Consider the following 57671-nt stretch of genomic DNA (forward strand, 5'->3'; position numbering starts at 1 on the left):
ACCGGCTGGGAAGGCTGGCAACAGGTAAGCGTTACCGGCGACCAGATTTGGACACGCGATACCACTCATGGCATCAACGGAACACCGTGTGCGCGCATCAGCGGTTTTAGCGGCGCTGCCTTTGAAAATGAAGACTGGCTCATTTCACCGAGAGTATTTTTTTTGTCTGACATTGGTCATAACATCATCTTTAATTCGGCTGTAGCTTACACCGGCGCACCGCTGTCAATTAAAATCTCTACAGATTATGAAAACGGCTATCCCAGCGGCGCCACCTGGACTGATGTTACCGACAGAGCCATTTGGCCCGATGGAGATATTTTCTGGAAATGGACTTATTCTGGAGTTTTGGATGTAGAAGATATTCTCATTAATCAGGGTTCAGCTGTAATTGCATTCGTTTACACCTCCACCACGGCAGATGCAGCCACCTGGGAAGTTGACAACATAAAGTTAAGATCCATTATTCTTGATGGCATAGACGATGTAGCCGGACAGCGGCAGGTCAACATTTTCCCCAACCCTACGCGCGGTACTTTTACTATTGATACAGAAATGGACGTGCGCTTTGTGGAAGTTTATTCGGCTACCGGCAGTCTGATGCTGCACCAACAAATGGCGGATGCTTCGCAGGCTATCGACATCAGCAACCTGAAACCCGGCTTTTACTTTGTAAAAGGCTTTGGCAATGCTGCCGAAAATATCTTCAACAGTCGCATTATTTTACAATAACTTTTTTGTTACTGAAGGCGTCCCGGTAATATCCGGGACACCTTCCTTTTTTTTAAAAGCATTAATTATTAACATTTAAAACCTAATATCTTATGAGAAATCTACGACACATTTTAATGATGGCGCTATTTACAATAGTAGCACAACTTTCTTTTGGTCAAGGGCTTGAAACCTTTGATAATTTTGATGCAATCGGAACTTCATACCAAACTGGTACTTTTCTGGGACAGGATGGTTCAGAATGGAATTATATTCAAAGTCGGGGTGACATTGAAATTACCGGAAAAGCACTTATGCTCGGCAGAAACCGAACACCACAAGCAAATGTTTATTCCGGCACTATTTCTAATGGTATCGGGACGCTGAATTTCGATTATATGCAAGCCTTTTCATCAAATGTTAATCTTAACATTTTGGTAAATGATGAAGTTGTTGGAAATGTGACTTCAAGCGGAGAACAAAATGTAATTAAAAATTCCGGGGAAATTGAAGTAAATATTTCAGGTGACTTTGTTTTAAAATTCATGAGTGTGAATAATAGTGATGGGCAAGTAGTTATTGACAATGTGACCTGGACATCTGGTTCTGGCAATTCCGTTGCTTCCCCTCAATTCAACCCTATTGGTGGAACTTACACTTCTCCTCAAAATGTGAGCATCACCTGCGCAACTCCGGGAGCTATCATTTACTACACCACTGATGACAGCAATCCTACCCAACAATCACAACAATATACCCTACCTGTGACGATTGCACAGACAACCACTCTCAAAGCAAGAGCGTATGCTTTTGGCCTTAACCCCAGCAATATTATTTCGGCGCTCTATAGTTTCCCGGAAACGGTAACTACCCTGGCTGCGCTTCGTGCAGGAGTTCCCGGACAGCTCTATTATTATACCGGCACAGCCGTCCTTACCTTCCAACAGGGGTTCCGCAATCAGAAATATGTGCAGGATGCCACGGCCGGAATTTTGATCGATGACCTTGCAGGCATCATCACTTCCGATTTTGAAATTGGCGACGGCATCACCAACCTTTGGGGACACGTAGCTGAATTTGGTGGGATGATGCAATTTTCGCCAACACAAGATCCGGGCGACCCGGTTTCTTCGGGGAATAATCCGACGCCTTTGGTGATTACACTTACCGAGTTAAATGCTAATTACTCTACTTACGATGCGCGGCTGGTACGTATTAATGACGTTACCTTTGACGATGCCGGAGCAACGTTTGTCGACGGAGCGGTTTATCATCTTACCGGCCCGGCTGCCAGTGAAGGCGATTTCAGAGCCACTTTTTATGGAGTGGATTACATCGGCACTCCCATTCCCTCTGGATCTATCGACATTATTGGCTTACCAAATTCACGTGTTGAAGGCAAATACCTGACAGCGCGTAACAACAACGACTTCGTTCAGGAGCAGGTACCTCCGACTATTCAGGTGCTTTCGCCAAATGGTGGCGAAGTGTGGCAAAAAGGCAATACCTACACCATTAGCTGGCTCAACACCAACTTTTCGGGTAATGTAAAAATTACCATTCCAAAAGGTTTTACCAGTATTATGGTGGCTAATAATGTGACAAATACCGGTAGCTACGAATGGACCATCCCCATGTCGTTCGTTGCAGGCAGCTATAAAGTAAAAGTAGAGAATGTAAATCCTGGTGATCCTGTAGACATAAGCGACGACAATTTCTCGATAATCGAGCCACTGCCCGATCCCGACATTGTCATCAACGAGATCATGTACAATCCAGCAATAGCATTAGGTTCGGATGCTGATTATGAGTATCTGGAATTATACAACAACAGTGGTTTTGCTGTGGATTTGGGTGGCTGGAAACTGGCCACTGCCATAGATTATACTTTTGAAGCTGGTACTACCATTGCCGACGGCGGATATCTGGTAGTTGCACTCAAACCTGACACTATCATCGCACATTACGGAATCACCAATGTGGTGGGTCCTTTTACTGGCGGTCTCAACAATACCGGCGAAATCATCCTGCTTCTCAATGTTGAGGGCAATGTTGCTGATAGTGTAAAGTATGCCAAAGGTGGATTGTGGCCCCCTGAAGCCAATGGCGACGGCCCTTCACTGGAACTTCTCGATCCCAACCTCGACAACTCCCTGCCCGAAAATTGGGCAGCCAGTATCGTAAACGATGGTACACCCGGCATGCCCAATTCAGTTTTTGGATTCGAAATGCTCACGCTCACGGCTCCTAACGGCGGCGAAAGCTTCTTGCAAGGCAGCTCACAGCAAGTTACCTGGACGTATGTCGGATTTACCGGAACCATCAAAATAGAGCTTACCGATACCCAGCTTGCCACCACAGTGACGCTTGCCGAAAATGTTCCTGTAAATTCTATCGTCTGGGATTGGGAAATTCCCGCCAATTTTACAACGGGCAACAATTATAAAATTATCATCTCCGAAACCACCGACGGAATTCCTACAGACGAAAGCGATGGCGTCTTTAGCATCGTAGGAACCATTGTTCCCTCCATCACCGTAACTTCGCCCAATGGCGGCGAATCGTGGGCACAGGGAACGCTGCACAACATTACCTGGACAAGCGAGGCTGTAACAGGAAATGTGAAGATCGAACTTTCCGACGGCACTTCAACTATTGTGCTTGAAGCTTCCATAGCCATCACAGAAGAAACCTATGGATGGAACATTCCTGCCGGTCAGGCCCTGGGTAGTAATTATACCGTCATCATTTCAGGTTTGGGTACCGGCGCACCAACTGATGCAAGCGATGCTCCATTCTCGATTGTTGCACCACCGCCGCTTGCCGATATTGTTATCAATGAAATAATGTACAATCCTCCCGAAAGCGGCGCCGACAGCCTCGAATTTATCGAGATCTATAACCGCGGAGCGATGGCCGTCAATCTCGAAGACTATTACTTCAGCAAGGGCGTAGTATTTGTATTTCCTAATTACGAACTTGTGCCTGGTGGATATGTAGTAGTTGCCATCAAAGCCAATGTGATGCTGAATGAATTTGGCGTTGAAGCGCTGCAATGGACCAGTGGCGGATTGAGCAATAGCGGCGAAGCTATTGTGTTGATGAACAATGCCGGACAACAAGTGGATAGTGTTTATTACAAAACTGGTGGCGTATGGCCTGCAGCGGCCAACGGCTATGGCCCTTCACTGGCGCTTACTGATCCTTTTGCCGATAATAGCGATGCCGCCAATTGGAAGCCCGAAACTACTTTTGCTTTTAATCATCCCATAGGAATGGGAGTTTATGCCACTCCCGGAGCTGTTAACTTTTCAACACCCGGACAGGGCATTCTGCTAAATTCCGGCTTGTCGGGTATCTCTACTTATCTCGATCTTAACAACCAGGCCGTGGAAACCAACATGAATCCCATTGTGGACAATCTTATTGAAATGCAGAATTTTAGTAACGTTTATCTGCCGGGCTACAACGTGAATTCCATTGGCAACTGGAACACCAACAAAGGCTATCAGATTAACGTGACGAGTAAATGTTATCTGGTACTCTATGGCACCGAAAGTGCCGACCATACTGCTGAGTTGATAACAGGATGGAATGCGCTACCGGTTCTGAGCACCTGCGCTGTGGAAGCTGCCACTCTATTTGGCGGACATACCGAAATTATCCTTGTAAAAGAAATGGGCAGCAACCGCATCTATTATCCTGCCGGAAACATTTTCACGCTGCAAACGCTGCAGCCGGGCAGTGCCTATTTTATCAAAGTAAGTGCACCTATCAATATCACTTATCCTGATTGTGGGAACAAATAAGAGGATTATTTAAATGATCACAGAAAGGCTGCTACGAAATTATCTGCAAAAGCAGAGTGATGACGTGGCAGCCTTTTTTATTGTACTTTCAAAAATATCTCAAACTCTTTTATTCATCTAAATTTTTAATGTTATGAAGAATTTTTTACTTGGTTTTTTAATTTTGATTTTCGGCGGGTTTATCACTTGTGCAACGGCACAAGTGGACGTAACCTTTCAGGTTGATATGGCCGAACAAATAGTAAATCCTGCCGGCGTGAGCGTAGCTGGCGATTTTCAAGGCTGGTCACCGGGCACCACCCTGATGGCGCAGGTGGGAAGCAGCACAGTTTACGCCGTAACGTTGCAGCTTTCGGAAGGCGATCATTATTTTAAGTATATCAATGGCAATGCCTGGGCTGATAACGAAAATGTCCCTACTGGCTGCAACTTTGATGGCAACCGTCAGGTAATTGTTGGCGATGTACCGGTAGTACTCGACCCGGTTTGCTTTGGCAGTTGCACCGTTTGTAACCCACCAGAGGTAGAAGTTACCTTCCGGGTAAATATGGCCGAACAGGATGTGAGTGTGGAGGGTGTATTTATCGCCGGTAACTTCCAGGGCTGGAATGCAGGCGGCACCCCGATGACCCTTGATCAGGATGCCATTTATACCTACACCACCAGTTTGCCAGAAGGTTATTTTGTAGAGTACAAATTCTTAAATGGCACAGGTGGCTGGGAAAATGTACCTGGTGGTTGTAATTCTAATGGTAATCGCTTCCTTGAGGTTCCCGATGTGGATATTACCCTCGATGTAGTATGCTGGGGCAGTTGCGTTGACTGTGCAGTACCTATGGTAGAAATTACCTTTCAGGTTGACATGAGCAACGAAACTGTATCAACTGACGGAATACATATTGCCGGAAGCTTTCAGGATCCAGCGTGGCAACCCGGCGACACCCCGATGATCGACGAAAGCAATGACATCTACAGCTACACAGCCAATTTGCCTGCAGGCGAATTTATCGAATACAAATTTGTAAACGGCAATAGCTGGGACGACCCCCAACCGGAGCAAGTTCCCTGGGAATGTGCCAGCAACGGCAACCGTTTTTTTACTGTTCCCAATGTAGCTACCACGCTCGACCTGGTTTGCTTTGGTAGTTGTGAGGCTTGTGTTGCCCCTCCCTCCGGTGGTGGTATGGAAACCTTTGATAATTTAACTGCCACTGGATCTTCGTACCAAACTGGTACTTTTCTGGGACAGGATGGTTCAGAATGGAATTATATTCAAAGCCGGGGTGACACAGAAATTACTGGAAAAGCACTTATGCTTGGCAGAAACAGAAATCCACAGGCCAATTTCTATTCAGGAACAATACCCAATGGTTGCGGAACTATCGAATTTGATTACATGCAGGCATTTGGAACAAACGTTAACCTCAATGTACTCATTAATGATGTAATTGTTGGGAATGTTACTTCAAGCGGAGAGCAAAATGTGGTGAAAAATTCGGGTGTTTTTAACGTAAATGTAACCGGCGATTTTGTGATAAAATTCATCAGTGAAACAAATAGCGGTGGACAGGTTGTGGTTGATAATATTTCCTGGACAGCTTCTGGTAGTGCTACAAATGTGCTCACACCTGTTTTCTCCGAAATTACAAAAGAGTATTTCAGTCCTGTAGATTTAGAAGTTTCTTGTGAAACAGAGGGTTCGACCATTTATTATACTTTAGATGGCAATGATCCTGACGACAATTCCACCGAATACACCGGGCCAATAAGCATTGCTGCAACCACCACGGTTAAAGCCATTGCTTATGCCCCGAATCTTGATCCGAGTGCTATTGCTGAAGTAACCCTTACTTTCCCAACGGTGATCGAAGTTGAAAACCTTGCCACTTTGCGGGCTGCCTATTACACAAAGGCATCGGATTATTATAAAGTAACAGGCGAAGTGGTGCTTACCTTCCAGCAAACTTTCCGTAATCAGAAATATATCCAGGATGCAACTGCCGGCGTTCTCATCGAAGACAATTCAGGTAAAATTTCCTCAACTTATGAGCTCTATGATGGCATCACCGGCATCATTGGAAAAGTGGACGAATTTGGCGGCATGATTCAGTTTACACCAGCTCAGGATCCGGGCGCTGCTTCTTCTACCAATAATGTCATTGTTCCACAGGTTATTACTTTGGAAGACCTTGTCAACAACTTTGAGGAGTATGAGTCGGAACTGGTAGAAATTAAAGGTGTGACTTTTGCCAATGGCGGAGCTACCTTTGCCAGCGGGCAGCTATACGATATTAGCGATGCTACTGAAAGTGGCGTCTTTAGAACTACATTTTATGATGTGGATTATATTGGGACAACCATCCCCGCTGATGCTGCCGATGTAACAGGTATTCCTAATTCACGCGCAGAAGGCGAGTATTTGACAAGCCGTAGCCTGGCCGACATTATTGCGCCCAGCTTTGTGCTGCTGACCGCGCCCAATGGCGGAGAGCAAATTGAGCAGGGTTCTGAGTTTACGATCACCTGGGAAACCAACCTCACCGAAACTACTGTGGATATCTTCCTGAACCTGACCACACATCTGATAGAGCTGGCAACAGATGTTCCGATAGAGGAAGGTTCGTTCTTGTGGGAGGTTACGCAGCCGTTAGGTAATTATACGATCATTCTGCACACGACCGAAAATCTCCCCGACGACGAAAGCGACGATTTGTTCGCCATCGTACCACCATTCGATGTGAAGATTACCGAGATAATGTACAACCCGCCGGAAAGCGGCCAGGACTCGCTGGAGTACATCGAAATCTACAACAATGGGATTAGCAATGTAAATCTCGAAGACTGGTCATTTACAAAAGGAGTTGTTTTTGTATTTCCTGAAATCACACTTGCCCCCGGCGAATACGCTGTGAGCTGTGTAAATAGCACTGCCTTCCTCAACTTTTTTGGCTTTGAAGCTCCCCAATGGACAAGCGGCAGCCTGAGCAATAGCGGTGAAAAAATCGAACTGAGCGACAACCTGGGCAACATTCGTGCTGAGGTAACCTACGGTAGAAGTGGTTTGTGGCCTGTCGAAGCCAATGGCCATGGCCCCTCACTTACCTTCTGCGATGCCTCGATGGACAACAGCGATCCGGTCTACTGGTCGGCATCTACCGAGTTTGTTGGTCTTAATGCCGATGGCAAAGCCGTTTACGGCACCCCCGGCGCAGGATGCGGTCAGGCTGAAGTTTTACCAATGTTCTACTCCGGCGGCTGGTTTGGTATTTCGGCCAACGTGGAACCTGAAGATAAAGCAATGGAAGAACTCTTTGCTCCGGTGCTGAATAACCTGGTGATCATGCTGGGAAATACCGGCATCTTCTGGCCCGAATTCAACATCAACATCCTGGGCGAATGGAATACCCACGAAGGTTACAAAATCAAGCTCGCCGGATCGACTTACTTTGTATTTGAAGGCACTGAGCTCGCCGACAGAACTTATGATTTTGAGCCAGGTCTGAAGTTTGTTCCAGTACTAAGCTCCGAAGCAGTAAATGTAGCTGACGTGATTGTGCCGCTGGGCAACGCCGTCGAATTTATGTTTGACATAAAAAATGGCACCGTTTACTGGCCTGACGGCGGAATTATTCCTGGTGTCGAAGGCGCACTCGAAGTGCTTACACCCGGTTATGCTTACCTCACCCAATTTACGCAGTCGGGAACCATCGATTTTGATATTAATTTTACAAAATCATCGGTGGCTACATTCAGCAAACCAGCGAACACCACTTCATGGAATGACGTGACCGCTACCGGCGATCAACACATCATTGCCATCAGCCAACAGGCGCTTGCAATGTTACAGGCCGGCGATGTAGTCGGAATGTTCGATGGAACAGGTTTATGCACCGGCATGGCCATCTATAACGGCACCGAAACCGTGCTCCCGCTGGTAGTTTATGGTGATGATAACACCACCAAAACCATCGACGGAATGACCCGGCAGGAACCGATGCAATGCCGCATCTTCCGTAATGGCGTTGCCGAAAATGTAACTGTGGTTTACAATCCAGCTTTCGCTAATACTGATGGATTATTTGAAACCAACGGATTGTCGGTGATTGACGGCTTCAAATTCGGAGTTACCGGAATCAGTAACAGCGAATCGTTGGGCGTAATTTATCCCAACCCTTCCGACGGACTCATCAACATCGTCACTGACCAGCCATGCGAGGTAACCATTACCAACGCACAGGGTCAACTGATGTATCAGAACCAGATAACGCAGCACGCAGTTGTCAATCTGCAGCAGCAGTCCAAAGGCGTTTACTTTGTAACGTTTACTAATGCCGATCAAACCATGACACGCAAAGTGGTGGTTAAATAATTGAAGTTTCACTCCAAAGGGAGTTGAACCAAAATTGCCATAATATCCCGGGAAGAAGCCACGCGGCACTTTCCGGGATTTTTTTTATCTTTGATCTTTATTCATCATCAAATGAAAATCAACCTGCGCCTTGTGTTGCTGTTTCTTGTAATTTCAGGACTTTCAGCTACGGCTTTTGGCCAAAAATTAGATGCCTACACCTGCACTGCAAACGGGAAGCAACTGTATGGCAAGGTAAAAATTGTAAAGCATTTTGCTGATTTTAAAGTAAAGGCGGTGAGTCGCAATGCCGATCTTAATGTTGACACAACCCGCAGCCGTCCGTCGCAGTGCGGCGAGTGGAAATTTGTAGACCGTTTCGAAGACTTCAGCATTGAGCTGGTAAACTTCTCACCTGATTTTACGATTAGCTTCACCCGTCCTGCCGGGATAACCGATTATACTTTACGTCATCAAAAGCCGCGTACAAACGAAGCAACCTGCACCTATGGCAGCATCCCGCTGCATGGCAAAGTGAAAGTGGTTACCGCTTTTGCGGATTTGAAAGTAAAAATTGTAAATTCATTTCCTGATCTCGAGGTGAAAACCGTAACCGCCTTTCCGAACAGATGTGGCGAGTGGCAATTTGTAGAAAACTTCCCCGATTTCACCATCCAGTTTGTGGAAAATTTCGAAGATATCTCCATAAAATTTGTCGGCAACTTTCCAGGGTTTTAAAATATTGGGCTCATGGGAGATCCGTTAATTGTTAATCGTGATCCGTTAATCGTTATCTGTTAATGGTTCATTGCGATCCGCCGGCTGGCGGAGAAGCAATCTGTTTACTTCTTCGCGTTGCTTCTTTTCCCATTGTTATCCGTTAATTGTTATCTGTTAATCGTTAAGCGTAAAGCGTAATTTGTTTGTAAGATTTTGTTGTGGCTTTTTAGTTCCAATGTTTAACAATGCATAAAGCCGCGTATCGTCAGACAGGTTTTATTATAAATTTGCAAAAGGATCAGGAGTAACATTTTTATTCTGAATCCATTATCTTGAAATTCAATATATAAAAATCCAATTTTTATGGATGAACAAACAGAAAAAACAAAACAGGAACTGCTTTTCAGCGATTTCTCACCGATAAGTACCGATCAATGGGAAGCTGTGATAGAAAAGGATCTGAAGGGAGCTGAATACGAGCGCAGGTTGGTATGGAATACGCGCGAGGGCTTCAAGGTACAGCCTTACTATCGCCGCGAGGATCTGGAAAATCTGAGTTACCTCAATATTTTCCCGGGCAATTTTCCTTTCGTGCGCGGTGAGCGCATCAATGAGAACAACTGGTTTGTGCGTCAGAACCTGCCTGTTGACGACATTGGTAAAACCAATAAAAAGGCCTTGGCTATCCTGATGACCGGCGTCGACTCACTGGGTTTTATACTCGATGAGCGCAAAAAGCCCACCATTGATGAAATAGAGCAACTGATGGAAAACATCTACGCCCAGTCCGTGGAGGTAAATTTTATATGCGGCCCGCAAGCGCCTGAAGTGGTTCGTCATTATCTGGAGTTAGTTAAGAAATACAACCGCGACCTAAAATCCATTCATGGCTCGGCAGGTTACGACCCCATCGGCCGCTTGATCGTTGGAGGCAACTGGTATGAAAACGAGGAAAAAGATTTCGATACCTGCGCCGAACTTGTCAAAGCTACCCAGCATACGCCGCATTTTCGCACGCTGGCTGTTCATGCAACACATTTCAAAAATGCCGGCTCCAACATCGTTCAAGAACTGGCTTTTGCTCTGGCTTATGGTGCCGAATATCTGACGCGCCTCACCGGCAAAGGCATCTCCATCGATACCGTAGCTCCAAACATCAAATTCAACTTTGCCATCGGATCCAACTATTTTATGGAAATAGCCAAGATTCGCGCCTTCCGTTTGCTGTGGGCAAAAGTTGTAAATGCTTATGGCCCCTCCAACGCCGAGTTTACGCGCACACACATTCACTCCGTCACCACACGATGGAACAAAACAGTCTACGACGCCCATGTGAATTTGCTGCGTACCACCACCGAAGCTATGGCAGCAATCATTGGCGGCACCAACTCACTCACAGTGTTGCCTTACGACGTCGTCTTTCAAGATACAAGCGAATTCTCCGAACGTATTGCCCGCAATCAGCAGCTTTTGCTCAAGGAAGAATCGTATCTGGATAAAATTGTGGATCCCGCAGCCGGCTCATATTACGTCGAAAATCTCACCGATTCGCTCATTGAAGCTTCCTGGAAACTTTTCCTGGAGATAGATGAAGCCGGTGGTTTTATTGAAGCTTTCCGCAAAGGAATCATCCAACAGCAGATAAAAACAACTGCCGAAAAGCGTGATCAGGATGTGGCCACCCGCCGCGAAATACTGGTAGGCACCAATCAATATCCCAACTTCGGCGAGATGATCAATCCTGACATCGACAAACAATGTTTCGAACCAATGGATTGCAGCAATGCCCATGCTATTGTGGAAACACTCAAACCTTACCGCGGAGCCATGGCTTTTGAGCAGTTACGTTCAGAAACCGATGCCTACGCAAGCAAGCATCATCGTCCTAAAGTATTCATGTTTACTTATGGAAGCCTTTCGATGCGCCGTGCCCGCTCACAATTTTCCGGTAACTTTTTTGCCTGTGCCGGTTTCGAAATCATCGACAACAATGGATTTAAAACCATCGACAGTGGCATTGAAGCTTTACGAAAAGTAAAACCTGAAGTTGTGGTGATTTGTGCTGCAGACGATGATTATCCGGTGATTGCTCCCGAGATAAATGAAAAAATCGGCAAAGAGACCATCGTAGTGGTAGCCGGATATCCGAAGGACACCATTGAAGAGCTTAAAGCCAAAGGCCTGAAGCACTTTATACATGTCAAATCAAATGTTCTGGAAACACTCAAAGAATTTCAAAAACAGTTGGGAATAAAATAAACAGATCATGAAGCCAAATTTCAAAAATATCAATATAAAGTCGTCACCTGTTTCTACCCGCAATGCTGCGGAATGGGAAGCAGATCATAAAATCAGTGCCGACTGGAAAACACCGGAGCAGATTTCTGTAAAGCCGGTTTTTACACAAGCCGACCTCGAAAATCTCGAACATCTTGATTATGCTGCCGGCATACCGCCTTATTTGCACGGCCCCTACTCGACCATGTACGTGATGCGCCCCTGGACCATCCGTCAATATGCCGGTTTTTCGACAGCCGAAGAATCCAATGCTTTTTATCGACGCAACCTGGCCGCCGGGCAAAAAGGACTCTCCATTGCTTTCGACCTTGCCACACACCGAGGCTACGACTCCGACCACCCCCGCGTGGAAGGTGACGTAGGTAAAGCCGGCGTGTCCGTGGATTCGATCCTCGACATGAAAATCCTTTTCGATCAGATACCACTTGATAAGATGTCGGTGTCGATGACCATGAACGGAGCCGTACTTCCAATACTTGCTTTTTATATCGTGGCCGGGCTGGAACAAGGCGTAACTCTTGAGCAAATGACCGGAACCATCCAAAACGATATTCTCAAAGAGTTCATGGTGCGCAATACTTACATTTACCCCCCTTTGCAATCCATGCGCATCATCGCCGACATTTTTGAGTTCACCTCGCAAAAAATGCCACGATTCAACTCCATCAGTATCAGCGGCTACCACATGCAGGAAGCCGGTGCTACTGCCGATATCGAGCTGGCCTATACCCTGGCCGACGGTCTTGAATATCTGCGCACAGGCATAAACGCCGGTATGGATGTCGATACTTTTGCTCCACGGCTTTCTTTTTTCTGGGGTATCGGGATGAATCATTTTATGGAGATCGCCAAGCTGCGCGCAGCACGACTGTTGTGGGCCAAGATTGTAAAACAGTTCAATCCTAAAAATCCAAAGTCGATGGCTTTGCGTACACACTCGCAAACATCGGGCTGGAGCCTTACTGAGCAAGATCCTTTCAACAACGTAGCACGCACCTGCGTGGAAGCGCTTGCTGCAACCCTGGGACACACCCAGTCGCTGCACACCAACGCATTGGACGAAGCCATTGCACTTCCAACCGATTTTTCGGCACGTATCGCGCGTAACACACAGATATTCCTTCAGGAAGAAACCAACATCACCCGTTCAGTCGATCCATGGGCCGGTTCTTATTATGTCGAAAAACTTACCCACGACATCGCACACCGCGCCTGGGAGCTTATAGAAGAAGTGGAAGAGCTGGGCGGAATGGCCAAAGCCATCGAAACGGGAGTGCCAAAGATGCGCATCGAGGAAGCCTCGGCACGCAAACAAGCCCGCATCGATGCTAACCGCGACACCATAGTAGGTGTTAATAAATATCGGCTCGAGAAAGAAGACCCCATGGAGATTCTCGACATCGACAACACTGCTGTGCGCGATGCACAGATAAAGCGACTGGAAAAGCTGCGCGCCGAACGCGATGACGCTGCAGTGCAACAATCGCTCGATGCCATCACACAAGCATGCGAAACAGGAAAAGGAAACCTGCTGGAACTTGCCATCGATGCCGCCCAAAAGCGTGCTTCGCTGGGCGAGATCTCGACAGCATGCGAAAAAGTTTTCGGAAGATATAAAGCAGTAATCAGAAGTATTTCAGGAGTGTATTCATCAGAAACCAAAGGCGACGAAAAGTTTGCCAAAGCCTGCGGGCTTGCAGATAAATTTGCTGAGCTCGATGGGCGACGTCCGCGCATCATGATTGCCAAAATGGGTCAGGACGGCCACGACCGTGGCGCCAAAGTAGTAGCCACCGGCTATGCCGATATGGGATTCGATGTGGACATCGGACCGCTGTTTCAAACGCCAGCCGAAGCAGCCCGTCAGGCTGTAGAAAACGACGTGCATGTGTTTGGAGTTTCCAGCCTGGCAGCAGGACACAAAACATTGGTTCCACAGGTTATTAAGGAGCTGGCTGCGCTGGGACGCGAAGATATTATGGTAATCGTGGGTGGCGTTATCCCGCATCAGGATTATCAATATCTCTACGATGCCGGTGCTGTAGCCATTTTTGGCCCTGGCACAGTAATTTCAGAAGCAGGTATCAAAATCCTGGAAATACTCATCGAGAGCCGAAAAGAATAAATGAAGTTGTCAGGTTGTCAAGTTGAATTTTATCAACTTAATAATCAGATACTAATTGCAACCCGGGAAATTAAGCGTCACTTCGTAGCTCGCGCTATTGAATATTTCGTAAGCTTTTCCGGGTTGTAAATTTTGTAGGGTATTGATTGCTTTTTCGGGCCAGTATACTTTTGTTCCTGCCACCTCTTTTATAGCTTTTATCTCCTGACGAAATCCTACAAAAGCATCTATCGATAACTGTTGCAGGCTATTGACCGGCATCAGCGACCATCCGGGTTTCGCTTTGAATACAGGTGCGGGATATTGCTGATATCCCTGCAAGGTCAGCGTACAACTTTCGGTGGTTTTGATATAATAACCTGAATGGCTGGTCCAATGATCGATATCACTTTTGGTGGTGTGCGGAAACATTATGCCGCTGTCATTATAAATGACGATAATTTTCCCGATAATAGTTTCTAATACAGCGAAAATATCAGCGTTGGGCAGAATGATGCACGAAGAGATGGCTGACCAACCGGCAGGAATCGTCAGCGTTTGCGTTGCCGCCTCCAACACGTTGATATGCGCAGTATCGCTTGACAAGGTAAAGTAGGGATTGGTGAAAATGCAATAATACGAACCAGCATCCACCGCCGACACCTGAGAAACGTAATATTCGCTTCCGCTGATAGTTTGCTGCAATATGCCATTGCGATACCATTGAAATTGTCCGGGGACAAGGCTTTCAATTTCAAATTCCAGATGCAAAATATCGCCGGCAATAAGCGTCTGATCTAGCATATTTTCATGAATCACCACGGGATATTCAAAATGCACAGGAAGAGTATCGGTAACAGCGAGCTGGCAAGGTGATAATGGCATGGCTGTCAACGAAAGCTGCACATGACGCATTGCATGGTCGTTATGGCCGGCATAATAATTTGTTTCAGGCGCACCTGCATCAGCAAAGCTGCCATCTCCGGAAGTTTGCCACAGGCACGACTGATAGTTCTTAGCCAGACCAGGCAAATGCACTGTATCGGTAATGCTGATGATTTCCCGAGGCAACTGCACCGTGGGGTTTTTATAAATCCTCAGCTCCATCAAAGCCGATTCCGAAAGGGTACAGGGGTGATTGGGAAAGGCAAATAGTACCAGATAGCACAAACCAGTACCTGTCTCATAAGGGCCTGGGGTATAGGTGGTAGTAAGTGCATTTGGATCTTCATAGGTTCCGTTTCCTCCATAGATGACCCATTGTATCTGTTGATAGTTTTGGGCTTGTCCTGAACAGGCAACAACATCACCCGCACAAATTGTCTGATCGGCGCCAACGCTGGCAGACGGTCTGGCCATAACTTGCAGCGTGAGGGAATCAGCGGCGATAAACGAACACGGCTCATGAGGAAAAGCCTGCAACACAAGGAAAATTTCATTGCCTGTCATATCATTGTTTCCTGGCTCATAAACAGGATTGAGCGCTGTGGGATCGTCGAAAGTGCCGTCGCCCGAAGATTTCCAAAGCAACGATTGGTAATTGATGGCGGTAGCTTCTGTCAGCGAGTACACTCCTTCACAAAGCAAGGTATCAGAACCTGCCGAAACTTCGGGTGAATCATAAATCATCAGTTTCATGCCGTTGATGCAGGGAGTCGCACAGGGCGCTATCACATTGGCGATCAACAAAAGACTTACCTCACCATTCAAACAATCGACAGTTCCCGGAGTATAAAGAGGTGTAAGTTGGCTATTATCATCGAAAGTTCCGTCGCCAATACTCAGCCACACAAGGCTGCTGTAATACGATGCTGTTCCCTGCAATTGATAAGTCTCTCCCTTACACACAGCATCTTCAAATCCGGCAAAACATTGCGGTGCCGGCACAATGGTAATTTTTACCGAATCGACCATGCGGGTGTATGTGGGCGTGCTATTTATCGCCACCAGATAAAGAACTGCCCCTCCCGAAGCAATATCGCCCACACCAGGGGTGTAGGTGGTTTGAAGCTGGGTATGATCATCAAAAAAACCATCGCCGGTATGCGACCACGAAATGAAATAATAGTCGGTAGCGTAGCCATGCACAGGAATCGAACCCCCAGAGAGGCAAACGGTGGTATCGTTTCCTGCGAATACGGTCATTCGCGATCCGGGATCACCAAATTTATTCCCATTTGCAATGCGATGCACCCTTTGATAAGGCGCAAAGTTTATTTTTTTAGAAAAAATTTCTGATAAATTTATTGGTGACTGGCTTAAGGAATTCAGGGCACTTACCTTAGGAGCCGGCAAAACCAATAGCAATAGCGCTATTTGTAAGAAATAAGTTTTCATTGCTTTAAGGTGTTTATTAGGAATTGATTACGTGGTAAAAATACTAAAAGAAAAAACATTAAAAGAAAGATTAATCGATTTTTTAATGAAAAAATATCTCATAAATGTCCTTTTTACGCACCACAATGGGCATGTGCGGGGAGGAAATGATAGAGTGTGCTGTGAAAAGATTATTTTTGCACTATATTAATATTAACAAAAAATAACTAAAAAAGATCGGCCTTGGCTATAATTGGTTCCATTATAAAGCGAGCGATAGAGCTGCGCAGCTTAAGCAATAAAGAAAATCTAAAAAATTTTGATGGTTGCCGGGCGCAAAAGATTGTACTAAAGAAGCTTTTGCGTAAAGCGCAATTCACACATTTTGGCGAAGCCTATAATTTTCCAGATCTATTGCGCGCCTCCGATCCGGTAGCTGCTTTTCAGAAAACTGTTCCTGTTCACGATTACAATTCCATATTCAAAAAGTGGTGGTACCGATCACTCAATGGTGAAGCCTTTGTAGCATGGCCGGGCCGTGTAAAATATTTCGCTCTCAGCTCTGGAACTTCCGAAGCATCGAGTAAATACATCCCGGTAACTAACGACGTGCTGCGATCGATCAAAAAAACCAGTGTAAGGCAATTGCTTTCGCTGGCGCTGTATAATTTCCCGCCCGAATTTTTTGACAAAGGCAAAGCAATTCTCATGCTTGGTGGCAGCACACATCTGCAATACAATGGTACCTACTATGCCGGCGACCTGTCGGGCATTACCACCGGCAACATACCTTTTTGGTTTCAATTTTTTTACAAACCCGGAAAACGCATTTCTAAAGAAAGAGACTGGAACACCAAACTTGAGGAGATTGTAAAAAAAGCTCCCGACTGGGACATCGGGGTAATTGTGGGAGTGCCAGCCTGGCTGCAAATACTCCTCGAAAGAATCATCAAAGAGTACAATCTCAAGACCATCCACGATATCTGGCCCAATCTTTCGATTTATGTGCATGGCGGCGTGTCGCTGGCACCCTATCTCAAAGGTTTTGAACGCATGCTGGCGCGGCCACTCACCTACATGGAAACCTACCTGGCCAGCGAGGGTTTTATCGCTTACCAGAAACGACCAAATGTAGATTCGATGATGCTCTCGCTGGATACAGGCCTTTTTTTCGAGTTTGTACCATTTAACGATACCAACTTTGATGAAGAGGGAAATCTGAAAGAAAATCCGCAGGCGCTTACTCTGGGGCAGGTAGAAGAAGACAAAGAATACGCACTACTCGTCAGCAGCAATGCCGGCGCCTGGCGATACCTGATTGGCGACACCATCAAGTTCACCTCCAAACGCCTCAACGAGATTCGCATTACAGGACGCACCAAACATTATTTGAGCCTCTGCGGAGAGCATCTTTCGCAGGAAAATATGAATCGTGCCGTAGAATTGATGTGCCAGGATATGAACGCAGATGTACGTGAGTTTACAGTTGCCGGAATAAAACACGACTCGATGTTTGCCCACAAATGGTTTTTGGGAACCGACGATGAACTCGACCCGGAAGCAGCATGCAACCAAATCGACGAGCATCTGAAGCTGCTCAACGACGATTATCGCGTAGAGCGCATTGCCGCCATCAAAGATGTGATTGTAGAAGTGTTGCCTTCCAAAGTGTTTTATCAATGGATGAAAGAGCACGGAAAAGAGGGTGCACAAAATAAATTCCCACGGGTAATAAGAGCCCGCCAACTCGACGAGTGGGAGGAATTTATCAAAGACTTCAAAAACAACAGCAAATAATTCCTGTTTCGAAAAAAATCTAATAAATTGAAAATATTTTCAATAAATTAATTACTTAAGAGAGAAGCAAAAGCGGATTTTTGGAACACGATAGTGCATCTTCTCATGTTGCCGATAGCCGAAATGGTTTTGTTTCAATTCAAGATTGTTTCTATTTTTGCCAGATCGTAACGGATCATCCCGAAACATCGGGCTGCTAACATTCTATTTTTGCTACTAAAATTATCTGATGAATCCTTTTTTCGAAGGTGTTATTCTTGGAATTACTTTGGCCGTATTGTTAGGTCCTGCACTTTTTGCGCTTTTACAAACTAGCATACAGGGTGGATTCAGAGCCGGCATGCGGTTGGCTTTTGGCATCTTCCTGAGCGATCTTACTCTTGTGTTTCTTAGTTTTATCGGTGCCTTGCAGATTGTTTCCACAGGCAACAACCGGATTACCTTTGGCATTATTGCAGGTTTTATTCTGATTATTTACGGTGTTTTTACTTTTTATAAAACAACAAAGCTCAACGGCAACGGTGGCACCGAAAGCCACAATAAGTCGCGCTGGTTCACGCTTATTGCCAAAGGCTATTTTCTGAATATTGCCAATCCCTTTGTGTGGCTTTTCTGGATGAGTGTAACGGTTGGCGTTACCTCGAGTTATGGCGATAACACGCAGCAGGCTGTCTCCTTTTTTACCGGAGCTTTGCTTACCGTTTTTACTACCGATCTTGTGAAAGCCTATATCGCCAAACGCATCAAGACATTGCTCAATACCACCAATATCAAACGCATCAATCAGTTTGTCGGAATATTGCTGTTTGTATTTGGTATTGTGCTGATGGTGCGGGCGCTGATGATAAAATATCCCCTCTTTGGCTACTCGTGGTAAGGCTGGATGTCTTTGATGTTGAGCTGCAACGAAACATGGCCGTTCCACTCGTTTTCTTCCACATGGTAACAAATGGAAAAGGGTCGTCCGCTTTGCACCACAGGAAGTTTATCCCCTTGCTGAAAAGCGATTCCCGACACCGGAAATCCTGAGATATCGGGATGCACCACACTAAGTTTTAGATGGTTTTTGCCCACAATACTTGCAAAACCAGTATCAACGAGGTTTTCGGTGAGAAATGTTGGAGCCATATTGTCGGGTCCAAAGGGTGCAAATTGCTTGAGAACTTTAAAAAACTTTGTGGAGATATTGTTGAGCTTTATCCTGGCGTCGATGGTTATTTCGGGAATCAGCATGTAATCCTCAATGGTGTCGCAAACTATTTTCTCAAAACGTTCGCAAAAAGCCGGAAACTTCTCCGGACGAATCGATAAGCCGGCAGCATATTTATGTCCGCCAAAGTGTTCGAGTAAATCAAAACACTGATCGATGGCATTGTAAATATCAAAATCTTTTACCGAGCGTGCCGATCCAGTGATCAGGCCATTGCTTAGGGTGAGGATAATGGTAGGACGATACCATATTTCGGTAATGCGCGAAGCCACTATTCCCAGCACACCTTTGTGCCATTCGGGATGGAAAACGATGTTTGATTTTCGTGAAGGATGAATGGGATCGTTTGCCAATATCTCGGTAGCATGCTGTGTAACCTGCACATCAAGGTTGCGCCGCTCGGTGTTGAATTGATTGATCTGTTCGGCCTTTTCTACGGCTGTTTCGATGTCTTTTGCGATAAGCAACTCCACCGAATTATTTCCGCTTTCCATACGTCCTGCGGCATTTATGCGTGGCCCGATAAGAAATACCAGATCGCTGATGGAAAGCTTGCGGTTGAAAGCAAACTCCTCGTCGACATAATGGAAATCGGTTTTCTTACGAATATTGCTGTAATGTAAAATAGCTGTAAAGCCTGGCCGTGGATTAGAATTTAACAGCTTCAGGCCATAATATGCCAGGATTCTGTTTTCGCCGGTGATAGGCACAATATCCGAAGCAATGCTCACCACTACAAGATCCAGGAGTTTCTCGAGGCGCTTGAAAGGCATGTGATTTTTGCGTGAAAAAGCCTGTACCAGTTTAAAACCCAATCCGCATCCTGATAATTCCTTGTAAGGATAATTGCAATCGTTGCGTTTGGGGTCGAGGATAGCATAAGCCGGCGGTAAAGTGTCACCGGGTCGGTGGTGATCCACCACGATAAAGTCGATACCCTGATCGACTGCATATTGCACATTGGCCACTCCTTTTATGCCACAATCGAGTGCGATGATTAGGCTATAATTATTCTCGTGGGCAAAATCCACACCTGCTTTTGATATTCCATATCCTTCGGCATAGCGGTCGGGGATGTAAAAACCAACATCTTTGGCGAGCGATTTCAAAAACGTATAAACCAGCGCCACGGCGGTGGTGCCATCCACATCGTAATCGCCATACACCAGTATTTTTTCGCGGTTGCGTATGGCCTTCTCGATTCGGTAAATGGCCTTATCCATATCCTTCATCAGAAAAGGATCGTGAAGCTGCGTAAGTTTTGGGCGGAAGTAGTTTTTGGCCTCGTCGAAGCTGGTCACCCCACGTTGCGCCAGCAGATTAGCAAGAATAGTACTAATGTTCAGCGCCCGGGATAATTCCATCACAAGATCATTATCAGCTTTATTTTTGATTACCCAGCGCTTCTGCATGTTTTAACTATTTGTGCGTAAAGATAAAAAGAATGATTTACATCAGACTTAAATTGTTAACACTTTCTTCACGCTGATGACGCTGAATCCTGCAAGTGGCATCATTTTGAGAGAATTAAAAAAAAGATTTTAATTATAAATGTCTGTCTCCAAAGTGGAGGATTTTCTGTGTTTGGGCGAGGCTGTGCCTGTTTCAATTCCAAAATAAATTGATTGGAAAAAACAGGAAGAGCCCGAGAATTCAAGTACCATCACGCCATTAAATCCCGAAACGAATTGCCTCCACGGGATCGAGACGTGAAGCCGTTAATGCCGGCATAAATCCCGATACCAAGCCGATGATTGTAGAAATTAATAAACCGACAACGATATTATCAAAAGTAAGGACAATCGGAAAAGGCATCGCACCCTGCACGAGCAATGTTCCGATGTAGATAAGCAGCAAGCCCAGCAAACCGCCCATAAGCGAAAGAAATACTGCTTCAAATAAAAATTCGAGAAGGATAAAAAGCCGTTTTGCTCCGATGGCTTTTTGTATTCCAATGATGTTGGTGCGTTCACGTACCGAAACAAACATGATGTTGGCAATACCAAAACCACCCACCAACAAAGAGAAACCCCCGATGATCCAGCCTATCATGGCCAAAGCACTAAATAAAGCCTGAAGCCCTTGATTGATAATGCTTACCTCGTTGATGGAAAAGTTGTCTTCTTCGCCGGGTTTAAGCTTGCGCAATGAGCGCATCAAACCGGTGAGTTCGTCGCGTAACTGCTGGTTGCTCCCCACATTTCTGGTTTTTACCATAATGGTGGTACCAACACGCCGCATGTTGACAAAATTGCGTGCGAAATTTAGTGGCACATACACCTGTTCATCACTGGAGCTGCCAAAAGTACCACCACCCTGCGCCTTCAGGATCCCAATGATGGTGGCTTTGCCACCAAATATTTTGATGGTCTTGCCCAATGGATCGGTTTGCGGAAAAAGTGTTTCAGCAATTTTAGCTCCGATAATGGCCACATTGCGCCCGGCCTGTGATTCGAGCGGGTTAAAATAGCGTCCCTGAACGATGTCCAGCGGCATCACCTGCTCGTAGTCGTGCGACACTGCCTGGACGGTTACATTTTCGTAGCTGTTGTTGAGATATTTCACCGTGCGCCGCATCCCAAAATTAAATGCAGCGGCCTGCGCGGCATCTACCCTTTCCTGTATCGCCTGCAGCTCGTCAATTGTAGTGTTGGGGCGGTTCATGTATTTCCACCACGGATAGTCCTCGCCCATGGCCCATGGCCACTTTTGTATAAACATCACATCATTGCCCAGCTCGCTAAGGCTGTCGCGGATGCTGCGCTCCAACGAGTCGAAAACCGAGAACACTGCTATCACCGAAAAGATACCAATGGTGATGCCCGAAAGCGAAAGAAATGTCCGCAACCGGTTGACAACAATAGATTGAAAAGCGTATTTGAAACTTTCTGCAATGAGTTTTATTACCAGCATAATATTATGGTTGGACGATTTTTGGACGGTAAAAGTAATGGATTCTTCAAATATCAATTTTATTAAAAAACATCCCGGCTGCAGTTTTTTGGATAATTTTGCGCGCCTGTAGCTATATTATTAATATTAAAAGAGATAACACCAAAATGGAAGTACCGAAGAAGATAAATACTGCGCTGATATCCGTTTACAACAAAACAGGTATTGAGGGGCTGCTTCGGGATTTACAATCGTACGAGGTGACGATTTATTCTACCGGCGGCACCTGGCAATACCTGCGAAGCCTCGGACTCGACGCCATAGCAGTGGAAGATATTACCACTTTCCCATCCATTTTGGGAGGCCGTGTAAAAACGCTTCATCCGTTGGTTTTTGGTGGCATCCTAGCACGTCGCGATCAGGCCGCCGACCGGGAAGAAATTCGTCAATACAACATTCCGGAAATCGACATGGTGGTGGTGGATCTTTATCCATTTGAACAAACGCTGGCCGCCACCGACGAAGAGCAGGCCATCATCGAAAAGATCGACATCGGCGGCATAAGCCTCATCCGCGCAGCAGCCAAAAATTTCGCTGATGTGCTGGTGGTTCCTTCTGCCGGTTTATACGAAGAGGCGCGTGAAGTGCTCGCCGCGAACAATGGAGCTACCACACGTGCCGACAGGCAACATTTTGCCGCGCATGCTTTTAGCGTTTCCTCGCATTACGACACGGCCATTTTTGGTTACTTCAACCGCGGAGGCGCCATCAACGTTTTCAAGCAAAGCATCAACGAACAGAAGGCGTTGCGCTACGGCGAAAATCCACACCAAAAAGGATTTTTCTTTGGTGATCTTTCTGCCAACTTTGAGCAACTGCACGGAAAAGAAATCTCCTACAACAACCTTAACGATCTGGATGCAGCCGTCGAACTGATTCGTGATTTTGAAGAACCCACCGTGGCGATTCTCAAGCACAACAATGCTTGCGGACTGGCTTCACGACCACAATTGATCGATGCGTGGAAAGCTGCTTTGGCTGGTGATCCGGTGTCGGCATTTGGTGGCGTCATTATCACCAACATGCCTGTTGACGTCGAAACTGCACAGGAAATTAACAGGCTTTTTTTTGAGATTATTTTGGCCCCAGCCTACTCCGACGAAGCGCTGACGATATTGAAAGGAAAAAAGAACAGGATCATTTTATTAAATAAAAAATTTTCAACACCGGGCTTGCGATTCAAATCATTATTGAACGGCGTGCTGGCGCAGCAACCCGACACCAAAACTGAAACTGCCGATGACCTGAACTTCGTTACCAACCGCTCGGCCAATGAACGGGAAGTTGCAGATTTGCTTTTTGCTAATAAAATTGTAAAACATACCAAGAGCAACGCCATCGTGCTGGCCAAAAACGGGCAGTTGCTGGCAAGCGGCACCGGCCAGACTTCGCGCGTGGATGCCCTGCGGCAGGCCATCGCAAAAGCAAAGGCTTTTGGTTTCGACCTGCACGGCGCTGTGATGGCTTCCGATGCTTTCTTCCCTTTTGCCGACTCGGTAGAAATTGCCCATGAAGCCGGCATTGCGGCGGTGGTGCAGCCCGGAGGTTCCATCCGCGACAGCGAAACCATCGAATTTTGCGACAAGCACCACATGGCCATGGCGCTTACCGGGTTTCGACATTTTAAGCACTAAGTCGGAAATCACAAATGACAAAACATAAATTGCAATTTTCAGATAAGAATCTTTATTTTAGAAATGCCCATACTACGATGGATTTTCCTAAAACTATAGAATCTAATATTTAATGAAAATCTTTAAAAACTAATTTTTAAATAATAGCATCAAAAGAGACTAAATTCATACAAAAACATCGGTTACTCTTATTTTACCTAATTTTGAAACTTTAAAAAACAATCTTCTTTATTATAAAAAAACATGGGACTGTTTTCATTTTTTACACGCGAAATAGCTATTGATCTTGGTACCGCCAACACCATCATCATTTACAACGACAAAGTTGTAGTGGACGAACCCTCCATCGTGGCCATCGAGCGAAGCACGGGAAAAATTATTGCCGTGGGCAAGCGCGCACAAATGATGCATGGCAAGACACACGAAAATATAAAAACCATCAAGCCATTGCGCGACGGCGTGATAGCCGACTTTCAGGCAGCCGAATACATGATTCGCGAGATGATAAAAATGATCGGTATCCGGCAAAGCCTTTTCCCACCGGCACTCAAGATGGTAATTTGTATTCCGTCGGGCATTACCGAAGTGGAAGAGCGCGCCGTAAAAGACTCGGCCGAGCAGGCCGGCGCCCGCGAAGTGCGGCTTATCCACGAGCCTATGGCAGCAGCTATCGGCATCGGCATTGATGTGCTGGAACCTACCGGCAACATGATCATCGACATAGGCGGCGGCACCAGCGAAATAGCTGTAATTGCGCTGGGCGGTATCGTAAATAACAAATCCATACGCATCGCCGGCAACGACTTCAACGCCGACATAGAAGAATATATGCGCAAGCAGCACAACATCAACATTGGTGAGCGCACAGCAGAACGCATCAAAATAGAAGTAGGCGCTGCGCTTCCGGAACTCGACAATCCTCCCGACGACTTTGCCGTGCATGGCCGCGACATGCTCACAGGTATTCCAAAAGAAATTACGGTAAATTATGCCGAGATCGCTCATTGCCTCGACAAATCGATTTCGAAAGTAGAAACTGCTGTTCTGCAAGCTCTGGAGATGACACCTCCCGAACTCTCGGCCGACATCTTCCGCACAGGCATTTATCTGGCTGGCGGAGGCTCGATGCTACGCGGCCTCGACAAACGGCTCCATCTTAAAACCAAGCTTCCAATACACGTAGCTGAAGACCCCCTGAGAGCCGTAGCCCGTGGTACCGGAATCGCTTTGAAAAACTTCGACAAGTTTACCTTCCTTATTAAATAATAGGTGAGCAAGTCGCAACATTTGCTATGCGAAATCTGATCGTTTTTCTGTGGAGACACAATTTCTTTTTCATCTTTCTGCTGCTCGAAGCATTGGCGCTGTTGCTGGTTGTTAATAACAATTACTACCAGCGCCGGGTGATGGTAAACACCACAAGCGACATTAGCGGAAGCCTCCTAAGCACGGTGAATGAAATAACGGCTTACATTTCTTTGAAAAAGGCCAACCAGATTCTCTCAGAAGAAAACGCACGACTTTCAAACAAGCTCCCTTCAGCTTTTATGCGCACCGATACTGCACAGTTTTTCGTCAACGATAGCCTTTTCCGTCAGCAATACCAATATGTTTCGGCCACGGTGATAAGCAATTCCATAAGCCGGCGCAACAATTATATGAAGATCAACAAAGGCCGCCGCCATGGCTTGCGCCCCGACATGGCCGTGCTGGCACCAAACGGAGTGGCGGGTCAAATCATTGAAGTTTCAAAAAATTATAGCTCGGTAATGTCGATGCTCAACAGCCACACACGCATCAATGCCAAGCTGAAAAACTCTAACCAAAGCGGCTCCCTTTCCTGGACCGGCCACGACTACCGTTTTGGCAAGTTGGTGGACATCCCATCGCACGTCAGCATCCACATCGGCGACACGGTGGTAACCAGCGGCTACTCGCACATTTTTCCCGAAGGCCAGATGCTGGGAACTGTCGAAGAATTTAGCCCTGCTCCGGGCGATAACTTTTGGGATGTTAAAATCCACTTTTCGGTAGATTACAACAACCTGCAATATGTTTATGTGGTGAAGAACCTGATAAAAGAAGAGTTGCTGCAGCTCGAGAAAAAACAATTAACCGAATAACGCCATGCTACTGACCAACATCTTCCGGTTTGTCATAATACTGCTTTTGCAGGTGCTGGTGTTTAGCAATGTGAGCATCAGCGGCTACATTTATCCGGCATTTTACGTCTATTTTATTCTGTTGCTGCCCTTCGAAACCGCCGGTTGGTTGTTGTTGCTTTCGGCATTTGCAATGGGCATAAGTGTGGATGTTTTTACAAATAGTCTGGGCATTAATGCCGCCGCCGCTGTATTTACGGCATTTGTTCGTCCGGCTGTTATCCGCATCCTTCGTTCCGCCCGCGAGTATGAACCAGGAATAGCACCTGGCATCAAAGACCTGGGAGTTCGCTGGTTTTTTTTGTATGCCATGATTCTCATCATAATCCATCATGCGGCGCTGTTTCTGGTGGAAGCTTTCACCTTTGATAACTTCCTGCAGACACTCCGCCGCATCCTCGCCAGCTCAGCAGTTACGCTGGGATTGGCTTTGATAGCACAACTATTGTTTATCAAACAAGATAAAAAATGATTTCCCGTTACTAATCCAATATTTTAATTTGTTAATTTTTAAACCAAGAAAAAGAGTAAACGTATGAAGAACATTTTATGGATCACCCTATTTGTAATGATATTTACAGCATGTTCGGAACCTCCTAAAAACCATTACGAGATTACCGGCAAACTGGAAAAGTTAACCCCCGGATTGGTGGTACTTTCAAAAGTGGCAGATAACCAACTGGTTCCTGTCGACTCGATACAAACGACCGATGACAACTTTACCTTCGAAGGAACCATCGACCAGCCGGAAGTATATTATCTGAGCTTTATAGCGGATCAGATGATGCATCATTTTTTTGTAGAACCCGGCGTTATTCGGCTTGAGGGCACTGTTGAAGCTCCTGTCATCACCGGAATGGCAACACAGAAAATTTATGACGAATTCAACCAGAGCATGGCTCGTCTGGATGCCGACCGTCAGAAACTTTACGAGGAATTCAGCCTCGCTATGGACAATGGCGACACCGCGCAGCTCCAGACCATTCGCACCAAAGCCGAAAGTATCGACCAAACGCAGGATGAATTTGTAAAAGGGTATGCACTTTCGCAAAACACATCCGTAGTGGGTCCTTACATCGTCGTGAACAACATGTTCAATTACGACCTCGACGACCTTAAAGTTGCGCGCGAAGCTTACGGAACAGAGCTTGACAACAGTAAATACATTAAGATTCTGGATCAACAAATCCACAAACTCGAAAGTGTTGAAATTGGCCATCCAGCCCCTGTTTTTATTCAAAACGATACAGCCGGAAATCCTTTTTCGCTCGAAGATCTCAGAGGCCAATATGTACTCATCGACTTCTGGGCTTCCTGGTGTGCCCCCTGCCGGCATGAAAACCCTAATGTAGTTGACACCTGGCAGAAGTATCACAACAAGGGTTATACGATACTGGGCGTATCGCTCGATCGTACAAAACAAGCATGGCTCAGTGCCATCGCTGCCGACAACCTCACCTGGACACATGTTTCTGACTTGAAGTACTGGAGCAACGAAGCTTCTAATTTGTATGCTGTAAGCTCAATTCCAGCCAACTTTTTGATAGACCCGCAGGGAATCATCATCGCCAAAGATTTGCGCGGCGAAGACCTTCAGGCAAAACTTGCGGAGATTTTTCAATAGGTGAAAGTAATCCATTAGCTTTTGGTGAATGCTTGAATAATTACGGGGCGGAGCGCTTCTTTTTTACCTCACCCCCGGCTCCTCCCCTTCAAATGGCAGGCTCCGTAGCCCAGGCGTTTACGCCTGGGATTATGTGAAATACCGAGAATAACTGAGGGCATTTATGCCCTTTCAGTAGATCAAATTAAATGTTGAAAGGGCGTAAACGCCCTGCAAAAAAGAGTCGGGTGATCTATTAAAATCCCCAGCCATGAATGGCTGGGCTACGGAACAGGAGACGCACTGGATAAATAAAAGCTGCGAACTTTGCGTCGGCAGCCTTTTTTATTTCGATACATTGCTGCGTCTTTTCAAATCGCTCAGTTCCTTTCCATAATCGTACTGCAAGTCTTCATGGAGTGTGCTCAATACCTTTTGTAGCTTATCAATCTGGCGGAGATAAATATTCTTTAATGCATTACTGTTTTCCATACAACCAGCAAATTGCTGCATCTGCCGGCAAAAGTGCAAGAGCAGCTCCACCTCTGTTGGTTTTAATCCCGAATAACGGATATACTTTTGGGCTGTCCTGAGGATTTTTCGGGTGCTCTTTTTTACAAAATAAATGGAAGAGGTGTTGATTTCCGAAAACTGCCGGTCGATTTCCTGTTTCACCATAAGGATGTAAGCCGGTTCGTCATCGGAATCGAAAAGTAAGTAGGTGAGCAGCTCTTTATTTTCTTTTTTAAAACGAGCCATGCGCAGGCAAAATTCCGTCAACTCCTCCGGTGAATGGTTTCTTAGCGCCTGCTTCAGTTGATTGATAGAAGCGGGTTTCAGAGGGGTTGCTGGCTTTTCAGAGTTTTTGCTCATTTTATAATCCCTGTGGAATTGGGCTTTTCACGTAAGATGATTTTAGCAAAACTACTAGAAATTATGACTACCTTTTTTTACATTAAAATCAACACCGATCTCCTAATGTAAAATGGTCAACATAAAGCATCTGTATCAAAATCAACCCCTCCCATCCATTTAGAATTACTATAAATTAAGCTGTGAATAGAGGGGTAACCACAGCCAATCTTATTTCGACACAATACATTTTACCACCCCGGCCGAACTTGCTGATGCATATCTGCAGATGTAAACACCCTCGTGAACTCGATTGCCATAGCTATCGCTCAAATCCCAATCGATTTGATGCTTTCCGACAATGCCATTAGCCAGGGTAAGCTGGCGAATTAGTTTGCCATTCATATCAAAAATCTGCAGCTCATTAATTCCAGGATCGGGAGACAAAAAAGTAAATGTTATAACTTCTGTTGCCGGGTTTGGACTGGCCACAAGAATGCCCTCAGTGATTTCAGAGAAAACTACGCCTGTTGGTTCTGATCCTACAAAAGCTCTGACATCGGTTCCTTTGCCAGCAAGCACCAGTGTACCATCCTTTCCGAGTATCGGACCAGTGGCGCTGCCGTATGGCGCACTCAGCTCCCAACGCAAAGTAAGATCAGCGTTAAAACTATACAACATTCCATTGGCTGTACCACCATTTGTAACGTAAATGATACCATTTGCATCAATGGCCATACGCGGTGAATAGGCATCAACAAAAAATATCTCCTTGCTGAGATTGATCGCAGCCCCAGTCTGTGCATCAAATCGCATCAACGATACGCGGTTGTAGGCATAAATAGTTTCATCCGGCCCCACTCCGAAAGTAGCAAAAGGTGTATAAGGTATGGCTACTGCCCAAAGACGTTGAATACTATTTCCATCATCAACCAAAGCAAACAGGCTGTCGGTTTCAGCAACGTTTTGACAGTGGGGCAGATAAACCATACCATTGTTATCGGCAAAAATTCCTAACTGATTTACAAAGCCACCCACCAGGGGCTCTGAAGTGCGCAACAACTCCCCGGTTTCCAGGTCAAAAGCTGCCAGACCCACCATGTTGAAGAGGTTGATGGTGGTGTAAACGTAGCCACCGGATACTATAGCGCTACTGCCACCATCGTAGGATTGACGTTGGGTACGCCACACTACCTCGCCGGTTTCCTTGCTGAACCGTGTCAGGTAATACATGCTCCCTACTATTGGGTCGCCATTGGGTTCAAAGGTGAGTCCTTCAGTGGTTCCTTCGGTCATTACATCTTCCGACTTCCACAGAATCGTCCCCGTTTCCACATCCAAAGCATAAAGGTAAGATTCGTTTGCATTTCCAGAGCGGGTGCAATACACCCGGCCATCATTTATTGCCGAAACCCTGCTGCGCCAGTCGGTGGCAGGAAAGTCAACCGGCAGCGAAGCAGTCCAAAGGGTATCGCCTGTTTGTAAATTGTGCATTACGATTTTGGTGCCCTGCAGCACGTCACTTATGCTGTGCATGCGCGTCATAGCCAGATAATCCCCATCGCATACGGCCTGCTGAGCTATCACCGAGTTTAAGCTACCCGACCAAAGTAATGTAGGTTCTGTAGGGCCATGAAATTCGCTTTGCCCGTTGCGCAGACTATTGCCGCCAGGGCCGGTGTTCCACCCCTGAGCTTGTAAATTGGTGGCAGCAATGGTCATTAATGCAGCAAAAAACACAGTTGCTGTCCTGAAGAACGTAAATTGATTTTTCATAAATTTCATTTTTTTAATGATGATTAAAGTGTTTGACAAAAAGTGTATTCAGATCAAAATATTCAAAAAGCAAAATTAGTTAGCATCTTTGGAAAATCATCTACGTAAAACTACGTAATTTATCCTTAAAATCTCCTGCCTAACAACCTGTGTTTTACGCCACGTCTTATTTTAGACCATTTTATCAAATAGTGTTTCAAATACTCCGGACAAGGCGATCGGTCGTGTGGGGTACCACTATGCCGGCACCACCAGTGGGTTAGACTTTTTTTAATGATGATTATTTTTTGATGATTAACAAATGCATAAATTAAGACCTTTGCAAATAAAAAACATCATGATAAAAGGGTTTCGTGGACAACTTTTCGATTTTATTAATGATAACAGCACAGACAACGCCGGCGCTATACACAGATATTTCGCTGACGGGCTGCTCCTCGTTGAAGCGGGAAAAGTTGTTGCTGCCGGCGATTACGGAACGCTTGCCCATCAAGTTGCCGGGGCTGAAATTGTGGATTATGGCAACTGTCTGATCATGCCGGGATTTGTAGATGCCCATGTACATTCGGTGCAAACCAAAGCCATTGCTTCCTACGGAAAAGAGCTACTCGACTGGCTCGAAAGTTATGTGTTTCCGGCTGAAACACTTTTTGAGCAACCGGAGTATGCCCATCAACACACTCGGTTTTTTCTAAAGCAACTCCTGAAAAACGGCACCACCACTGCGGCGATTTTTTCGTCGGTGCATGCTGCTGCTGCCGAAGCTATTTTTATAGAGGCATCGAAACTAAATATGCGCATCATTGGCGGCAACACCTGGATGGATCGCAACGCTCCCGAAAAGCTTTGCCTGCCGGCAGAATCATCCTATGAACTTTCTGCACATCTTATTCAGAAATATCACAACCAGCAAAGGCTGCATTTTGCCATTACGCCACGCTATGCCATCACTAGCAGCCCGAAATCTCTCCGGCTGGTGGCAGAGCTTTTCGCATCACGAAGCGATCTTTATTTGCAAACACATATCTCGGAAAATAAGAAAGAGATAGAAACAGTGCGCCGAAATTATCCGCATCGCAGCAATTATCTGGACGTTTATGATTATTTTGGATTGCTCTCTCCACGCACACTGCTGGGGCATGGCATACATCTTACCGACGAGGAGTTGAAACGCGTGGCTGATAGCAAAACAAAAATCATCCATTGTCCCTCTTCCAACCTTTTTCTGGGCAGCGGACTTTTGGAATTTTCCCGGTTGAAGCGCCTCGGAATTCAGCTTGCAATGGGCAGCGACGTGGGCGCCGGCACCAGCTTTTCGATGCTACAAACATTGCAGGATGCCTACAAAGTTTCAGCGCTCAAAGGCGAACCGCTCAGCGCCATGGACGCCTTTTACGCCATCACGCTGGGAGGCGCCAAAGCCCTGCAACTGGATGGGATGATTGGTAATTTTGATAAAGGAAAAGAGGCCGATTTTGTGATAATTGATCTATCGAAGGATGAATTGATCCAATACCGCACCCGTGACGCCTCCCTCGAAGAGCTGCTTTTTGCCATGATGATCCTCGGCGACGACCGCGTGATAAAAGCCACCTACCTGATGGGGAAATTGGCGAAGGAGGATTGACGAAGGACGAAGGGACGAAAGTAGGAAGGACGATTAACAATTAACGATATTCATCATTCCTAAATTCCTATGCCAGCGTGTAATCGAGCTGTTTTTTGCGGAGGTCAATCTGTTTTACGCGGATGCGAATCGGGTCGCCAAGTTTAAATTCCTGCCCATTGCGGTGTCCGATTACTTTGTAATTATCTTCGTCGAGGTAATAAAAGTCATCCTCCAGATCGCTCAGCCGCACCATGCCTTCGCATTTGTTCGACTTAATTTCGACAAAGATGCCATACTTGGAAACTCCTGAAATCAATCCGTCGAACTCCTGCCCTATCTTATCCGACATATATTCGGCCTGTTTGTATTTTATCGAAGCGCGCTCGGCCTCCACCGCTTTGCGCTCCATCTCAGAAGAATGCTTGCATTTCTCTTCGTACTCGGCTTCGCTCGCCGAAGGTTTTTTATCCAGATACTGCTGCAACAACCGATGCACCATGAGATCTGGGTACCTACGAATGGGCGATGTAAAATGGGTATAATAAGGAAAAGCCAGCCCGTAGTGACCGATGTTGTGGGTAGAGTATTCGGCTTTGGCCATGGTACGCACAGCAAGGGATTCTACCATGTTTTCTTCGCCACGGCCATGCACCTGTTCGAATAAATCATTAAACGACTTTGCCAGACTGCGCTCCGAACCAATACGCATAGTGTAACCCAGCCGGCCGACAAACTGCCTAAACTTGTCGAGCTTCTCAGGCGAAGGCTCGTCGTGCACACGATAGACAAACGTTTTGGGAGTGGCTGTTCCACGCTTGCGTCCAATGCGCTCGGCTACTTTGCGATTGGCCAGCAGCATAAAATCTTCGATGAGATGGTTAGATTCTTTGGGCTCTTTTACATAAACATCCACCGGCTTGCCCTTCTCATCGAGGATAAATTTGACCTCTTCAGTATGGAAGTCGATGGCTCCTTTTTTAAACCGCTCCTCACGCAGTGCAATGGCTAATCTGTTCAGGGTAGTAATTTCTTCAGCCATGGCGCCTTCACCGGTTTCGATAATGTGCTGTGCTTCGTCGTAGTTGAGCCGATGATCGCTGTTGATGATGGTTTTGCCGTACCATTCTTTTATCACCCGAGCCTTATCGTCAAGCTCAAAAATGGCTGAAAAACAGAGTTTGTCTTCCTTAGGTCTTAAGGAACAAACATTGTTGGAAAGAACCTCGGGCAGCATCGGAATCACCCGGTCGACCAGATAAATGGAAGTAGCTCTGTCGTAAGCCTCGTCGTCGAGGGCCGATTTTTGTTGCACATAAAACGATACATCGGCGATGTGAATGCCTACCTCGTGGTTTCCGTTTTCGAGCTTTTGATAGGAAAGTGCATCGTCAAAATCTTTTGCGTCAGCCGGGTCGATGGTAAAAGTGTTAACAGCTCGGCAATCGCGGCGGCGACCGATTTCCTCTTTGGAAATTTCAATTTTAATCTTAGCAGCATCCTTTTCCACTTCTTTGGAGAAAGACAGCGGGAAGTCATGTTCTACCAGGATGGCTTTCATCTCCACCTCATTGTCGCCTGGGGTTCCGAGCACCTCTTCCACTTTCCCAAAAGGATTGTTAGCGTGAGCCGGCCAGTCGGTAATTTCTACCACCACCTTCTGCCCATTTTTTGCGTCTTTGAGTTCGGAGAGAGGTATAAAAATATCTACAGGCATGGAGCTGCTGTCGGAGACCATAAAGGCAAATTTCTGCGAGCGCTCTATGGTTCCCACAAAACGCGTTTTGGCGCGCTTTACTATCTCCATTATCCTGCCCTCGAGCTTGTGCCCTTTGCGTTGCGGGAAGAGGCGCACCTGCACCAGATCGCCATGCAGCGCGTGGCCGGTGTGGCTGCTTCCTATATAAATATCTTCCTCAAGCGCATCGGTGATAATGTAGGCTTTTCCGGTTTGTTTCATGTCGACCTTTCCGGTAATAAGCGCCTGTGTGGTCACTCTTTCGGGCAGATGCTCGGGGTTGATTTTGAACTTCCCGCGCCGGTATTGCGCCAGAACGTCATTGGACTCCATATCGTGCATGATCTCTTTCACCAGATTGCGGGCCACAGCATCATTGGCGTCCACAGCTCCTGCCACCTGCTTATAATTAAAAGCTCCGGTGGGATTATTGATAAAAAAATTTTTGATGTTTTCTTTGAGCGTCTTGTTGGTGTTGCAAGGCTGCTTGCGGCGAGGTGATTTTTTTGATTTTGACATATGAAATGAAAATGAAATGAAGGAACTATATTAATGATTTTGAGAAATCATTGCGAAGTTAAACAAATCAACGGCAGAAATGATCATTGGTGTACAGAAGTGTTAAAATTACTGATATTAAAGCACTGGTGTCCGTTTAAAAACAATAGATTCTTCACTACGCTCAGAATGACAAGGGCTTGCGATGGATTGGAGGAGGGAGGGCTAAGTCGGCGGCTCCGCCGCCGACTTAGCCCTCCTAAAAACCCTAATGCCTTGTCATTCTGAACGAAACGCAGTGGAGTGAAGAATCTATTTAAAGGAAATTATGTTTACCGGACAACAATGATATTAAAGTTGGGATTTCCAACTTACCGACGGCTTCTTCTGGCATTTTATTTTATGGCTTAAAAATATTGAAGAGGGTGATTTCACAAAACGAATCTGGCCGGGTCTAAATTTAAAAATGTGCTTTTGGGATTATTTGAAACTTTTCATTGCCAAAATATTCTTTCAACTAAAAAAATAGGCGGTAAAAACAAACCCCAAAAGCCCGAAAACCGTCGCACTGCGCGGCAGGGATTGGAGCGGCACCCCGACGCAGCAGCGGCTGATGTTTTTGTTGGCGGGCAGCGGCTGACAACGGAAGCCCCTGTACCGCCTACAAAAACACAGCCGGTGCAAGACGGGTATAGCGGAAAGCCCATATGGCCGCCCAAATAAAAATATTTCTATCATTGCAGCTATGAAAAAACAGAAAATGCCTTTCACTGCAGAAGAGCAGCGTGTGCTGCAGCAGGCCGAAGATTTTGTGAAAAAACAACTTGCCGGGGCGGAGGGTGGCCACGACTGGTGGCACGTGTTGAGGGTGCGGAATACAGCGCGGACGCTGGCGCAGCAAGAGGCCGTGGATACGTATGTGACGGAGCTGGCGGCGCTGCTGCATGATGTGGCTGACGCCAAATTTTATGGTGGCGACGAAGAGAAAGGACCGCTCCTGGCCGATGCGTTTTTGGAGTCGCAGCAGGTAGCGCCAGAAGTTCGGGAGCATGTGCTAAATATCATCCGACACATGTCGTTTAAAAATAGCCTGGAAGAACAACGCTTTTGGTCGGCTGAGATGGCCGTAATGCAGGATGCCGACCGGCTGGATGCGATGGGCGCTATCGGCATAGCGCGTGCTTTTAATTATGGCGGTTTTAAAAACCGGCTGCTTTACGATCCGGCAGTAAAACCTCGTCAGCAAATGACCAAAGAAGAATACAAAAGCAGCGAGGCGCCAACGATCAATCATTTTTATGAGAAGCTGCTGCTGCTAAAAGATAAGATGAATACTACCGCTGGTCGCGCCATGGCGGTGGAGCGTCATGATTTTATGCTACAGTTTCTCGAGCAGTTTTATAAAGAGTGGGAAGGGAAATAATTTCAAAAGTAGCCAGGCCTTCTCAGCCAGCGTTTCTCTCCCACCCTTCTCCGCCAGATGGCAGAAAGAGAGCTTCCATTCGTCTTTAGCAGAGGAGCCGGGTGAGGCAATATCGCGAATTCCATTACTTTTGTAAGCCTGCGTGACGGCCAAATATGTATCGGCCGGATTATCTGCGCGCAGACAGACCAAAGACTGATTATCTAAAAAATAAACGAAAATGAATCTTCCTGAAGAAATTACCAACCTTTTGGACCATTGCCGTAATTATGGCTACGACCTGCTGCTGGAAACCGGTGAGCTGTTTCCTTTTGGAGCACTCACCGACGCCAACGGTCGTACCCATCACCGCGAGGAAGAAATCGATACGAAACATATCCCCAGCAACGGCCAAATTATGGAACGACTGCTCGCGTATTTCCAAACGCAATTTGAACAGCACGAGGCTCATGGCTATGTGCTGGCTTATGAATCCAGCGTGCAGCTCGACGCCGAAACCGCAACCGATGCCCTCGCTGTGGATATTCGCTACCGCGGCCACGAGGATCTTCCGTTGTTTTATTTCCCGTTCAGCATGGAAGCTGATGATCTGGTGCGCTTTGGAGAAGTCTTTGCTGTGAAGCGGGAGGAGAAATAATCCTAACCGAAAGGTTAGATACAGCATCAATAACAAGATCTTTGCTATCGATTAAATATAATAATGAGCTCTGGCTTTCTTTAAAGCAAATGCCGCAGCGGCAAAATAAGCCATTCGAAAAATCGCTGTATTAGCGGGCGCCGTTTCCATGCATCATAGTCGAAAGGATCGCACATATCCATGGTCTGACTGATGTGTTCGCTAACCATACCTGAAATATGGGCATCCTCGCCGGTAAGAACAATCTCATGCATGTAACGGAAGCTGCGGTAATCGAAGTTTGGGGAACCCAAACTAAATATCTTCCCGTCGACGAGCATCAGCTTAGCGTGCAAATTGTGCATGGTATAATAATAAAACCGGACGTTGTGTCTGTGCAACAACTCCAGGTAGCGACCGCGCAAAATATCCACCATACGCACGTCGCTGTGCCGGGGAATAATCACCCGCACCTTCACACCACGGGCAGCAGCATCTATCATTGCTTTGCGCAGATTAAACCCCGGCAAAAAATAAGGGGTTTCTATGGTGATAGAGTGCCGGGCATGTTTTATCAGATATTCATACCGATTCTTTATTTTTTGTCGTGTGATGCTGGGAACGTCACGCAGTATCTCCAGATTTTCCCACCGCAAAATTCGCGTATAGTGCCGGCGGTATCGGATGTAGCTGTTGTAGATTTTAAAATCCTGATAAAAAATCTTCTTAAAATTGGTGGCAATTTCACCGCAAATGCGCAACATGCTCTCGCGCCATATCAGATTGTAATCGGTGAGATTGGAAGAACCGATGTAAGAGATTATGTCGTCGATAATGAGGAGCTTGCGGTGGTTACGGCGGTGGCTCCGGGTAAAGAAATCGATGTTGATTCTTATCTTCTGGAAGAAACGCACTTCTCCACCGGCAGCTTCTAGTTCGGCAAAGAAACCGTCGGGGATGCCGCTGCCGCCCCACGAGTCGATGAGCAGCTTTACCTCTACCCCTGCCTGAGCCACTAACGTAAGCGCATCTCTGAAGCGTATGCCCATGGTCTGATAGCTGAACTTGTACAACTCAATAAAGACGTACCTGTGCGCCGCCATGATGTCGTCGAGCATGGCGTTGTAATATTTGATGGGATCATCGTAAAGAATGGCGTCGGTCGTCTCTGCGTTCACAATATCATTGTATTTTGTCTGCCAAAAGTAAGCGTTATTCTTCAATAAAAAATATCCCACCACCATCAAAAGGCGCTACGCCGGCAGTAAGCCAATGAGTTTTATATCCTGCATCAGCAGCAAAGACTTCTATTTCGGCGCTTTGCGCAAAGCTTTCTTGTCCGGCCAGCACATACAATGTATCGTGCAATATGCCGCAGCACCCACCAAAAAATCCGTTACCGAAACCTGGCAGCCTCACTTGTCGCGGATCGACAAATAAGGTCTCAATGCCGGCTTGTTCTAATATCCGCCCGATGCCCGGATCGGAAGTGAGAGCATACTTCTCTCCCACCATCATCAGGTTGCAGCGCGTGTAGCCCTGTTTTACGGCAAGTACATTTTTATTAATACAAAGATCGGTGATGGCCCGATCGGTGATGGCCGGGTGATGGATCAAATATTTGTTCGTTACCACAGCATTGTAATGCGCTGTGGCGGGATATTTCATCCCCAACGGACTATCGCCAAAAATGGTTTTTATTCCATGAGATAGGAGTGTTTCCAGATAATGCGCCGGAAGATCGGGCGCCACAACCAGCTCCTGCCCTGCCCTGCAAAAGAAAATATCAGGATGACCAGAAATGGCAGGATAAACGATGCCGTCAGTCGCGAGCTCAAGCAACTGCCCCATTGCGCTAAGCGCCACTTTGGCCATAGCCGGTATTTTAGCATCAACGATAATCAACATAAAAGTCGCGGGCTTTTAGTGCAGGATCTGCTACAAAACGTACTTTCCTAAAATGCTTTTCGAGCATCCGCCGGTTCGTCGCCCGGTGACCAATGGCGGCATTGCGCACCTGCGCAGCTACATGGATAATTATCTCGTTATAATCGTTTGGATTTTCGATTTGAATCAGCTTTTGCCGCCAAAGCTCTGTGCGCACCAGTTCGCCAAACGCCACATGAAAAGGGCCGGCCACCAGCGCATTGCCATCCAGCAACCCTATAGAAGGGTGCAGACCCATGCGAATAATACGGATGCCAGCAGTTTCGAAAATAGGCACCAGCTCAGTTACCAGATCAACAGCCTCTTGCAAACTTTGCGGCGTATATTCGCCACGCTCATACATTTGGGCCATTGGCGTTCCGCGTACCACCACAGCCGGATAAATACGCACATCGTCCGCCATCATCGCTACAAATTGTTTGGCTGTAGCCACAGATTTTTCTTTTGTGTCGCCGGGCAAGCCGGTCATCATCTGCAGGCCAAGGCGCAGACCTGAAGCTTTTATCCTTCGTGCAGTTTTTTCTACACAAGCATCATCGTGCCCGCGCTCCGAAAGATGCAGCACTTCATTATCCATCGACTGCGCGCCAAGCTCAACAGTTCCTACCTTCATCCTTAGCAACAACTCTAGCGCACGGTCGTCGATCATATCAGGGCGCGTTGAAAGGCGAATGCTTTGCACCTGCCCCTGTGCTAAAAAAGGCTGCACCGCATGCAGCAAGGTTTCCTGGCGCACCAATGCCAATCCAGTAAAAGTACCACCGAAAAATCCCACCTCTATCACCGCATCCGCAGGCAGGGTAGCCAAATGCTCGCGAATAATATCCTTTACAGAAGCAGCATCGGGCACCGCGCTGTGGCCGGCAATAGCATGCTGGTCGCAATAGATACAGCGATGCGGACACGCTTGCATCGGAATAAATATCGGTATGGTAAAATGACGCATGGTTTAAAGTTTCGGCTGTGCAATTTCATTCAGGCAGTCGGGACACAGGCAGCTTGAGTATTTGCCGGTGAGTTCCGAGAGTTTGTGGGGAGGTACAAAAACGCTGCTGCACCAGCATTTGCCCGATGGGTTACAGGTGAAGTTTTTTCCGCAGCGCGGACACAGGGTCAGCGCCGGAGCAGGGTGGAGATTATTCGTCATCAGTATCCAGCGTTATGCTTACGCTGCCCACCTTTCCGCCCAGCGGCGGATTCATCTTTGCAATCCTTATGCTTGCATGCGTTATCTGCGCAAACTGCGACATAACCACGTCCAGAATGCGGCGCCCCAAATGTTCCAGCAGGTTCGATTTTACCACCATCTGTGCTTTTACCACCAGGTACACCTCCTGATAATTGATGGTCCCACTCAGTTTATCGCTGGTCTCTGCCTGACGCGTATCAGTTTCCAGCATCAGATCAACCACAAAGCGCGTCCCGATAATCTGTTCCTCACTGAAACATCCGTGATACGCAAAAAACTCCATTCCTTCAATTGCGATCTTTCCCATAACAACGATTTTTTTAATAATCCTTTTTATAATTAAGTGGGCACAAGTACAACCTGCAAACAAATTCCAAAAGTCAAAACAAAAAACTATTTACGATAACCGCTGCAGCGCCGTTTCAATTCGCTTCTGTACTTCCTCTTTCCCTAACATTTCAGCAATCTTCATCAGGTCGGGGCCAAAACTGCTGCCCACCAATACCAGCCGAAGCGTGTTCATCGCCACGCCCATGCCTATTCCACTAACCTCGAGATATTCTACAATGGCTACTTTTATAGCTTCAGATTTATAATCAGTAACGTCTGTTATTACTTGCTGCAGATCGCGTAAAAGGGCAGGGGTAGTTTCTTTCCATTGCTTCTTCACCACCTTTTCATCGTAAGTAGTGGGCGCTTCAAAAAAGAAATAGCTCTGGTCCCAAAGCTCATGAACGAAAGTGACACGCTCTTTTACCAGTTCAACTATCTGTTTAACAAAATCGAAATCAGCATGAACATCTTTTTGTTTCAAAAAGCCCTCAAAAAGCACAGCAATCTCTTCGTCGGTGCGTGCAACCAAATATTGATGGTTGAACCATTTGGCTTTAGCCGGATCAAATTTAGACCCCGATTTTCCTACTCGTTCCATCGAGAATTGCTGTACCAGCTCTTCCATCGTAAATATTTCCTGCTCGGTACCAGGATTCCAGCCCAGCAGTGCCAGCATATTTATAAAAGCATCATCAAAATATCCAGCTTCGCGGTAGCCACTCGAAATGTCGCCACTTGACGGGTCTTTCCATTGCAACGGAAAAACAGGGAAGCCAAGCCGATCGCCGTCGCGCTTACTCAGTTTGCCATTTCCATCAGGCTTGAGCAGCAACGGGAGGTGCGCAAACTGTGGCGGCTGCCATCCAAAAGCTTCGTACAACATTACGTGCAGCGGTGCCGAAGGCAGCCACTCTTCACCACGTATCACATGGCTTATTTCCATCAGATGGTCATCCACAATATTGGCCAGATGGTACGTGGGCATTCCATCGGATTTGAAAAGTACTTTGTCGTCGAGCTGCTCCGATTGCACCTCCACACGGCCACGAATCATATCTTCCACCACGATGGTACGGCCTTCAGGCATCTTAAATCGTATTACAAAATTCTCGTCTTCACTAAGCCGATTTTGCACTTCGTCAGCGGGAAGCGTCAATGAGTTTTTCATTGAGCTCCGTGTCGTGACATCGTATTGCTGGCTGCTGGCACCAGCGGCTTTCTGCCGTTCGCGTAAAGCGTCGATCTCTTCTGCTGTATCAAAAGCATAATATGCATTCCCTTCTTCCACCAGCCTGTCGGCATATTTGCGGTACAACTCCTTGCGGTCGCTTTGGCGGTAGGGGCAATAGTTGCCGCCAATGTCGGGACCTTCGTCGTAAAGGATACCAGCCCACCGCAGAGACTCTATGATGTAATCTTCGGCACCTGGCACATATCGGTTTTGGTCGGTATCTTCGATGCGCAGGATAAAAGCGCCCTGATGCCTCCGGGCAAAAAGATAATTGTAAAGCGCAGTGCGCACACCACCGATGTGCAGCGGTCCGGTGGGACTAGGAGCAAAGCGCACCCTTACATTCTTCTGTTCGTTCATAATTCAGCTTTTCGTCGTATTAATTTTTCAGCCCGCAAAGATAATGTTTGGTGGGGATTACATCTTCCTGATGGAATCATGAGGCAAGCGCGAGATAGGAAGAGAACTAGACTAATCCAAAAGATGATGCCAATGCGAATTCCATGGTTACACGCAATGAGGTTTCAAATTCAAATGCTCATAGAATTTTGTGTTGGGAAACATACAACCACCATTCAGGAATGTATCTTTGCAAAGTGAGAACAGAGAACATTAAAACCTACAAATACGTTACTGAGACTCAGAAAATTTCGGTTTTAAAATAATAACCAAGGGGCTTTCGTTCCTATTTGTTGCATATTTGGTTATTATTGAGGGATTTATTAAAACACTTTTGCGTGATTTCGTTATTATGACCGACAACTACACTATCCTTATTGGAAAACTCGATGCATTCATACGCAAGTATTACAAAAATCAGATAATCAGAGGTTTGTTGTACAGCGTGGCAATGTTGCTGTTATTTTTTCTCACCATAACATTATTGGAATATTTTGCCTGGTTTGGTACAACATTTCGCACTATAATATTTTATGTGTATTTGATTGTCAGCGGGGTAATCATTTTTGAATTGATTTTGATTCCTGTTTTTAAGCTATTCAAAATAGGGAAAATCATATCGCATAAGCAGGCAGCTCAAATTATTGGAAAGCACTTTACAAATGTCGAAGATAAACTGCTCAACACACTGCAGCTTAAAGAGTTGTCTGATTTGCAGCAAGGCGATGCAGCACTTTTACAAGCCAGTATCGACCAACGCATCACACGTTTGCAACCCATTCCGTTTAGCAGCGCTATCGATCTGCGGGCAAATCGCAAATATCTAAAGTATGCGATCACACCGGTACTCATTCTGGTTATTTTTCTTTTTGCCGCACCCGGCGTCATTACCGGCCCTACAGCGCGCATCATCAACCACAATCAATACTTTGAACGACTGGCACCATTTATCTTTGTTATCCAAAATGAGCAATTACAGGCTGTGCAACAAGAAAATTTTATAATAAAGTTACTAATAGAAGGCGGCACAGCTCCGGCCACCGTGATGATAGAGCAGGGGAGCGCAGCTTTAAAGATGAAGAAAGATGACAACGTTCATTTTAGTCACACTTTTCGTAATCTCAACGAGGATGTCACTTTCTCTTTTCAAGCTGAGGGTTTCCGTTCAGAAAATTATACACTCAAGGTGCTTCCCAAACCCATCATTCTAAGTTTTGATACCGAAATTTCATATCCAAAATACACCGGAAAAAATAACGAAACGCTTGAAAATACAGGTGATTTGGTTTTACCGGAGGGAAGCAAAGTGCGCTGGAAATTCTATACCCGCGACGCTGAAGCCATTCATATCCAATTCATTGATAGCACACATCAACTGGCAAACAATGGCGGAAATGTTTTTTCTTTCGAAAATAAATTTTTCAAAAGCCAGCCCTATTCCATCAGCATCAGCAACCAATATCTAACCAACAACGACTCGTTACTTTTTGCCATCAGCGTAATTCCTGATATTTATCCAACTATCAACATCGACGAATTTACCGATAATACAATGGTTGATAGGCTTTATTACAGAGGTTTGATTAAGGATGATTATGGATTTAGAAGGCTTGCGTTTTTCTATCGCGTAAGCAATCCGAAATCGCCACAAGAAAAACCTTATGAAACGATGGATTTGCCTTTGCAAAATCAAAATACGCAACAGCAATTTTTCCATACTTTCGATCTATCCACATTGCAGCTTGCGCCTGGTGATGAGGTGGAATATTACTTTGAGGTTTGGGATAATGACGCTATCAACGGAAGTAAATCGGCTCGATCGCAAAAGATGATTTTCAAAACTGAAACTTTTGAAGCTCTACAGGAAAAAACCGAAGCAGCAAGTACAGAGATAAAAGACAACATGGAAAGTGCGATAAAAGATCTCAAACTCTTGCAACGCGACATCGACGAATTGAGCAAGCAGCTCTTTGAAAAGAAATCAATTTCATGGCAGGAGAAGCAACAAATAGAAGACCTGTTGTCGCGGCAGAAAAACATTAAGCAGCGCATGGAAGACATGCAGGAGCTCAACGAACGAAAGATGCAGGATGAGCAGAAGATGGACAATTTCAGCGAAGAACTCCTCGAAAAACAGCGGGAGCTCGAGAAAATGATGAACGAGCTAATGACTGACGACATGAAAAAAATGCTTGAAGAAATTCAGAAACTCCTCGATGAGCTGGATAAAGATAAGGTGAACGAAATGATGCAGGAGATGAAGATGAGCAATCAGGAGCTGGAAGAACAACTCGACCGAAACCTGGAGCTTTTTAAGCAACTCGAATTCGAAAAACAATTGCAGGAAACCATTGATAAACTTAAAGAACTTGCTGAAGAACAAGATAAACTGGCCGACGAAACAAACCAAAACAGCGACGAGAGTGCCAACGAAGAACTCAAAGAAAAGCAAGAAGAACTGAACGAGCAATTTGAAGAAATACGAAAAGACATCGAAGAACTAAAAGAGAAAAACGATGCGCTGGACTCGCCAAACGAAATAGACGATACATCTCAGGAAGAAGAAGAGATACAGGAATCGATGGAAGAAAGTAGTGATCAACTCGAACAAAACGAAAATTCCAAGGCCTCAGAGAGTCAGAAAAAATCATCGCAGAAAATGCAGCAGCTTTCGCAAAAAATGCAGCAAATGATGGAGGCAATGCAGATGGAGCAGATGGGAGAGGACATCAACACGCTTCGCGAGATATTGGAAAACCTTATACAGATTTCCATCAACCAGGAAGACCTGATGCTTCTTTATGGCGAAATGTCGAACAGCGATCCCAAATATGTAGAGACCATCAAAGACCAAAAAGATATGCGTGATGATATGGAAATCGTTGCCGACTCGTTGAAGGCGCTTGCCAAAAGACAGATTATGATCAAACCTTTTGTCATGAAGGAACTCACAGCCATCGACGGTTACTTTTCCACCACACTCGAATCGATGGATAAACGACAGAAAGGGCTTGCTGTGCGCAACCAGCAACTGACCATGACCAGCATCAATAACCTGGCGCTGCTGCTGAGCGAGTCGTTAGAACAAATGCAGCAACAGATGATGTCGATGCAATCGGACGGGCAATCTTCATGTCCAAACCCTGGCCAACCAGGAGGCGCTCAAAAAATGAATTCGATGCGCGGACTGCAGGAACAACTTAACCAACAGCTACAGCAGCTTAGGGATGGTCAAAAACCAGGAGAGCAAGGTCAACAGGGACAGCAGATGAGCGAGCAACTAGCGCGCATGGCCGCACAACAAGCCGCAATACGCCGCCAGATGGAGAAGTTTAGAGATGAGCTCAAAGGCGAAGGGCGTTTTAGCGATGGCAACATCTCTAAAATGATTGACGATATGGAGAAAACCGAAAAGGATATTGTTAACGATCGGATTACGCAGCAAACCCTCCAACGTCAGCAGGAAATACTTACACGTTTGCTTAAATCAGAAAAAGCTGAACAGGAACGTGAAGAAGAACAACGTCGTGAATCGCGCGAAGCCAGAGAAATTATACCGCAAAATCCCGGAGAGTTTTTTGAATACAACAAGATTAAAAATCGTGAGATGGAGTTGCTCAAAACGCTTCCTCCCAATCTAAAACCCTTTTATAAAAATAAAGTTACCGAATACTTCTATCGTTTTGAGTAACCATTTTTACAAACATGTCAGCGAAAATAAATTTTTATAATGAAGAAACCAGCTATCTGGTGAAACACAAAATGTTACTCAGAGCATGGCTTCAAACGGCAATAGCCAACGAAGGTTTCATAACCGGTCCTATAAGCATAGTCCTTACCAGCGATGAATATCTGGGGAAAATGAATCTGCAATATCTTCACCACGACGCCCTTACCGACATTATTACTTTCGATTATACTGAGGATGATAAAATTTCCGGAGATTTATTTATCAGCATCGAAAGGGTAGGGGAAAACGCTGCTGCTTATTCCCGAAACGTTGCCGAAGAGTTGCATCGGGTCATTATACATGGCGTGTTGCATTTGTGTGGATACTCTGATAAAGAACCGCAAGAAAAAGAAACCATGACACGCAAGGAGGATCATTACCTGTCGCTCAGACCTGACAAGTTAATGGATACAGCGTAATGTTCCACGTGAAACAATTTTGAATAGGATGTTTGAAACTTATGATATCATCGTGGTCGGTGCCGGTCACGCAGGATGTGAAGCAGCAGCAGCAGCAGCTAACATGGGCTCGCGAACGCTTCTCATTACCATGAACATGAACAACATGGCGCAGATGTCGTGTAACCCAGCCATGGGCGGCATTGCCAAAGGTCAGATAATACGAGAAATTGATGCGCTGGGCGGATATTCAGCTATAGTTACCGACCACACGCGCATTCAGTTCAGGATGCTCAACAAGAGCAAAGGACCTGCTATGTGGAGCCCGCGTGCGCAAAGCGACCGTATGTTGTTTTCGATGAAGTGGCGGGAAATGCTGGAAGCTACCCCCAACCTTGATTTTTGGCAGGATACTGTCGTAGGTCTAATGGTAAAAGATAACCGCGTAACAGGTGTAAAAACAGCGATGGGACAAGAGATCTCAGCAAAATCTGTGATACTCACCAACGGCACATTTCTGAATGGCATTATCCATATTGGAAAAAAACAATTTGGCGGCGGCAGAATAGGAGAGAAGGCTTCAATGGGATTAACGGAGTATTTGGTAAAACTTGGTTTTGAATCCCATCGTATGAAAACCGGAACACCCGTGCGTGTAGATGGGCGCAGCCTCGACTTCGCTAAAATGGACGAACAAAAAGGTGACGAAAACCCACAGCGATTCTCGTATACCGACACGCCTAATATAACGCGGCAACGTAGCTGCTACATCACCTACACCAACACTACTGTGCACGATACCTTGCGTACCGGATTTCTGGATTCACCAATGTTTGCCGGCCGCATCGAAGGTATCGGCCCAAGATACTGCCCGTCAATAGAAGATAAAATCGACCGGTTTTCAGATAAAAATAGCCATCAGCTTTTTATAGAGCCTGAAGGTTGGAACACCAACGAATATTATGTCAATGGTTTTGCATCTTCTTTGCCCGACTATATTCAGTTTGCCGCTTTGCGCAAAATACGAGGATTTGAAAATGCAAAGATATTTAGGCCGGGTTATGCAATCGAGTACGATTATTTCCCTCCGATGCAGCTATACTTCACACTCGAAACCAAGCTGATCGAACATTTATACTTTGCCGGACAGATAAACGGAACCACCGGCTATGAAGAAGCGGGCGCTCAAGGTATCATGGCGGGAATGAACGCGCACTTAAAAATTAACGAAAACCCGGAGTTTATTCTCAAACGCTCCGATGCTTACATCGGCGTGCTGATAGACGATCTGATCACAAAAGGAGTGGACGAGCCTTACCGGATGTTTACATCGCGGGCCGAATATCGAATTTTGTTGCGTCAGGATAATGCCGACGTAAGGCTAACGCCAATGAGCCATGCTGTTGGTCTTGCAGACAATGAGAGATTGAACCGAGTGCTGAGGAAACAGGAAACTATTTCCAAACTTAGGGTTTTTCTTAAAACAGAAAGCATAGCGCCCAACGACATCAACAGTTACCTTGAGACAATTGGCTCTACACCGCTTTCGCAAAAACTAAAACTGGAAAATTTGATTTTGCGTCCGGAAATAGGCTTTGACGAATTAACCAAACAAGTTCCTGCACTTCAGAATTATTTAGCAACGATTGCAAATGACCTCCTTGCTGAAGTTGTTGAATCAGCTGAAATATTAATAAAATACGACAACTATATTCAAAAGGAACAAGAGATAGCAGTGAAGATTTCGCGGCTTGAAGACATCCGGCTCAATGACGATTTTGATTATCAAAAGCTGAAATCACTAAGCTGGGAAGCACGCGAGAAGCTAAGCAAAATCAGACCGAGGACCATCGGTCAGGCTTCGCGCATCAGCGGAGTAAACCCTTCCGACATTTCTGTATTGATCGTGTACTTAGGCCGTTAGCCTGATTGTTCCACGTGAAACAATTTTATTAGTAATTATTTAATAAATGGAAAATATCGTTCGCTGTCCAATATGTAAAAATGATCAACTCACTGATAACATGCAGGTTGTGGATCATTTTCTTAGCAAGGAAAGTTTTCATCTTGTAAAATGTAGCCGTTGTGGTTTTCTTATTACCAATCCGCGGCCAGCTGCATCAGATCTCCCAAAATATTATCAGTCAGATGATTACCTATCGCACAGCAAGAAAAAGAAAAGTGTAACCACCAGCCTCTACAATCTGGTGAAGAATTATTCGCTTGGTAAAAAATATCAGCTTATCACCAGCTTTAAAAAGCAGGGAACGCTGCTGGACATAGGTAGTGCAACCGGAGAATTTTTGCACTATTTCGATAAAAAGAATTGGGCGGTTACAGGCATCGAACCAGCCGAATCACCCCGCAAATATTCCATCGAAAACTATGGCTTAAAGGTTTATCCTGAAGAAAAAATTGATCAGCTTCCTGCCGGACAATTTGATGTTATCACACTGTGGCATGTCCTGGAGCATGTACCCGATTTGAACCAACGAATGGAACAAATCAGCAAATTGTTGGCTCCCGATGGTCTTTTGGTAATAGCTTTGCCAAATCATCTTTCGTGGGATGCGCAGCATTACGGAAACTATTGGGCCGGATATGACGTGCCACGACATTTGTATCATTTTACGCCTGATACGATTTCACAGTTGCTTTCGAAATTTAATTTCGAAATTTTTAAAACAGAGCCACTGAAGTTTGATGCATATTATGTGAGCCTGCTCAGCGAAAAATATCAATCTGGAAAGAGTAATTTTATAGCAGCTTTTCGCAATGGATTAAAATCAAATAAATCGGCTAAAAATGGTCAGGATAACTATTCGAGCCTGATTTACATGGCCAGAAAGCAAAATAATTGATTAAACGCGATTTTAGACATTGAAAACCTCTTGTGGAGGATCATGTCTAAAATCTAAAAAAACAGCGTTATAAAGCGTTAAAAAAATACTGCACCCAACGCGTTGATTTGCTGTACTTTTGAAATATTTATTACAAAAATGAACCTGAAAAACGACAAACGACACCTGCTTTCCATTTACGCCATCCTTTTTCCTATGGTGGTGCTTCTGCTGGTGATTTTGTCGCGGCATTTCACAGGCGCTTTTGATGCAAATTATTATGTTGAACAATGTGAGCATACCATTCAACAAAAAGACCAACAACTTTATGAAGGGTTAAAAGAAATTTCGGACCATTACACTTTCGACAACGATAGTGTTTTTGAAGATTTTTCATCGCTTTCACAACGATACGTAAAACAGGGTTTTTTGTTTCTGGTTTTCCAGAAGGACTCATTGGTTTTCTGGAGCAACAACAATATGCCTACAGACCTTACTTTTAAAGGCAGGGTGGTGGATGGTGGAAATGGCTTGTACCGATGCATAACATTGGAATCAGCCGAAAGAAAACTTGTGGGCCTTTATCTGATAAAACAAAAATATAATTATGTAAATAAATATCTCCAAAACACTTTTCACAGCAGCTTTGGTTTGCCGCAAACCACACTTTATTCATCTAATCCGGACGATAATTATTCGATAAATGATGCAAACAACAATTTTCTTTTCTCACTTTCTTTTCCGCCACACACGCATCTCACCAACGCCCAAGCCAATGTTTTATTCATAATTTATATCGTTGCAGTATTACTGTTGCTTGGTCTTCTTTATGAGGTTTATCGGTTGTTTTACATTCGTACGAAAAAGCGCAGGCTTTTCTTCATTGGATTTATTCTGGATACATTGATTGTTCGTGTGTTGCTCTTCTTTTTCAGAAAACCGGAAGCGCTATTCCAAAGTCAGATATTTACGCCACATTATTACGCATATTCCGACTGGATACCCTCCATCGGTGATTTGTTTCTGAATGTACTTTTCACGCTGGTCATTGGATTCTTCTTTTATTACCACGTAAAGTTTTATCGTAAAAGCCTCAAAAAACGTACAGCCCATCAGGTGTTTCTCATCATTACGCTTTTTCTACACATCTTTATTTTCTTTAAAGGAATAATTTTCCTTTTCGACAGCCTGATCATCGACTCCAATATTTCGTTGGATCTAAATAATATCTTCGCCTTGTCGTGGATGAGCCTTTTCAGCTTTATAATTATTGCAGCTGCCATCCACGCCTATTTGCTTATCAGCGCCAAACTGGCGTTTTTTGCGTATAAATATAGCCAGCATTTTGGCCACTACATGTTGTTGGCTACGCTGGTTTTTGCTGTACTATTGGTACTTAACATGCTTCTCGGAAACACTGAGATTTACCACCTGCTCTTTGTATGGATTTATATTCTTTCCTACGGATTCTTTTTCCGTCGTCGCATCTACCAGTTTAACCTGCCCAATATCGTTTTTTACATGCTACTATTCTCGTTGCTTTCCACATTTGCTGTGCACAAATATAACGACCAACGGGAGCACGAAAATCGGAAACTGCTTGCCGTGCAGCTTGCCAGCGAGCAACGCGACCCAATGACCGAATATCTTTTTGGGCATGAACGAAAAAATATTATTGCTGATACTCTGCTGCAAAACATGCTTCTCGACTACGAAACATCAGCATTTGATCAGCAGCGTTTTGAAGCTTATTTTTTAAAGAAATATTTTGCGGGATATTGGAAAAAATATGAGCGTCAGATCACGTTGTGCGACGACGAGGACATTCTTATGATACAGCCCGAAAATGTAGCTGTAGATTGCAAAACCTATTTTGATGATAAAACAGAAATGGACGGAACCGCCACCGATACTCCCGGGCTTTCGTTTGTGAGCTATGGACCTGGTGATAACGGCTATATCGCCGCTATCTCCTTACAATCCTCTGCCGACAGCCCCGATACAGGCATCATACTTTACATTGAATTATTTCCGAAATATAATGCTCGCGACCTTGGATTTCCTGACTTACTCGTTGATGCCGAAATCAGTGCTTCGCCCGACCTGTCGCAATATTCTTATGCAAAATATCAGGATGGTGAGCTATACAAACGCGTAGGCAACTATTTCTATAATTTTAAGCTCACCAGTTATAAATCCAACAATGGGCAATTCTACTTTTTTAATAAAAACGATTACAATCATTTATATTATCAAATTTCAGAAAACAAAAGCCTGATCATCAGCCGTAAGCAAAAGTCGGCTTCCGATATTCTGGCGCCATTTTCGTATTTTTTCCTACTCTTCGGCGGGTTCGCCTCACTGGTTTTTTTGATCTTCATTTTCCCCTTTTCTCATCATAAAATAAAAATAGGCTTCCGCACACGCCTGCAATTATCAATGTCGGCGGTAATATTGTTTTCGTTTTTGGTCATCGGTGTTTTTACTTTATTTTATATTAATAACCTAAATGATCAGAAAAACAAAGACCTGCTGAGCGAAAAGACGCACTCTATTTTAGTGGAAATGCAACACAAGTTTTCTGATCTGGATAGTTTCTCTGAAGAATCTACGGAAACGGCCGGAGAACAGTTGAATAAGTTTTCCAATGTCTTCTTTACGGATATCAATATTTTTGATCCACAGGGGCATTTGCTGGCCTCATCCCGGCCACAGATTTACGAAGAGAAACTCATCAGCCGATTGATGAATCCTTTTGCGTTTAAGGCACTCACAGTGGAGGGAAGCTCCTTGTTTATTCACAACGAAAACATCGGGCTTCAGAACTATCTCTCGGCATATATTCCATTTGTAAATAATCGGGGCAACGTGATTGCCTTTCTTAACCTGCCCTATTTTTCCAAAGAAAACGATCTGAACCGCGAGATATCCGCCTTCCTGGTGGCTTACATCAATATCTACGTTATTCTTATCGCAATTTCAGTTTTGATAGCTTTGGTGATTTCCAATTACATTTCGCGTCCGCTAAAGATGATCATGACGCGCATCAGACAGGTGAAGCTTGGTGGACAAAATGAAATGATCGACTGGAAGCGACGTGATGAGATAGGGCAGCTGGTAAAAGAATACAACCGAATGATAGCAGAACTGGCACAAAGTGCAGAGTTGCTGGCACGTTCGGAACGCGAGTCAGCCTGGCGCGAGATGGCGCGGCAGGTGGCACACGAAATAAAAAATCCGCTCACGCCAATGAAACTTAGCGTGCAGTACCTGCAGCACGCCTGGAACAACCATGCGCCTGATTGGGAGACGCGGCTCAACAAGTTTACTGCTACCATGATAGAGCAAATAGAAACCCTCTCGGCCATTGCTTCGGAGTTTTCGGATTTTGCCAAGATGCCGATAGCAAACAAACAATCCATCGACCTGGTGGAGGTGATACAAAGCGCCATCAGTCTTTTTAAAAATTATCAAAACATCGTCTTTGATTTTAATTATGATGGCCTTGAAAAATTCGCAGTTTATGCTGACAAAGAACAACTGCTGCGTGCCCTTAATAATTTATTGAAAAATTCGGTGCAGGCCATCGGCGAAGAAACTGACGGGCGCATCGAAATCGTGCTGCAACGACAAGGTTTGATGCACAAGCTAACGCTGACAGATTCCGGAGGAGGCATAACTCCCGAAGTAGCTGAGAAAATATTCTCGCCCTATTTCACCACCAAGTCAGGTGGGATGGGGTTGGGACTGGCCATCGTCAAAAATATCATCACCGGCTCGGGTGGCGATATTTCCTATCAACCTGCAATCCCGCACGGCACTACCTTTTTTATACGTTTACCGGCGCTTGATTAATTTTACAGCGGAATATTCCCGTGTTTTTTGGGAGGATTTTGTTCGCTCTTATTTTGGGTCATTTCGAGCGCCTGAATAATTTTTTTCCGGGTATGGCGCGGGTAGATGATTTCGTCGATGTAGCCAAGCTCAGCCGCTTTATAAGGGCTGGCAAAGGTTTGTTTGTATTCTTCGACGGCCTTCAGTCGCTGTTCTTCGTCGAGCTTACCACGATAGATAATATTCACGGCGCCTTCGGCTCCCATCACAGCAATTTCGGCGGTGTGATACGCCAGGTTGACGTCGGCGCCAATATGCTTGCTCGACATCACATCGTAAGCGCCGCCATAGGCTTTGCGTGTAATGATGGTAATTTTGGGAACGGTAGCTTCTGAATAAGCATACAGCAACTTGGCGCCATGCTTGATAATGCCACCAAATTCCTGTGTGGTTCCGGGCAAAAATCCGGGGACATCCACGAAAGTGATCAACGGAATATTGAATGCATCACAAAAGCGCACAAAACGCGCGGCTTTCAGCGAGGAGTTGATGTCGAGCACGCCGGCTAAAAACTGTGGTTGGTTGGCCACAATTCCTACCGATCTTCCGTCGAAGCGGGCAAATCCTACAATGATATTTTTTGCATAATGCGGCTGCACCTCAAAGAAGTTTTGATTATCCACCACAGCGCTGATGATCTCGTTCATGTCGTAGGGCTTATTCGGATCGGCAGGCACCACGCTGTCCAACTTTTTATCTTCGCGATTGATGTCATCGGTAGATGGATACCGCGGGGGATCTTCCATATTGTTTCCGGGCAGATATCCCATCAACTCACGAATCATCTGCAGGGTTTGTTCGTCGTCATCTCCGGTAAAATGTGCTACGCCGCTTTTAGAATTATGCGTCATGGCACCACCAAGTTCCTCTTTGGTCACCTCTTCGTGGGTCACAGTTTTAATCACATCAGGACCCGTTACAAACATGTAGCTCGAATCCTTTACCATAAAAATAAAATCGGTGATGGCGGGCGAATAAACTGCCCCGCCCGCACAAGGTCCCATGATAGCCGAAATTTGGGGTATAACACCCGAAGCTTTGGTGTTGAGCAGAAAGATATCAGCATAACCCGCAAGGCTTTCCACGCCCTCCTGAATGCGCGCGCCGCCCGAATCGTTGAGACCAATAACCGGTGCGCCCATCTTCATGGCCAGTTTCATTATTTTTACAATCTTATCGGCGTTGGCACGCGAAAGTGTCCCGCCAAAAACCGTAAAATCCTGTGCAAAAACGTACACCAGCCGGCCATCAATTTTTCCATAGCCACTCACCACACCGTCGCCCGGGATGAGATTTTCCTGCATATTAAAATCGGTAGCACGATGGGTCATAAATTTGTCCATCTCCACAAACGAACCGAGATCGAGCAGATCCTTGATACGTTCGCGTGCAATCTTACGTCCTGCGGCATGTTGCCGTGCAATTCGTTCGCTTCCGCCACCCTGCTCAGCCAGCAAATTCTTCTCTTCAAACTGCTTAATCTTATCTTCTAACGAGCCCATGATTTCCAATTTTTTGGTTTTAAAATCTATTCAACAACTATCAATACCTGGTTGCTCTCCACAATGTCGCCTTCTTTTACATTTATCCGGCTCACCACACGGTCTTTTTGAACTTTGTATTCGCTCTCCATTTTCATAGCTGAAACGATCACCACCGTGTCACCGGCTTTGACGTGGTCGCCCACCTTAACGGGAATTTTCACAATCTTTCCAGGCATCGGACTCGAAATATTGCGAATATCGTCAAGCTCTTCTTTGCTTCGGTTTCGTTTGTATTTGGTTTCGGCATCGATAATTTCAACATCATACGAATGATATAGGGTGTTGACATTAAAATGGCGATGGTCATTTTTTTCGATGAGTTCGACGTTGTAGGAAGTGTTATCGTGCAAAACGCTGTACACGCCTTGTTCCACCATAAGAGCATCGAGATGATACATCTTGTCGTCCACCTCAATTTCGTATAGATGGCCTTGTTTTTTGTGCATCATCACACGTGCAGTACGCCCGTTGAGTTTTATTTCGAGTGACATAGTATTACAGGTTTTGATGGATTAAAAGGTTGTTTTTGCTTTGCGCTTGCCAAATTCTTTCCAGGGATTCAGCGCATGATTCGATCCATTTTTTAGCGGAGTAACAGCCTCAAGTTTATTATTATAATGAATGTAGGCCGCTATCAGCGCAATGTCTTCACAAACGTCTCCACAAGGTTTGTTCTCCATAAGGATTTCCATATTGTTTTCGATGAAATGGGTATTGTAATTTCCGCTGCGAAAGTCCTCGGTGTCCATGATGCGCGCAAGGAAAGGAATGGATGTTTTTACGCCGGTAATTTTGTAGGCGTACAAAGCTCGTTTCATACGTTCGATGGCTTCTTCTCGGGTAGACGACCACACGATCAGCTTTGAAATCAACGGGTCGTAATGAATGGGGATTTCATAACCTTCGTACACGTATCCATCGTGCCTTACGCCCAAACCCAATGGCTCGGTGATGTGCTTGATGATTCCCGGCGATGGCATAAAATTCTTTGATGGATCTTCAGCATAAATACGACATTCAATAGCATGGCCATCCTGACGCAGATCTTCCTGCCGGAGTTGCAACACTTCACCCTGCGCAATTTTTATCTGCTCCTTTACCAAATCAACACCCACCACACGCTCCGTAATGGGATGCTCCACCTGTAGACGCGTATTCATCTCCAAAAAATAATAGTTATGATTGTCGTCGACGATAAACTCGATGGTGCCGGCGCCGTGATAATTAGCAGCACGTGCCGCTGCCACAGCATGTTGTCCCATTTCGTTGCGCAGCTTTTCGGTCATCATTGGTGAAGGCGTTTCCTCGACCACCTTTTGATGCCGGCGCTGCACCGAGCATTCTCTTTCGAAAAGATGAATGACGTTTCCATGTTTGTCAGCCAGTATCTGAAACTCGATGTGGTGCGGCGATTCGATATATTTTTCGATGTAGACAGCATCATTGCCAAAAGCGGTTTTGGCCTCGGAGCGGGCTCCACGAATGGCAGCAGCAATATTTTTTTCATCTTTTACCAACCTCATCCCTTTGCCACCGCCACCTGCAGAAGCTTTTATCATCACTGGAAGACCTATTTTATGAATCACTTCGATGGCCTCCTGCTCGTCAGTTATCGGTTCGGTAGTTCCGGGCACCACCGGCACACCGGCTTCCATCATTCGCTTGCGAGCCGTTATTTTATCGCCCATGCTTGAAATAGAGCTTGCATCAGGGCCGATAAAAATTATTCCTTCGGCGGCACAGCGATCAGCAAAACCGGCATTTTCCGAAAGGAAACCATAACCCGGATGAATGGCATCTGAGCCAGAGCGCTTGGCTACATCTATTATTTTGTCGATATTGAGGTAACTTTCACTCGAAGGGGAAGCACCAATATGATAAGCTTTGTCGGCATAGCGCACATGCATCGAGGTGCGGTCGGCATCCGAAAAAACTGCTACCGATTGTATTCCCATCTCCCTGCACGAGCGCATCACACGAATGGCTATCTCGCCACGATTGGCAACCAATACTTTTTTTATCATAGACATTTTTATTTTGATATCGTGCTAATTGATTGTCTGCAAAACTAAAGGTTTCCTCTTGTGATAATAATGATTACCAAACTGTTAGGAATGATAAAGATTTACCTGATGTTGAACATAAACAACAAAACAACAAAAGGGGCTTGTTAATAATGATTAAAGCGCCGATCAGATCAATCCGGCCTTGCGACTTATCTCAAGCATCCGGTCGATGGGTTTGCGTGCTTTTTGGATTACTTCATCACTGAGAATGATCTTGGGCGTTTCGTCGCGCAGACAGGCAAGAACTTTCGGAAGTGTATTCAATTTCATGTAGGGGCAATCATTGCATGAACAGGTGCTGTCGGCAGGTACGATAAGAAATTCCTTATCCGGCGTTTGCTTTTTCATCTGATACAAAATTCCGGTTTCGGTAGCAACGATGTATTTTTTTGAGGAATCTTTTTTAGTAAAGTTGAGAAGTGCAGTAGTAGAACCAGTAAAATCAGCCAACGCCAGCACCGCCGCCTGGCACTCGGGATGCGCTATTAGTTTGGCGTCGGGATTATCAGCTTTGATTTTTATCACAGCTTCGGCAGTAAGTAGATCATGCACCTGGCAGGTGCCATCCCACAAAACCATATTGCGACCCGTTAAGTGATTGATGTAAGCTCCAAGATTTTTGTCAGGCGCAAAAATTATCTTCTGATCGGGCGGAAAACTCTCCACAATTTTTACTGCATTACCCGAAGTACAAATTACATCCGACATCATTTTTATGGCTGCCGAACAGTTGATGTAGCTAACCACAACATGATCGGGATATTTTTCCTTAAATCGAGCAAAATCCTTTGGTGGACAAGAGTCGGCCAATGAACATCCGGCATCCAAATCGGGCAACACTACTTTTGTTTTGGGATTTAATATTTTTGCAGTTTCAGCCATAAAATGAACACCTGCAAAAACGATCATGTCGGCCTTCGTCTGGCTGGCTTGCTGGGCAAGTCCCAGGCTGTCGCCAATGTAATCGGCTATATCCTGTATCTCCGGTATCTGGTAGTAATGCGCTAATAAAACTGCGTTCTTTTCTTTTTTCATAGCTACGATCTGTTTGGCAATATTCGCATTTTTATTTTCAACGGATTCTTTCTTGCTGCTTTGCATAATAATAATAATATTAATTTATTTAAAGATAAAGCTTAATGTATTTATCCTGTTCACAACGTGCATAAAAAGTACTTCTGATATTAGGTTAATCAGTAATTAACATCTTGTCAACAATTGTTTAACACTGTAGTTTTCACTAATCAGTTGATTGTGTTGTAACAGTTTTTTCCTCTCAACATTTTGATAAAGATTTTTTGATTTATTAACTAACAAGTTTTTCCAAAAGTTATACTCCGACCTGTTCAAATCAATCTTAACAATTATTAATAATTAGGGTTGGTTTTCTAAAAAACACTGTAGCTATGTCCTAATTGTTGATAACTGCAAAAGTTGTTATTCGTTGGTCACAATTGATCAACATAGTTGGCGATGGTTTGTTGACAAATTACAAGCTATTGATAATGATGCCGCTGTTGTAAATCAGAAATTTTATTTAATCATCGATATTAATTATTGGCACCAGCAAGTTACAAACTGAAGAATCATTTTTGAAAATTCATTTTGAATACTTTACCATCCGGCAAAAAACATTTATGTTTGGCAGCCGTATGCTGAAAGTTTGATAATCTTTTGATAGCTTGAAGCACTCGAAAAACAACAACTTATTAACAAATTGATAAATGACACAGGTACAAGGAGTTATTCCAATTGGTAGCGATCATGCCGGTTTCCGGCTCAAAACCCATATTATCACTCAACTTTCAGAAAAAGGTTTCCGGTTTCACGATTACGGAACTACTTCCGAAGAGAGTGTTGATTATCCCGACTTTGTGCATCCGGTAGCTGCCTCTGTCAATGATGGCGATGCCTGCCGGGGAATTGT

39 protein-coding genes (2 of these 39 cut by a window edge) are annotated in these 57671 nt (G+C 45.4%); 23 read left to right on the forward strand and 16 right to left on the reverse strand.

What is annotated here, in order from left to right; genetic code table 11:
* From VFC92_01105 to scpA, 6 genes are all read left to right on the forward strand, one after another.
* Positions 1 to 732: the final stretch of a choice-of-anchor J domain-containing protein gene (locus VFC92_01105; protein HZK06774.1), read on the forward strand. It extends 2640 nt beyond the left edge of the window; 732 of the gene's 3372 nt are visible here — the last part of the coding sequence; its start codon lies off the left edge, out of view; its stop codon occupies positions 730 to 732.
* Positions 733 to 824: 92 nt separating this feature from the next.
* On the forward strand, positions 825 to 4520 hold the full coding sequence (locus VFC92_01110; GenBank protein HZK06775.1) for a lamin tail domain-containing protein: 3696 nt from the start codon (positions 825 to 827) through the stop codon (positions 4518 to 4520).
* A 133-nt stretch (positions 4521 to 4653) separates the two neighbouring features.
* Complete coding sequence (locus VFC92_01115) at positions 4654 to 8889, forward strand: FN3 associated domain-containing protein (GenBank protein HZK06776.1); 4236 nt, start codon at positions 4654 to 4656, stop codon at positions 8887 to 8889.
* Positions 8890 to 9000: 111 nt separating this feature from the next.
* Positions 9001 to 9606 (forward strand): hypothetical protein, encoded by a 606-nt coding sequence (locus VFC92_01120; protein HZK06777.1) that lies wholly within the window; start codon positions 9001 to 9003, stop codon positions 9604 to 9606.
* A gap of 345 nt (positions 9607 to 9951) precedes the next feature.
* Positions 9952 to 11847, forward strand: a complete 1896-nt coding sequence (locus tag VFC92_01125; protein HZK06778.1) for a methylmalonyl-CoA mutase family protein — start codon at positions 9952 to 9954, stop codon at positions 11845 to 11847.
* A gap of 7 nt (positions 11848 to 11854) precedes the next feature.
* Entirely contained in the window at positions 11855 to 14011 is a 2157-nt protein-coding gene (gene scpA / locus VFC92_01130; protein ID HZK06779.1) for a methylmalonyl-CoA mutase, read from the forward strand.
* 51 nt (positions 14012 to 14062) lie between these two features.
* Here scpA and VFC92_01135 read toward each other — a convergent pair whose 3' ends face one another.
* Positions 14063 to 16135 (reverse strand): immunoglobulin domain-containing protein, encoded by a 2073-nt coding sequence (locus VFC92_01135; GenBank protein ID HZK06780.1) that lies wholly within the window; start codon positions 16133 to 16135, stop codon positions 14063 to 14065.
* 414 nt (positions 16136 to 16549) lie between these two features.
* Here VFC92_01135 and VFC92_01140 point away from each other — a divergent pair, with 414 nt between their 5' ends.
* Both VFC92_01140 and VFC92_01145 read left to right on the forward strand, forming a co-directional pair.
* On the forward strand, positions 16550 to 18103 hold the full coding sequence (locus VFC92_01140; GenBank protein ID HZK06781.1) for a GH3 auxin-responsive promoter family protein: 1554 nt from the start codon (positions 16550 to 16552) through the stop codon (positions 18101 to 18103).
* 229 nt (positions 18104 to 18332) lie between these two features.
* On the forward strand, positions 18333 to 18980 hold the full coding sequence (locus VFC92_01145; protein HZK06782.1) for a LysE family translocator: 648 nt from the start codon (positions 18333 to 18335) through the stop codon (positions 18978 to 18980).
* Here the strand turns inward: VFC92_01145 and recJ are convergent.
* Both recJ and VFC92_01155 read right to left on the reverse strand, forming a co-directional pair.
* Positions 18968 to 20725: a single-stranded-DNA-specific exonuclease RecJ gene (recJ, locus tag VFC92_01150; GenBank protein HZK06783.1), complete on the reverse strand. Its 1758-nt coding sequence runs from the start codon at positions 20723 to 20725 to the stop codon at positions 18968 to 18970. The genes VFC92_01145 and recJ overlap by 13 nt on opposite strands.
* Positions 20726 to 20984: 259 nt before the next feature.
* Positions 20985 to 22283 carry an ABC transporter permease gene (locus tag VFC92_01155; protein HZK06784.1) on the reverse strand — a complete coding sequence of 433 codons (1299 nt, stop codon included), beginning with the start codon at positions 22281 to 22283 and terminating at the stop codon, positions 20985 to 20987.
* An 89-nt stretch (positions 22284 to 22372) separates the two neighbouring features.
* Here VFC92_01155 and purH point away from each other — a divergent pair, with 89 nt between their 5' ends.
* The 5 genes from purH (at position 22373) to VFC92_01180 (ending at position 27685) form a co-directional block, all read left to right on the forward strand.
* Positions 22373 to 23899 carry a bifunctional phosphoribosylaminoimidazolecarboxamide formyltransferase/IMP cyclohydrolase gene (gene purH / locus VFC92_01160; GenBank protein ID HZK06785.1) on the forward strand — a complete coding sequence of 509 codons (1527 nt, stop codon included), beginning with the start codon at positions 22373 to 22375 and terminating at the stop codon, positions 23897 to 23899.
* Positions 23900 to 24142: 243 nt separating this feature from the next.
* Entirely contained in the window at positions 24143 to 25165 is a 1023-nt protein-coding gene (locus VFC92_01165) for a rod shape-determining protein (GenBank protein ID HZK06786.1), read from the forward strand.
* 26 nt (positions 25166 to 25191) lie between these two features.
* Positions 25192 to 26022, forward strand: a complete 831-nt coding sequence (gene mreC, locus VFC92_01170) for a rod shape-determining protein MreC (GenBank protein HZK06787.1) — start codon at positions 25192 to 25194, stop codon at positions 26020 to 26022.
* A 4-nt stretch (positions 26023 to 26026) separates the two neighbouring features.
* On the forward strand, positions 26027 to 26533 hold the full coding sequence (locus tag VFC92_01175) for a rod shape-determining protein MreD (GenBank protein ID HZK06788.1): 507 nt from the start codon (positions 26027 to 26029) through the stop codon (positions 26531 to 26533).
* A 63-nt stretch (positions 26534 to 26596) separates the two neighbouring features.
* Complete coding sequence (locus VFC92_01180; GenBank protein ID HZK06789.1) at positions 26597 to 27685, forward strand: TlpA disulfide reductase family protein; 1089 nt, start codon at positions 26597 to 26599, stop codon at positions 27683 to 27685.
* Positions 27686 to 28009: 324 nt separating this feature from the next.
* Here VFC92_01180 and VFC92_01185 read toward each other — a convergent pair whose 3' ends face one another.
* Positions 28010 to 28537 carry a hypothetical protein gene (locus VFC92_01185; protein HZK06790.1) on the reverse strand — a complete coding sequence of 176 codons (528 nt, stop codon included), beginning with the start codon at positions 28535 to 28537 and terminating at the stop codon, positions 28010 to 28012.
* 210 nt (positions 28538 to 28747) lie between these two features.
* Positions 28748 to 30292 carry a PQQ-binding-like beta-propeller repeat protein gene (locus tag VFC92_01190; GenBank protein ID HZK06791.1) on the reverse strand — a complete coding sequence of 515 codons (1545 nt, stop codon included), beginning with the start codon at positions 30290 to 30292 and terminating at the stop codon, positions 28748 to 28750.
* A 301-nt stretch (positions 30293 to 30593) separates the two neighbouring features.
* Between VFC92_01190 and guaD the strand changes: the two genes are divergently transcribed.
* Complete coding sequence (gene guaD / locus VFC92_01195; GenBank protein ID HZK06792.1) at positions 30594 to 31919, forward strand: guanine deaminase; 1326 nt, start codon at positions 30594 to 30596, stop codon at positions 31917 to 31919.
* A 67-nt stretch (positions 31920 to 31986) separates the two neighbouring features.
* On the opposite strand, the gene rnr is transcribed toward guaD, so the two are convergent.
* Positions 31987 to 34155: a ribonuclease R gene (gene rnr, locus VFC92_01200; GenBank protein HZK06793.1), complete on the reverse strand. Its 2169-nt coding sequence runs from the start codon at positions 34153 to 34155 to the stop codon at positions 31987 to 31989.
* 453 nt (positions 34156 to 34608) lie between these two features.
* On the opposite strand from rnr, the gene VFC92_01205 reads away from it, so the two are divergent.
* From VFC92_01205 to VFC92_01215, 3 genes are all read left to right on the forward strand, one after another.
* The gene (locus tag VFC92_01205) at positions 34609 to 34857 is read left to right on the forward strand and encodes a hypothetical protein (GenBank protein ID HZK06794.1); all 249 of its coding nucleotides are present in this window, start codon (positions 34609 to 34611) and stop codon (positions 34855 to 34857) included.
* 22 nt (positions 34858 to 34879) lie between these two features.
* A complete protein-coding gene (locus tag VFC92_01210) occupies positions 34880 to 35557 on the forward strand; it encodes an HD domain-containing protein (GenBank protein ID HZK06795.1) in 678 nt (225 codons plus the stop codon).
* A gap of 220 nt (positions 35558 to 35777) precedes the next feature.
* Entirely contained in the window at positions 35778 to 36194 is a 417-nt protein-coding gene (locus tag VFC92_01215; protein ID HZK06796.1) for a hypothetical protein, read from the forward strand.
* A gap of 80 nt (positions 36195 to 36274) precedes the next feature.
* On the opposite strand, the gene VFC92_01220 is transcribed toward VFC92_01215, so the two are convergent.
* The 6 genes from VFC92_01220 to gltX all read right to left on the reverse strand — a co-directional run bounded on the left by VFC92_01220 (position 36275) and on the right by gltX (position 41233).
* On the reverse strand, positions 36275 to 37351 hold the full coding sequence (locus VFC92_01220; protein ID HZK06797.1) for a phosphatidylserine/phosphatidylglycerophosphate/cardiolipin synthase family protein: 1077 nt from the start codon (positions 37349 to 37351) through the stop codon (positions 36275 to 36277).
* 34 nt (positions 37352 to 37385) lie between these two features.
* Positions 37386 to 38081 carry a hypothetical protein gene (locus VFC92_01225; protein HZK06798.1) on the reverse strand — a complete coding sequence of 232 codons (696 nt, stop codon included), beginning with the start codon at positions 38079 to 38081 and terminating at the stop codon, positions 37386 to 37388.
* On the reverse strand, positions 38065 to 39066 hold the full coding sequence (locus tag VFC92_01230; GenBank protein HZK06799.1) for a radical SAM protein: 1002 nt from the start codon (positions 39064 to 39066) through the stop codon (positions 38065 to 38067). Before VFC92_01230 ends, VFC92_01225 begins: the two co-directional genes overlap by 17 nt.
* A 3-nt stretch (positions 39067 to 39069) precedes the next feature.
* Positions 39070 to 39267, reverse strand: a complete 198-nt coding sequence (locus VFC92_01235; GenBank protein HZK06800.1) for a cysteine-rich CWC family protein — start codon at positions 39265 to 39267, stop codon at positions 39070 to 39072.
* Entirely contained in the window at positions 39257 to 39616 is a 360-nt protein-coding gene (gene folB / locus VFC92_01240) for a dihydroneopterin aldolase (GenBank protein ID HZK06801.1), read from the reverse strand. Before folB ends, VFC92_01235 begins: the two co-directional genes overlap by 11 nt.
* 90 nt (positions 39617 to 39706) lie before the next feature.
* Positions 39707 to 41233: a glutamate--tRNA ligase gene (gene gltX / locus VFC92_01245; GenBank protein HZK06802.1), complete on the reverse strand. Its 1527-nt coding sequence runs from the start codon at positions 41231 to 41233 to the stop codon at positions 39707 to 39709.
* Between the two features lie 373 nt (positions 41234 to 41606).
* Here gltX and VFC92_01250 point away from each other — a divergent pair, with 373 nt between their 5' ends.
* The 5 genes from VFC92_01250 (at position 41607) to VFC92_01270 (ending at position 52095) form a co-directional block, all read left to right on the forward strand.
* Positions 41607 to 44963, forward strand: a complete 3357-nt coding sequence (locus VFC92_01250) for a DUF4175 family protein (GenBank protein HZK06803.1) — start codon at positions 41607 to 41609, stop codon at positions 44961 to 44963.
* A gap of 14 nt (positions 44964 to 44977) precedes the next feature.
* Positions 44978 to 45421, forward strand: coding sequence for an rRNA maturation RNase YbeY (ybeY, locus tag VFC92_01255; protein ID HZK06804.1), 444 nt, complete (start codon positions 44978 to 44980; stop codon positions 45419 to 45421).
* A 28-nt stretch (positions 45422 to 45449) separates the two neighbouring features.
* On the forward strand, positions 45450 to 47324 hold the full coding sequence (gene mnmG, locus VFC92_01260) for a tRNA uridine-5-carboxymethylaminomethyl(34) synthesis enzyme MnmG (protein HZK06805.1): 1875 nt from the start codon (positions 45450 to 45452) through the stop codon (positions 47322 to 47324).
* 46 nt (positions 47325 to 47370) lie between these two features.
* On the forward strand, positions 47371 to 48261 hold the full coding sequence (locus VFC92_01265; protein ID HZK06806.1) for a class I SAM-dependent methyltransferase: 891 nt from the start codon (positions 47371 to 47373) through the stop codon (positions 48259 to 48261).
* Positions 48262 to 48399: 138 nt separating this feature from the next.
* Positions 48400 to 52095, forward strand: coding sequence for an ATP-binding protein (locus VFC92_01270; protein HZK06807.1), 3696 nt, complete (start codon positions 48400 to 48402; stop codon positions 52093 to 52095).
* 2 nt (positions 52096 to 52097) lie between these two features.
* Here VFC92_01270 and VFC92_01275 read toward each other — a convergent pair whose 3' ends face one another.
* The 4 genes from VFC92_01275 to nadA all read right to left on the reverse strand — a co-directional run bounded on the left by VFC92_01275 (position 52098) and on the right by nadA (position 56845).
* Positions 52098 to 53636: an acyl-CoA carboxylase subunit beta gene (locus VFC92_01275; GenBank protein ID HZK06808.1), complete on the reverse strand. Its 1539-nt coding sequence runs from the start codon at positions 53634 to 53636 to the stop codon at positions 52098 to 52100.
* 26 nt (positions 53637 to 53662) lie between these two features.
* Positions 53663 to 54169 (reverse strand): acetyl-CoA carboxylase biotin carboxyl carrier protein subunit, encoded by a 507-nt coding sequence (locus VFC92_01280; protein ID HZK06809.1) that lies wholly within the window; start codon positions 54167 to 54169, stop codon positions 53663 to 53665.
* Positions 54170 to 54190: 21 nt separating this feature from the next.
* Positions 54191 to 55702 carry an acetyl-CoA carboxylase biotin carboxylase subunit gene (gene accC / locus VFC92_01285; protein ID HZK06810.1) on the reverse strand — a complete coding sequence of 504 codons (1512 nt, stop codon included), beginning with the start codon at positions 55700 to 55702 and terminating at the stop codon, positions 54191 to 54193.
* A gap of 168 nt (positions 55703 to 55870) precedes the next feature.
* Positions 55871 to 56845, reverse strand: coding sequence for a quinolinate synthase NadA (nadA, locus tag VFC92_01290; GenBank protein ID HZK06811.1), 975 nt, complete (start codon positions 56843 to 56845; stop codon positions 55871 to 55873).
* A gap of 623 nt (positions 56846 to 57468) precedes the next feature.
* Here nadA and rpiB point away from each other — a divergent pair.
* Positions 57469 to 57671, forward strand: partial view of a ribose 5-phosphate isomerase B gene (rpiB, locus tag VFC92_01295; protein ID HZK06812.1) — the beginning only. Its footprint extends 247 nt past the window's final position; only the first 203 of its 450 coding nucleotides appear in the window; it begins with the start codon at positions 57469 to 57471; its stop codon lies off the right edge, out of view.

The organism is Bacteroidales bacterium, from assembly GCA_035647615.1.
GTDB lineage: Bacteria > Bacteroidota > Bacteroidia > Bacteroidales > 4484-276 > SABY01.

What these genes read in the sequence shown, in the direction of transcription:
- VFC92_01110 (HZK06775.1), top strand. Translation starts at nt 825, where the DNA reads ATGAGAAATCTACGACACATTTTAATGATGGCGCTATTTACAATAGTA.
- VFC92_01115 (HZK06776.1), top strand. Translation starts at nt 4,654, where the DNA reads ATGAAGAATTTTTTACTTGGTTTTTTAATTTTGATTTTCGGCGGGTTT.
- VFC92_01120 (HZK06777.1), top strand. Translation starts at nt 9,001, where the DNA reads ATGAAAATCAACCTGCGCCTTGTGTTGCTGTTTCTTGTAATTTCAGGA.
- VFC92_01125 (HZK06778.1), top strand. Translation starts at nt 9,952, where the DNA reads ATGGATGAACAAACAGAAAAAACAAAACAGGAACTGCTTTTCAGCGAT.
- scpA (HZK06779.1), top strand. Translation starts at nt 11,855, where the DNA reads ATGAAGCCAAATTTCAAAAATATCAATATAAAGTCGTCACCTGTTTCT.
- VFC92_01135 (HZK06780.1), bottom strand. Translation starts at nt 16,135, where the DNA reads ATGACCGTATTCGCAGGAAACGATACCACCGTTTGCCTCTCTGGGGGT.
- VFC92_01145 (HZK06782.1), top strand. Translation starts at nt 18,333, where the DNA reads ATGAATCCTTTTTTCGAAGGTGTTATTCTTGGAATTACTTTGGCCGTA.
- recJ (HZK06783.1), bottom strand. Translation starts at nt 20,725, where the DNA reads ATGCAGAAGCGCTGGGTAATCAAAAATAAAGCTGATAATGATCTTGTG.
- purH (HZK06785.1), top strand. Translation starts at nt 22,373, where the DNA reads ATGGAAGTACCGAAGAAGATAAATACTGCGCTGATATCCGTTTACAAC.
- VFC92_01165 (HZK06786.1), top strand. Translation starts at nt 24,143, where the DNA reads ATGGGACTGTTTTCATTTTTTACACGCGAAATAGCTATTGATCTTGGT.
- mreC (HZK06787.1), top strand. Translation starts at nt 25,192, where the DNA reads ATGCGAAATCTGATCGTTTTTCTGTGGAGACACAATTTCTTTTTCATC.
- VFC92_01175 (HZK06788.1), top strand. Translation starts at nt 26,027, where the DNA reads ATGCTACTGACCAACATCTTCCGGTTTGTCATAATACTGCTTTTGCAG.
- VFC92_01180 (HZK06789.1), top strand. Translation starts at nt 26,597, where the DNA reads ATGAAGAACATTTTATGGATCACCCTATTTGTAATGATATTTACAGCA.
- VFC92_01185 (HZK06790.1), bottom strand. Translation starts at nt 28,537, where the DNA reads ATGAGCAAAAACTCTGAAAAGCCAGCAACCCCTCTGAAACCCGCTTCT.
- VFC92_01190 (HZK06791.1), bottom strand. Translation starts at nt 30,292, where the DNA reads ATGAAAAATCAATTTACGTTCTTCAGGACAGCAACTGTGTTTTTTGCT.
- guaD (HZK06792.1), top strand. Translation starts at nt 30,594, where the DNA reads ATGCATAAATTAAGACCTTTGCAAATAAAAAACATCATGATAAAAGGG.
- rnr (HZK06793.1), bottom strand. Translation starts at nt 34,155, where the DNA reads ATGTCAAAATCAAAAAAATCACCTCGCCGCAAGCAGCCTTGCAACACC.
- VFC92_01210 (HZK06795.1), top strand. Translation starts at nt 34,880, where the DNA reads ATGAAAAAACAGAAAATGCCTTTCACTGCAGAAGAGCAGCGTGTGCTG.
- VFC92_01215 (HZK06796.1), top strand. Translation starts at nt 35,778, where the DNA reads ATGAATCTTCCTGAAGAAATTACCAACCTTTTGGACCATTGCCGTAAT.
- VFC92_01225 (HZK06798.1), bottom strand. Translation starts at nt 38,081, where the DNA reads ATGTTGATTATCGTTGATGCTAAAATACCGGCTATGGCCAAAGTGGCG.
- VFC92_01230 (HZK06799.1), bottom strand. Translation starts at nt 39,066, where the DNA reads ATGCGTCATTTTACCATACCGATATTTATTCCGATGCAAGCGTGTCCG.
- VFC92_01235 (HZK06800.1), bottom strand. Translation starts at nt 39,267, where the DNA reads ATGACGAATAATCTCCACCCTGCTCCGGCGCTGACCCTGTGTCCGCGC.
- folB (HZK06801.1), bottom strand. Translation starts at nt 39,616, where the DNA reads ATGGGAAAGATCGCAATTGAAGGAATGGAGTTTTTTGCGTATCACGGA.
- gltX (HZK06802.1), bottom strand. Translation starts at nt 41,233, where the DNA reads ATGAACGAACAGAAGAATGTAAGGGTGCGCTTTGCTCCTAGTCCCACC.
- ybeY (HZK06804.1), top strand. Translation starts at nt 44,978, where the DNA reads ATGTCAGCGAAAATAAATTTTTATAATGAAGAAACCAGCTATCTGGTG.
- mnmG (HZK06805.1), top strand. Translation starts at nt 45,450, where the DNA reads ATGTTTGAAACTTATGATATCATCGTGGTCGGTGCCGGTCACGCAGGA.
- VFC92_01265 (HZK06806.1), top strand. Translation starts at nt 47,371, where the DNA reads ATGGAAAATATCGTTCGCTGTCCAATATGTAAAAATGATCAACTCACT.
- VFC92_01270 (HZK06807.1), top strand. Translation starts at nt 48,400, where the DNA reads ATGAACCTGAAAAACGACAAACGACACCTGCTTTCCATTTACGCCATC.
- VFC92_01275 (HZK06808.1), bottom strand. Translation starts at nt 53,636, where the DNA reads ATGGGCTCGTTAGAAGATAAGATTAAGCAGTTTGAAGAGAAGAATTTG.
- VFC92_01280 (HZK06809.1), bottom strand. Translation starts at nt 54,169, where the DNA reads ATGTCACTCGAAATAAAACTCAACGGGCGTACTGCACGTGTGATGATG.
- accC (HZK06810.1), bottom strand. Translation starts at nt 55,702, where the DNA reads ATGATAAAAAAAGTATTGGTTGCCAATCGTGGCGAGATAGCCATTCGT.
- nadA (HZK06811.1), bottom strand. Translation starts at nt 56,845, where the DNA reads ATGCAAAGCAGCAAGAAAGAATCCGTTGAAAATAAAAATGCGAATATT.